Origin of the sequence: Streptomyces sp. NPDC007971 (genome assembly GCF_042958635.1) — a bacterium.
Lineage (GTDB): Bacteria > Actinomycetota > Actinomycetes > Streptomycetales > Streptomycetaceae > Streptomyces.
Genome location: NZ_JBIBJK010000022.1, coordinates 54,775 through 108,929, shown reverse-complemented (window position 1 = coordinate 108,929; position 54,155 = coordinate 54,775). Strand labels below are relative to the sequence as shown.

The window sequence follows — 54,155 nt, the reverse complement described above, 5'->3', positions numbered from 1 at the left end:
CGGGTTCGACTACCAGATCGGCGGCGCCTACCGCCCGGCCGCAGGGGTCCGGATCGTCAGCCGCGACCGGTCCGACTCCCCGGCGCCCGGGCTCTACAACATCTGCTACGTCAACGCCTTCCAGGCCCAGCCCGAGGAGCGCTCCTCCTGGCCGGCCGACCTGCTGCTGCGGGACGGCGACGGCAAGGTCGTCATCGACGAGGACTGGAACGAACCGCTGCTCGACCTGCGCACACCGGCCAAGCGCGAGCGCGTGGCGCAGCGCGTCGACCGGTGGATCGACGGCTGCGCGAAGAAGGGCTTCGACGCCGTCGAGCCCGACAACTACGACAGCTACACCCGTTCCCGGCACCTGCTCACCGCCGCCGACGCGACCGCCTTCATGCGCCTGATCTCCCGGCACGCGCACGCCCGGCACCTGGCGATCGGGCAGAAGAACACCGCCGAGCTGGCCGGGCAGCGCAAGGCGGCCGGGCTGGACTTCGCGGTCACCGAGGAGTGCGGGCAGTACGACGAGTGCGAGGTGTACGCCAAGGCGTTCGACGACCGGGTGGTGGACATCGAGTACACCGACAGCGGTCTGCGCAAGGCGCTGACGCGCTGGGGCGCGCGGCTGAGCATCGTCCGCCGGGACGTGGACGTCTCCACGCCGGGCAGCACGCACTACGTCCGCAAGGTGCGCTGACGCGCGCTCAGGGCGCCTCCAGCAGCTCCAGGGCGCGCTCCCAGCCGAACTCGGGCGACCGCCCGTCCGCATCGGGCAGCCCCGAGTACGGCTCGCCGAAGCGGACGCCCATGGCACGCAGCCGGATCAGGCTGTCCTGGTAGGCGGGGTGGGCGGCCAGCGCGTCGGCCACGCAGGGCAGCACGGCGACGGGCACGCCCAGTCCGGCGGCCTCGCACAGCGTGCCCACGGCGAGGGTGTCGGCCAGTCCGGCGGCCCACTTGTTGACGGTGTTGAACGTGGCGGGTGCCACCACGACCGCGTCCGGCGGCGGGAACGGACGCGGGTCGGCCGGGGACCGCCAGGCCGACCGCAGGGGGCGGCCGGTACGGGCCTCGACGGCGGCGGTGTCGAAGAACCCGTTCATCGCGACCGGGGTGGCGATCACACCGACCTCCCAGTCGCGCTCCTGGGCGGCGTCGATCAGCCTGGGGACTCCGGCGGCGACCCCGGCCGCGCAGACGACGACGTAGAGGAAGGGCTTCCCGGCGTGTTCGCTCATCCGGGCACCCTACTGACGCGGCCGGGCGGCCGGGCCAGGGGGCGGGCGTCAGCCCTGTGCCTGCGTCACCGTGATCGCGCCCACCGGGCAGGCGCGGGCCGCCTCACGGACCATCGGGTCGCCCGCCCCGTCCTCATGGCCCGGGATCAGCGTGCTGAAGCCGTCGTCGTCCTGGGTGAACACGCGCGGCGCGGTGAGCGCGCACTGGCCCGCGCCGATACAGGTGTCCTTGTCGATCTCGATGTGCATGACCACAGCCTCTTACCAGGTCACGGGGAGTTCCAGCATCCCCTGGATCGTGTCGCCGGGCTTGAAGGGGATCTCCTCGGGGGGTGCGGCCAGGCGCAGGCCGGGCAGGCGCTCGATCAGGGCACCGAGGGCGATCTCCAGTTCCGCACGGGCCAGGTTCTGGCCCAGGCACTGGTGGATGCCGAAGCCGAACGCCACGTGGTGGCGGGCGGAGCGGTGGAAATCCAGGCTGTCGGGGTCGTCGTAGCGGGAGGCGTCGCGGTTGATGACCGAGGTCGCGAAGAGCACGCCCTCGCCGGCCCGGATCGTGGTCCCGTCGACCTCGATGTCCTCCCGGGCCACCCGCAGCAGGCCGTCCGCGATGGACAGCATCCTCATCAGCTCCTCGACCGCGGCGGGCAGCAGGGCCGGGTCGGCGCGCAGCTCGGCCAGCCGGTCGGGGTGCTGGAGGAGTGTGTAGGTGCCGAGCGAGATCATGTTGGCGGTCGTCTCGTGGCCGGCGACCAGCAGGATGAGGGTCAGCGAGACCAGGTCGGCCCGCTCCAGTTCGCCCTCGCGGAACTGGTGGTGGACGAGGTCGTCCAGGATCCCGTCGCCGGGCCCGGCCTGCCCGGCCTTGCGGTCGATCAGATCACCGAGGTACGTCTCCAGCCGGTCGCGCGCTCTCTGGCTGTCGGCGGCCAGCGGGCCGCGCAGCAGCCTGCGGGACTGCTCCTCGAAGAAGGCGTGGTCGGCGTACGGCACGCCGAGCAGACCGCAGATCACCATGGAGGGGACGGGCAGGGCGAAGGCGGAGACCAGCTCGGCGGGCGGTCCCTGCTCGATCATCGCGTCCAGCAGATCGTCGACGATCCGCCGGATCGTGGGCCGCAGTTCGGTGGCGCGCCGGACGGTGAACGACGGGACCATCATCCGCCGCTGGGTCTGGTGCAGGGGGTTGTCGACGCCGAGCAGGGCGACGCGGCGGTCGCGGACGCCCGCGAAGCGGGCGGTGGGCACCGGGAAGCCCGAGCGGGTCCGGTCGCTGGACAGGCGGGGGTCGGCGAGCAGCGCGCGGGCGGCGGTGTGCCCTGTGACCAGCCAGACCTCACGGCCGTCGAAGAGGGTGGCGCGGGCCAGCGCTCGCCCCTCGCGCAGCGGGGCGTAACCGGTGGGCGGGTGGTAGGGGCAGGTGCGGTCCTGGGGAAAGGCGACGGGTTCGGCCGAAGTCGCCGGGCCGTTGATGTCCGTCAGTTCCGTCATGGAAAGACCTCGCAGACGAAAGAAGTGCGTCGTGCCGATCTTCATTAGATGCCCCGAGCATCTAATAAAGAGGCAACAAGTTCGGCCAGATCGGTGATCTGCACGATCTGGCCGAAGATCGTGGTCGGCGGGGGCGGGAACGCGCCGAAATCCGGTTGCCCGCGCACGGGCGGTGACCCCAGGATCTGCCCATGCTGCGTACCACCACCATTCTGCCGCCGACCTCCTCCGCTGTCCTTCCGGTACGGGGGCAGCAGCAGCCCGGCCGTCGTCGCAGGCCCGACCCCGTACGCCCGTGACGGCCGCGCTGCTGGCCGGCCTCCTCGCCGGCTACGGCATCGCCGTGCCCGTCGGCGCGGTCGGGACCTATCTGGTCTCCCTCACCGCCCGCACCTCGCTGCGCACCGGCGCCTGCGCCGCGCTCGGCGTCGCCTCGGCGGACGGCCTGTACGCGCTCCTCGCCGCGGCGGGCGGCTCCGCCCTGGCGGGGACGCTGCGGCCCGCGCTGGGCCCGCTGCGCTGGGTCTCGGCGCTGGTCCTCGCGTCACTCGCGGTGCGGGGGGCGCTGCTCGCCCTGCGCCAGTTCCGCGCCCAGCGGCTCAGCACCCGGCCCGAGCGGCCGGATCCCGGCGCCGGCCGCGCGTATCTCGGCCTTCTCGGTATCACCCTGCTCAACCCCGTCACCGTGGTGTACTTCGCGGCCCTGGTCCTCGGAGCGAGCACCCCCGAGGCGGTGCGGCCGCTGGACCAGGCCGCCTTCGTGGTGGCGGCCTTCGCCGCGTCCGCGAGCTGGCAGCTGCTGCTCGCCGGCGGCGGCGCGCTGCTCGGCCGGGCCCTGACGGGCCATCGCGGGCGGCTGGCGACCGCGCTGCTCTCCAGCGCGGTGATGCTGGTGCTCGCGGTGCGGATGACCGTGTCGGCCGGCTGACCAGCCGTGAGTCACGGGGCACGGGGCACCGGTCACGGGGCACCGGTCACGGGGCACCGGTCACGGGTCACGGGTCACGGGTCACGGGTCACGGGCAAACGTTCACAAGTCACGGGCAAAGGTTCACGAGCAAAGATTCACGGTTACGGCTCACGGGGCTCGGGGCACGGTTCACGTCGAGCCAATCACCCGTGCGGGCGAAGAAATCCGCGGTACGGATGATCCGGGCGGCCGCCGGTGTTCCAGGTGGTCACGTAGACCGTTGGACCGACGAAGGGGACGGATCCCATGCCACTTGATGGCGAGTACGAGCCCAGCCCGACGCAATGGGTGCGCGAGCAGGTCGAGCTGTACGAGGGCTCGGGCGGGACGAAGGGTACGACGCTGCTGGACACCGGAATGCCGGTGATCATCCTGACCACCCTGGGCGTCCGGAGCGGGAAGATCCGCAAGACGCCGCTGATGCGGGTGGAACACGGCGGGCGGTACGCCGTGGTCGCCTCGCAGGGCGGTGCGCCCAAGCATCCGGTCTGGTACTTCAACATCAAGTCCGAGCCGCATGTGGAACTGCAGGACGGGCCGGTCAAGCAGGACATGAGGGCCCGTGAGGTCACCGGTGCGGAGAAGGACGAGTGGTGGGAGCGGGCGGTGGCCGCCTATCCGCCCTACGCCGACTACCAGAAGAAGACCTCCCGGCAGATCCCGGTCTTCGTCCTGGAGCCCGTCGCCGAGAGCTGATTCCGGCCCGGGAGCGACTCTTTTTGGATAAATCTGTGTCCGCCACGCATGAACCGGTTTCCGGGCGGGCACTCGTGCGTCAGGCCCCGCCGCGTTCCCCCGTCGCGGCGGGGCTCTGCCGTGCCTCCCCCGCCGGCCGGTCGGTCACGTCGAGAAAGACCGGGTCGGCGACGGGAAACGTACAGGCCAGCGACCGTTTGATGCGTACGGCGACCTCCTCGACCCGCTCGCTGTCGAGGCCCGGCACCAGGTCGACCCGGGCCGCCACCATGGTCGTGTCGAGGCCCGTCTTCATGGTGAACAGCGCCTCCACGCTGTCGATCTCCGGCTGGGCCCGCAGCAACTCCCGGATCCTGCCGTTCAGCTCCGGGTCGGCGGCCTCACCGATGAGCTGGTCGCGGGCGTCCCGTCCCAGCCGGTAGGCGACACAGACCAGGAGCCCGCCGATCGCCAGCGAGGCGGACGCCTCCCAGGCGACCTGTCCGGTCACCAGGTGCAGGCCCATCCCGGCGAGGGCGACGGTGACACCGAGCACCGCCGTGCCGTCCTCGGCGATCACCGTGCGCAGAGCCGGGTCGCGCACCCCGGCAAGCCCCCCGCCCTGGCGGCGCGCCTGGTTCAGGGCCCTGGCCAGCGAGGCGCCCTCGGCGACCAGCGCCACACCCAGCACGGTCAGGCCCGCCACATAGCCGCTGAACTTCTCCTCGGTGCCGTCACGCAAGGCCTCGACGCCCTGGAAGAAGGAGAAGCAGCCGCCCATCACGAAGATGCCGACGGCCGCGAGGAGGGACCAGAAGAACCGCTCCTTGCCGTAGCCGAACGGGTGCCGCCGGTCCGCGGGTCGGCGGCTGCGGCGCAGCGCGGCCAGCAGGAAGACCTCGTTGAAGCTGTCCGCGACCGAGTGCGCGGCCTCCGACAGCAGCGCGGGCGAGCCCGCGAACACTCCGCCGACGGCCTTGGCGACGGCGATCACCACATTGGCGGCGAGCGCCACGAGGACCGTGACCCGGGTGCGCCGGTCCGCCGTGGTCGGCTTCTGTCGCAAGGGTGTCCCACTCACGTAGGGCCGACTGCCCCGGCTCGTGCGGCTCACACCGCGCCACCGGCAGGACCTCGCCGGCGCCCGGCCGTCCGGGGACCGGGCGGTGCCCGTCCGGTGTCTCGAGCGAACGGGTGGCGCGGCTCGGGCGTCCCGCATGAGGGGCCCGGGGCGAGGAAGGAGTGCTGCATGTCGAAGCACAAGAAGATGAAACTGCCCCTCGTCTACCAGCCGCTGGGGTTCGTGCTCAGCTGGGTGGGCGGGGCACTGGCGGGGCTGGCCTTCCGCACGGCGTGGACGGCACTGCGGCACGAAGAGGACGCGCCCGACGCGCTGGACCCGGAGCGAAGCTGGGGCGAGATCCTGCTCGCGGCGGCGGTCCAGGGCGCGATCTTCGCGGTGGTGCACAGTGCGGTCGACCGCACCGGCGCCAAGGCCATCGCCCGTTCGACGGGCGCGTGGCCGGTCGCCGGCCGGAACACCCGGGACTGAGCCGGGGCCGCGCGGTCCCGGCCGGCGTTCCCGGGCTCCGTGCGGCCCGCTCAGTCGGCGAGCAGCCATGCCCCCTCGCGCATCAGCTCCCGCCCGCGCAGCTCGTTCTCCTCGCGCCAGGCCTGGATGCGCTGCGGAAGGACCCTGAAGTACAGGTAGCGGGTGGCGAGTCGGCGCGGGTCGAAGCCGGTCTTGCCGGCGAAGACCTCGGCGTCCTCCTCGGGCAGGTCCTCGGGGGTCACGGCCCGGACCGTGCCCTCGATCATCACGACGTCCCTGGTCGGTCCGAGGCCCAGCCGTGCCGTGCCCGTGGCCGAGAGGTTGCGGCCGGTGGGGCTCTCGGCCGGGGTCGCGATCAGCAGCGTGGCGCCGTCCCAGACGAACGACAGGGGGACGAGGTAGGGCGCGGCGCCGTCCTCGCCCGCGCTGGCGACCCAGACGTCGACGTCGTGCTCCAGGCGGTGGAGGGTGTCCTTCTTGCGCTGCTCGGGCGTGCGGGCGGGCGGCGGGGTCATGGGCGTACGGCCTCCTCGGGACGGACTGTGTTCCTACGACGTACGGACGGCGTCCAGTGTGACCGTCAGACCTCCGTCCCGGCACGGAGCTGATCAAGGCGTGTCTGCGCCGCTGTCAGGAGCAGGTCCAGGGCGGCCGGGTAGGAACTGGTCCGCATGGAGGCCACGAGATGACGGGCCGTGGCCGCGATGTGCGGGTGGGTGCCGGCGGGCAGGCGGCCGTAGGTGTCCCGCCACACCTCGGCCTCGGCCTCACGGGCGGGCCTGGGCAGGGCGGTGCCGGCGGAGTCCAGGGCGCCGAAGGCCAGGGCCTGGTCGACGAAGGCGTGGTAGATCCGCACCGCCTCCGGGCCCGGGAAGCCGGCCCGGCGCAGCACCCCGAGGATCTTCTCGACCGCCTGGATCTCGTGGGTGCGGCCGGTGACGCGGTGGGCGCTGAGCATCGCGGCCCGGGGGTGGGCGAGGGCGTCCGCGTGCATGCGCAGGCCCAGCTCACGCAGGTCGGCGCGCCAGTCGCCGGTGGGCCGCCAACTGCGCTGGGTACGCCCGATCAGCTCGTCGGCGATGGCCAGCATGAGGTCGTCGGTGTGCCGGAAGTACCGGTACAGGGAGCTGGGATCGGCTCCGAGGGCCCGGCCGAGGCGGCGCACGGAGAGGGCGTCCGCGCCGTGCTCCTCGATGAGCCGGAGCGCGGTCTCGACGATCAGCTCCTCGGAGAGCACGACGCCCTGTTTGGTGGGGCGCCTGCGCCGCCGTTCGGCGGGCGGGACGACGCGTTCGCTCATGGAAGTCCTCCCCGGGGTGTGCCCGGCACCTTATGACAACACCGTTGACCTGTGAAGTACACGGGCGGTTTCATCTGCGGTCACCGGGGCCGACCGGGCCCTGCGGTGCGAGCGGAGAGCCGGCATGAGCGAGACCCCCTTCGGTGTGGATCCCCCCGCGCAGCCCGAGCTGCGCAAGACCCTGGGCGTGCTGGACGGCGTCGCCGTCGCCGCGTCCAGCACCGCCGCGACCACCAGCATCGGCATCGGCCTCGGTGTGACGGCCGGCGTGGTCGGCCTGCATCTGCCGGCCATCATGCTGCTGGCGTTCCTGCCGATCCTCGGCATCGCCGGCTCCTACTCCCGGCTGAACCTGGTGGAGCCGAACGCGGGCAACGGCTATGTGTGGGTGGGCCGTTCGCTCAGCCCGTGGCTCGGCTTCATGGTGGGCTGGGTGAACTTCGTGGCGAGCGTGGCGTTCCTCGCGTACACCACGGCGGTCACCGGATCCGCGATGCTGCAACTGGCCGGGGACGCGGGCCTGCACCGGATCGGCTCGCTCGCCCTGGATCCGGGCTCGACCGCGCAGACCACGGCGGTGGGCATTTTCGTGCTCCTCGGGGTGACCCTCACCGCCGTGACCGGCGTCCGCACTGCGGCCCGCCTGCAGAGCTGGCTGCTGGTCTTCGAGTACGCCGTGCTGCTGGGCTTTTGCGGATTCGGCATCGTGGCCGGCCCGCACCCGTTCCGACTGTCCTGGTTCAACCCGTTCGAGATCCCCTCGGCGACCGCGCTGGCGCAGGGGATGCTGCTGTCGGTGTTCTGCTACTGGGGCTTCGACGCCGCGTTCACCGTCAACGAGGAGGTGCGCGACCCCCGGGACGCCTCCAAGGCCGGGACGATCACCCTGGTGACCATGCTCGGGCTGTTCCTGCTCGGCTCGGTCGCCTTCCAGCGGGTGCTGTCCGAGGGCGAGCTGGCCGGGCACGGGGCCGAGGGGCTGGCGTACTTCGGGGACCGGCTGGCCGCCCAGCCGCTGGCCGCGCTGCCCCTGGTGGCGCTGATGTTCTCGGCCGTGGCCTCCCTCCAGGCCGGGGTCATCCCGACGGCCCGGGGCATGTTCGCGATGAGCCGGGACCGCACCCTCGGGCCGGTGTGGTCCAGGGTCAGCTCCCGGTACGGGACACCGGCGGCCGGAACACTGCTGGTCGGAGCCCTGGCCACGGCGGTCGCGGTCCTCGCCCTGGTGATCCCACGGCTGGCGGACATGATCAATGCGACGGTGAACGCCGTCGGCATCGTCGTCGCCCTGTCGTACGCGCTGACCGCGCTCGCGGCAGCCGTCCGCTTCCGTGCGCTGCTGCGACAGGACTGGCGGCAGGGGGTGCGGGCGGTGGTGCTGCCCGCGCTGAGCGCCCTGGGTCTGCTGTGCCTCGGCGGCTACCTCGGCTGGTCCTTCTACGACTCCGCCGACCACTTCGAGGTCAGCGCCGACAACGGCTGGTTCCTGCTGCTCATGCCGGTGGCGATGATCGTGTCCGGCTTCGTGGTGGCGGCGTGGGCCAAGTGGGTGCGCAAATCACCGTACTTCCGTACCGGAGAAGGCACCGACGCCGACTCCCGCCAGCTTCTGACCACCTCCAACTGACCTTCCAGGAAAGGCATCATGCACGCTGATCTGCTCTTCACCGGCGGCCCCGTCCTCACTCCCGGGGGCCGTACGGCGACCGCCGTGGCCGTCACCGGCGACCGCATCACCGCCGTCGGGCACGGCGAACTGCGCGAACTGGCCGGGCCGCGCACGGAGGTGGTCGACCTCGCCGGGCGGCTGCTGCTGCCGGGCTTCCAGGACGCGCACGTCCATCCGGTGCCCGCCGGACTCGAACTGACCCAGTGCGACCTGTCCGGGACCACGACCGCCGAGGACACCGTGGCCGCCGTGCGCGCCTACGCCGAGGCCCATCCCGAGCGGGAGTGGATCGTCGGCGGCGGCTGGTCGATGGAGGCCTTCGAGGGCGGTACGCCGACCAAGGAGCTGCTGGACGCGGTCGTCCCGGACCGGCCGGTCTACCTGCCCAACCGGGACCACCACGGCGCCTGGGTCAACAGCCGCGCCCTGGAGCTGGCGGGCGTGGACCGCGACACCCCGGACCCGGCCGACGGGCGCATCGAGCGGGACGCCTCCGGCGCGCCGAGCGGCACCCTGCAGGAGGGTGCGATGCAGCTGGTGGGCCGGCTCACGCCGCCGGCCGGCGCGGCCGACCGGCTGGCCGCGCTGCTGCACGCCCAGCGGCATCTGCACGCGCTCGGCATCACCGCCTGGCAGGACGCGCTGATCGGCGACTTCCTCGGCATGGACGATCCGGCCGCGGCCTATCTGACGGCGGCCCGGGACGGCTCGCTGACGGCGCGCGTGACCGGCGCGCTGTGGTGGGACCGGGAGCGCGGGGCCGAGCAGATCCCCGAACTCGTCGAGAAGCGGGCCGCGTCGAGCCACGGGCGGTTTCGCGCGGGCACCGTGAAGATGATGCTGGACGGGGTCGCCGAGAACCACACGGCCGCGCTGCTCGACCCGTATCTGGACCGGTGCGGCTGCGCCACCGCCAACCGGGGCAAGAGCTTCATCGACCCGGGCCGGCTTCCCGCGTACGTGACCGAGCTGGACGCGCTCGGCTTCCAGTGCCACTTCCACGCGCTGGGCGACCGGGCCGTACGGGACGCGCTGGACGCCGTGGAGGCGGCCCGCGCGGCGAACGGGCCGAGCGACACCCGGCCGCACCTGGCGCATCTGCAGGTGGTGCACCCGGACGACGTGCCGCGCTTCGCCCGGCTCGGTGCCACCGCCAACATCCAGCCGCTGTGGGCCGCGCACGAGCCGCAGATGGACGAGCTGACGATTCCGTTCCTCGGTCCCGAACGGGCCGCGTGGCAGTACCCGTTCGGTGCGCTGCTGCGCTCCGGGGCGCGCCTCGCGGCGGGCAGCGACTGGCCGGTGAGCAGCCCCGATCCGCTCCAGGGCATCCATGTCGCGGTCAACCGCGTCGAACCGGGCGGCGACCGTCCCGTGTTCCTGCCGGACGAGCGGCTGAGTCTGGCGGACGCCCTGACCGCGTACACGGCCGGATCGGCGTACGTGAACCATCTGGACGACACCGGCCGGGTGGCCGCCGGGGCGCTGGCCGACCTGGTGGTGCTGGACCGCGATCCGTTCGCCGCTCCCGCGGAGGCGATCGCCCGGACGGGGGTCGCGCTGACCTATGTGGGCGGCGAGCGGGTGTACGCGGCCGCCGACGCCTGAGCCGTTCGTTGTGGGCGGTGCACAAGCGCCGCCCCGACAACTGTCGCCGGGTGATGAGCCCGCATGGGTTACTCGCGGGTATCGTCACCGGCGTGCCGAAGAGAGCCGCAGCGGTGGGCAGGGACACGGGCGGCCCGTACAAGGCGTTGCCCCCGGGTCTGCCCGATCGCCTCAGACCCTATGTCCCCGAGATCACCGAGGAGGTCTTCCGTGCGATCCGGACCGGGATCCCGGAGTACGCGCGCCCGATGGACGAGACGTACATGCAGGCCGTGCACCGGGGCGTGGACCACGCGCTGCGCGGGCTGCTGGAGCGGATGGCCCAGCCGGACACCGACTGGGAGCCGGTGCAGGCGACGTACGAGCGCATAGGCCGCGGGGAGGCCGAGGAGGGGCGCAGCCTCGACTCGTTCCAGTCGGCGCTGCGGCTCGGCGCCCGGGTCACCTGGCGCCGGGTCAACGCGCTGGTGGACGAGGGGCTGCTGCCGCGTCATGTGCTGGGCGCCTTCGGCGAGGTGCTGTTCCTGCACCTGGACGAGATGGCTGCCGCGGCGACCGCGGCCTACACCGAGGCCCGGCTGCACGCGGCCGGCGAACTCCAGCAGCGGCGGGCCCGGTTGGCGGACCTGCTGACCGCCGATCCCCCGGCCTCCGCCGAGGCGATCAGCGATCTGGCGCATGCCGCGCGCTGGACGGTGCCGCGGGCCCTCGCCGTGGTGGCCGTGGACCCGGGGCCCGGGTCGGGGCCGATCGTGCCGCCGGAGTTCCTCACCCGGTTCGACGTCCAGCCCGCGCTGCTGGTGGTGCCCGATCCGGAGGGTCCGGGCCGGGCCCGGGCGGTGGCCGGGGCGCTGCAGGGACTGCGCGCGGCGATGGGGCCGACCGTGGCGCTGGACGACGGGGCCCGGTCGCTGCGCTGGGCGACGGAGACGCTGGACCTCGTGCGGCGGGGCGTTCTGTCCGGCACGGACGCGGCCGGCGCCGTGGTGCGCTGCCAGGACCACCTGCCCACGCTGTTGCTGATGCGTGACGACGCGCTGCTGGACGCGATGGCCGAGCGCCGGCTGCGCCCGCTGGAGCAGGTGCGTCCGCCGCAGCGGGAGCGGCTGGCGGAGACGCTGCTGAGCTGGCTGCGCTCCGGCCGTGGTGTCGCGGAGGTGGCAGGGCGTCTCGGGGTGCACCCGCAGACGGTCCGGTACCGGATGCGGCAGCTGGACGAGCTGTTCGGCGACCTGCTGCACGATCCGGCGGCCCGCTTCGAGATGCAGCTGGCGTTACGGGCCCGGCAGCTGCGCAGGGGTGCGCCGGCCCGGGAGGACACCCCGGGGTGACTTCCTGGACAGGTGTCCGGCTATCCTGGGCACCTGTCCAAGAAGGGGAGGGGTCCGCAGATCATGGAGATCGTGGCGAACGTCCTGGTCGGTCTGGTGGCCGTCCTGCATGCGTACATCCTGGTGCTGGAGATGTTCCTGTGGCAGAAGAAGCCGGGCCGGGGGCTGCACGGGTTCGACCCGGAGATGGCCCGCGCCACCGCCCCGCTGGCCGCCAACCAGGGCCTGTACAACGGCTTCCTGGCGGCCGGCCTGCTGTGGGGGCTGGTCGCGGCCGACCCGACCGGGTTCCGGGTGCAGGTGTTCTTCCTGTCGTGTGTCGTGGTGGCGGGCGTGTTCGGCGGCCTCACGGCCAACCGGCGGATCCTGTTCGCCCAGGCGCTGCCGGGTGCGCTCGCCCTGGCAGCCGTCCTCGCCACGTCATGACCCGGGCGCCGCAGGAGGACCCGCGGGCCGCCCGCACCCGCGCCCGGCTGCGGGCGGCCCTGCTCGACGAGTGCGCCGAGCATCCCCTGGAGGAGGTGGGCGTGGCCGCGCTGGTGCGCCGGGCCGGGGTGGGCCGGGCCACGTTCTACGTGCACTACGACGGCCTTGAGGCGCTGGCGGTCGACGCGTGCGCGGACGTCGTGGGCCAGGCGGTGGACGCGCTGCATGCCTGGCGGGGGCGGCCCGATCCGGTCAACGCCCCGCCCGCCCTGCGGGAGTTCTTCGCGGGCCTCGCCCCGCACGCGCCCCTGTACCGGTCGCTGCTCGCGCCCGGCGGGGGCGGGCCGCTGGGGCGGGTGCTGCACCGGGATCTGCGGGCCCGCAGCCTGGCCGAGCGCGAGCTGGCGGGCGCGGCGGACGCCCCGCTGGTCGCCTCGGCGGTGGCGGCGACCTTCGCGGGGATCCTCGCGGACTGGCTGCACGGCCTGCTGGACGCCTCCCCGCAGGGCATGGCGGACCAGGTGTGGCAGCTGCTGGTCGCGCTGCACCGGAGCCGGTGACGGCTCGTCAGTCGCAGTCGGCGCCGGTGACGGCTCGTCAGTCGCAGTCGGCGCCGGTGAACGGTCGCCAGTCGCAGCCGGCGCGGCGCTTCGCCCGCGGCCGGGCCTCCGCCGTGCCCGAGGTACGGACGTGGGCGGTGGCCTGGTCGTCGGTGACCCACAGGTGCACGACGCGGTACCGGAACCCGGTGTCGTGGGCGCCCCCGGGCACGGTCACGTCCTTGCGGTACGGCGCCGGCAGCAGACCGTCCCGGCCGAGGACGCCCTCGGGGTCACCCCCGCGCCGTCGCCGCACCCCGCTGTCGTCGCGGCCACCCGTACCGCCGGCGCCGCCGGTCCTTCGCGCATGCCCGCCCCTGTTCCTCGCCAAGGCCTAGGCCCCTTGGACGCCGGGGCGGGCCGAGACGTTCGAGGGTCAGGGGGTCTGCTGGAACGTCCTGCGGTACGCCTGCGGGGACACCCCGATCGACGCGTGCAGGTGCTGGCGCAGCGAGGCGCCGGTGGCGAAGCCGACCTCGGCGGCGATGCGGTCCACCGGCAGGTCGCTGGACTCCAGCAGGTGCCGGGCGCGGGCGACGCGCTGCTGGATGAGCCAGCGACCGGGGCTGAGTCCGACCTCGTCGCTGAAGCGGCGGGCGAAGGTGCGCAGGCTCATCCGGGCGTGCCCGGCGAGATCGGAGAGGGCGAGCGGCTCGTCCAGGCGCTCCATGGCCCAGGCGCGGGTGGCGGCGGTGCTCGCGGCGCCGCTCTCCGGCACCGGCTGCTCGATGTACTGCGCCTGGCCGCCGTCCCGGAACGGGGGCACGACGCAGCGGCGGGCTACGGCGTTGGCCAGCTCGCTGCCGTGGTCGGTGCGGACGATGTGCAGGCAGATGTCGACACCCGAGGCGGCTCCGGCCGAGGTGAGGATCCGGCCGTCGTCCACGAAGAGCACGTCGGGATCGAGGTCGACGTGCGGGTAGCGGCGGCGGAAGAGGTCGGCCACCTGCCAGTGGGTGGTGGCCCGGCGGCCGTCGAGGAGGCCGGCCTCGGCGAGGACGAAGGCGGCGGTGCATATGGACACGATCCGTGCGTCCGGGCGGATGCGGGCGAGGGCCGCGGCGACCTCGTCGGGCAGGTCGGCGGGGATGTGCGAGGGCGGCATGGAGGTGACGATCACGGTGCCGGCGCTCTCCAGGATCTCGGGGCCGTACTGGACGCTGACGCTGAAATCGGCGTCGGTGCGCACCGGACCGCCGTCGACGGTACAGGTCAGCACCTCGTAGTGGCCGTCGGCCGCGCCGAAGATGCGGCTGGGGATGCCCAGCTCGAAGGGGTAGGCGCCGTCGAGGGCCAGGACGGCCACGCGCTCGGGACTCGTTGTGCCACGCATGGCATGATTCTATCGAAGGTTGGCAATCATGCCATTTCCCGGGCGGGCGGCTCCCGGCAGGCTGGTTGACCATGAGCAATGTGAACACGATGCGTGTCATCAGCCAGGACGTCCTCGGCGGTCCCGAGGTCCTGAAGGAAGTACACACCAAGCGGCCGAAGCCGGGTCCCAACCAGGTCCTGGTCCGGGTGCGGGCCGCCGGGCTCAACCCCACCGACTGGAAGCACCGGGCCTTCGGCATGTTCCTGGGCGAACCGCCGTTCGTCCTGGGCTGGGACGTCTCCGGCGAGGTGGCCGAGACAGGGATCGGCGTGGCCGCCTTCCGGCCCGGCGACGAGGTCTTCGGCATGCTGCCCTACCCGTACGGCCACGGCTCGCACGCCGAGTACGTGATCGCCCCGGTCCGCGCCCTGACGCACAAGCCGGCCTCGATCGACCACGTCCAGGCAGGCGCGCTGCCGCTGGTGTCCCTGACCGCCTGGCAGGCACTGACCGAGCACGCCGACGTGCAGCCGGGGCAGCGGGTCCTGATCCACGCGGCGGCCGGCGGGGTCGGACACGTGGCCGTGCAGATCGCCAAGGCGCGCGGCGCGTACGTCATCGGGACGGCGAGCGCGGGCAAGCACGACTTCCTGCGGGAGATCGGCGTGGACGAGGCGATCGACTACCGGTCCACCGACTTCACCGAGGCGGTGCGGGACGTCGACGTCGTTCTGGACACGGTCGGCGGGGAGACGGCCGTGCGGTCGCTGCGCGTGCTGCGGCCGGGCGGGGTCGTGGTGTCGATCCTGCCGGACGGTTCCCGGGAGTTCTACGAGGAGGCCGAGCGACTGGGCGTACGGGCGGTGCAGATGCTGGTGGACGCCGACCGGACCGGGATCGAGGCGATCGCGGAGCTGGCCGGCTCGGGCAGGCTGCGCGCCACGATCGCGGGGACCTTCCCGCTGGTGGATGCCGCCAAGGCGCACGAGCTGGGCGACACCGGGCGGACGACGGGCAAGCTGGTCCTGCTGGCCGACTGAGCCCCGGCCCTGAGGGTGAGCACGGGCTCGGTCGTCCGGCCCGTGCTCACCTGCGGCACCACCTGGACAACAGGGCAGCACGCGCGAAAACTCGAAGACATATGTCAATCGAACATGCTCAAATTCCGTCCATCGAGGGTAACTTGACCGTCGGGAGACGGATTTCCGGGCGCGCGCGTGGGAGGTGGTGCCGTCGTGCAGCAGGAGACCCCGCCGTTCACCCGGCATCTGCGCATACACCAGGACCGCGGACACACGGTGCTGGAGTTCCGCGGCGAGATCGACATCGCGGCGGCGACGGAGATCGCGCCCGCCCTGGACCGGGCCACCGGCCGGCCCGGCGTGCGGATCGTGATCGACCTGCGGGCCGTCGAGTTCTTCGACTGCTCGGGACTGCGGCTGCTGTACCGGGCCCGCAGCCGGGTGCTGGAGCAGGGCGGGCGACTGCACCTGGTGTGCACCCACCCGCTGACGCTGCGCGTCTTCCGGGTCACCGGACTGTCCCGGCTGCTGCCGCCGCAGCCGTCGCTGGACGCGGCCCTGGGGCAGCCCGAGGCCGCGTCCGGCCGGCCGTCGGCTACCTGAGGATCCTGGTGACCTGACCGGCGCCCACGGTCCGCCCGCCCTCGCGGACGGCGAACTTCAGGCCCTCCTCCATGGCGATCGGCTGGATCAGCTGGACGTGCATGGTGGTGTCGTCGCCCGGCATCACCATCTCGGTGCCGCTGGGCAGGGTCACGACGCCGGTCACGTCCGTGGTGCGGAAGCAGAACTGGGGGCGGTAGTTGCCGAAGAACGGGGTGTGCCGGCCGCCCTCGTCCCTGGAGAGGATGTACGCGCGCGCCTCGAACTCCGTGTCCGGGGTGACCGATCCGGACTTGATCACGACCTGCCCGCGCTCGACGTCCTCGCGCTTGCCCCCGCGCAGCAGCAGACCGACGTCCTTCCCCGCGCGGCCCTCGTCGAGCAGCTTGCGGAACATCTCGATGCCGGTGACCGTGGTCCGGGTCTTCCTCTCGTGGATGCCGATGATCTCGGCCTCGCTGTTGACCCTGAGGGTGCCGCGCTCGACCGGCCGGTGACGACCGTGCCCCGGCCGGTGATGGTGAACACGTCCTCGACGGGGGATCTCCTCGTCGTCCACCATGTCCGTCTTGTTGAGCGCGACGACGATGTAGGGCACGCCCACCTGGCGGGCCAGCAGCACGTGTTCCTTGGTCTGCGGCATCGGCCCGTCGGTGCCCGCCACGACGAGGATGGCCCCGTCCATCTGCGCGGCGCCCGTGATCATGTTCTTGATGTAGTCGGTGTGGCCGGGGCAGTCGACGTGCGCGTAGTGCCGGTGCTCGGTCTGGTACTCGACGTGGGCGATCGAGATGGTGATGCCGCGCTGGCGCTCGTCGGGCGCCTTGTCGATCTGGTCGAACCTGTCTAGGCGCTTGCCGGTTCATCGAACAGGGCGCTCACGGACTCACCGTTGTGAATGCGTCGCACGGCCTCGGCGAGGGCCGGCGCGATGGACAGGACACGCAGCTTGTCGGTGTGTTCGTCCAGGGGCACCGGAACGGTGTTGGTGCACACGATCTCCAGCACGTCGGGCTGCTCGCTCAGCCGCTTGAGCGCCCCGGCCGCGAACAGGCCGTGCGTGCACGCCACCCGGATCGAGCGCGGCCCCGACTCCCGGAGCCTGTCCAGGAGTTCCAGCACCGTGCTGCCCTTGGCGATCTCGTCGTCCAGCACGATCACGTCGCGGTCGGTGACGTCGCCGATCACGGAGCTGATGCTCACCCGGTCGTCCGCGAACCGCTGCTTGGCGCCGGCCGCCACCTGCGCGCCGATCAGCCGTGCGAAGGCGGCGGCCTCCTTGGCGTTGCCGAGGTCCGGTGAGACGACCGTGGTGCGCGACAGGTCGTGGTGGCGGAAGTGCGCGGCAAGTTCGCGCAGGGCGTGCAGATGGTCGACCGGCACCGAGAAGAAACCGTGGACCTGCGGTGCGTGCAGGGTCATGGCGAGGACCCGGCTCGTGCCCGCCGCCACCAGCAGGTCGGCGACCAGCCGGCCGCCGAGCGAGATACGGGGCGCGTCCTTCTTGTCGGAGCGGGCGTAGGAGTAGTGCGGCATGACGACGGTGATCCGGGCGGCGGAGGCACCGCGGGCCGCGTCGCACATCAGCAGCAGCTCCACCAGATGCTCCTGCACCGGCCTGACCAGCGGCTGGATCAGGAAGACGTCCCGTTCCCGGCAGTTGGCCTGAAGCTGCACCTCCAGACAGTCGTTGGCGAACCGGCTGACCCGGGTGGGGCTGAGCGGCACACCGAGGTGGGCGCAGACCTCCTCGGCCAGTCCGAGATGGGCACTGCCACTGAAGACGGCGATGTCTCGCACGATCCGCTCCTCGCATGATCGGCACGGGCTGCGCCGGTCATGCTACTGGCCGTGCCCCCTCACCAGGGCAGCGGTGCGCCCTCGCGGGAGAGGAATCCACCGGTCGGCGTCGTCCACCGCGCGTACGTCATGGGTGCCATTCGGCCAACGCACCGGTCTGCTCCGGCGTTTGACGGGAATCCGGAATGCAGGAAGGAGGACCGTCGACATGACGACTTCCGTCACGCACCCGCCCCGGCGCATGCCCGGCTGGGCCAAGGTGGTCACGGCGTTCGTACTGGTGCTCGCGGTGCTGTTCGCGGGTATCCGGCTCGCCGTGCTCCCCGGCATCAAGGATCTGTTCGGCACCGAGTCGCACGACCGTTCGGGCCCCGCCCTTCTGAAGTCCGTCCAGGACATGAGCCGCTACGACGCCGCCTCCGGCGCCTTCCAGGTCGTCGTGGACCTGGAGAAGGACGCCAAGTACCTGCCCGCCGCGATCCGCGGCACCCGCACCCTGTACGTCGGCGCGGGCACCGTGGACGCCTACGTCGACCTCGGCCGGGTCGGCGAGAAGGACGTGTCGGTCGACGCCGACCGGACCTCCGCCACGCTCCGGCTGCCGCACGCGCGTCTCGGCAGGCCGGCGCTCGACGCCGACCACTCCTACGCCGTCTCCAAGCAGCGCGGCCTGCTGGACCGGCTCGGCGACCTGTTCTCGGACAACCCCAACGGCGAGCAGGCGGTGCAGAAGCTTGCCGTGCGGCACATCGGCGACGCGGCCAGAAGCAGCGGACTGACCGCGCGCGCCGAGGCGAACACCACCGGCATGCTCCAGGGCCTGCTGCACTCCCTCGGCTTCAAGGAGGTACACGTCACGTACGGCACCTGATCCTGCGCCCCTCGGCTTGACGGAGGGCGCATGTCACGTACGGGACCTGGTCCGCGCCCGGCCGTCAGCCGCCCGGCACCCCCGGCAGGACCAGCGCCCCGAGCACGGTCGCGCCGACCAGCAGCCAGGCCACGTAGTCCCCGACGTGCCCGGACTGCAGGCGCCGCAGGGGTGATGCCCAGCCGGGGGCCGTGACCATGTGCGGGCGGGTCACGGCCAGGGCTGCCAGGGCGACGGCGAGCAGCACGGACAGCAGGCCCAGCAGGACGCCGTGCGGTGTCCAGTGCACGGACACCTGGGCGCCGCCCGATCCGGCCTCGTTGACGGCGCGGGCCACCAGGGCGCCGAAGCCGGGGACCACACCCATGGCGAGGGCGGCGGCGAGCAGCACGGCGGGCACCGCGGTCATGGAGTCCGGGATGCGGCCGAGGATGCGGCCGGTCTCGGGCTGTTCGTCGGAGCCGCTGGTCTCGAAGTCGGCGTCCTCGGGCCGCGGCCCGAGACCGAGGAACACCCGGGCGGTGACCCTCAGTACGGCACCCGCCGTGATCGCCGAGGTAAGCACGTAGACCACGGTGAGCGGGCCACCGACCGCCTCCTCCGCCGACGCCTTGCCGAGCGCCGTCCCGAACGGCGGCAGACCGGCTAGTGCCAGGCCGCCCACGGCGAACATCACCGCGAATCCGCGCAGGGCGCCGGCCCTGCCGTACAGGGCGTGCTCGTCGACGCTGCCGAACCGGTCGAGGAGGGCTCCCGTGCAGGCGAACAGCGCGGCCTTCACGCAGGCGTGTCCGAGGAGGTAGAGGGCCACCCCGTCGTCGGCCTCGGGGGCGAGCACACCGATGCCGATCAGGAACAGACCGGTGTGGGCGACGGTGGAGTACGCCAGGAGCCGTTTGATGTGGCGCTGGTACCAGCACATGACGGCGCCGGTCGCGGCGCTGAGCGTGCCGAGTACCACCAGGGCCCGGGTCAGGCCGGCGGCGGGGATCCCGCCCGGTCCGGAGAAGACGGTGGTGTACACGCGCCAGACGCCGTAGGAGCCGAGTTCGACCATGACGCCGGACATCAGCATGCACACCGGGGTGGGGGCGACGGCATGCGCGTCCGGAAGCCAGAAGTGGAAGGGCACCGCGGCCGCCTTCACCAGCAGCCCGGTCAGGACCAGCACGAATCCGGCGAGGACGAGGGCGTCCGGCCCGCCGTGTGCGTCCAGGCCCCGGCCGATCTTCGTCATGGTCAGCTCACCGGTGCGGGCGTACAGCAGACCGATGCCCATCAGCATCGCGTACGCGCCCAGGGAGTTGACGACACCGAAGGTCAGCGCGCCCTGCACGGCCTTGGCCTCGTCGATCCGGTAGCCGGTCAGCGCGTAGGCGACGACGCTCATCAGCTCGAAGAAGACGAACGCGTTGAACAGGTCGCCCGCGAGGGCGAAGCCGCACATGGCGCCCTGGAAGACCAGCATCAGCGCGGGGAACGAACCGGCGTGTCCGCTCGGCGGCTCCTCGAAGTAGCGCCAGGAGTAGACGAGCGCCGACAGGGTCAGCCACGACACCAGCGCGGCCGTACCGAGCGCCGCCCCGTCCCCGACGAGCACGACGCCGACGCTCTCGCCGTCGACGGGCCGCCACCCGCCGACCCACTCGACCAGCGGCGGCGAGGAGCCCGCCAGCAGGATCAGCGCGAGGGCCGCCGTGCCGGCACAGACCGCGCAGGCGGTGGTCTCGGCGGCGAACCGGGGCAGGCGGCGGCCCGCGGCCACCAGCACGGCGGCCCCGAGCAGCGGCATCACGACGAGCAGCGGAAGCAGGTGGTGCATCAGCCGCGCAGCTCTTTCAGCTCGTCGGGGTCGACCGTGCCGTGCCGTTTGGCGATCTGCAGGACGAGCGCGAGCAGCAGCGCGGTGACCGTGGCACCGACGACGACGTCGGTGAGGGTGAGCGCCTGGACGACCGGGTCCACGACGGGCCGGGATCCGGGCCCGATGTCGGAGAAGACCGGTGCCGTCCCCCCGTCCCGGTAGCCGACGGCCAGCAGCAGGATGTACGTGGCCGACTGGCACACGGCCAGGCAGCCCACTGCGTGGATCAGGTTGCGGCTGGTGGCCAGGCCGTAGCAGCCGGTCAGGAAGACGTAGGCGGCGACCAGGTAGGGAAAGACGTGCATCACGGGCTCAACTCCCCTGCTCCTCCTCGATCTCGACGGCCTGGTCCAAAAATCCCGCGAGCAGCAGGACCACCGCGCTCGCCACCTCCACGCCGATGGCCGCGTTCAGCAGCGGGACGGTGCCGCCCGAGGACAGCGTGTTGAACGTGCCGTACGGCAGCAGCGTGTTGGCCAGGAACGCGGTGCCCGCGAGGAGTCCGGCCAGCCCCAGGGCCAGGTAGGCGCAGACGCCGAGCGCGTCGGACAGCTCGAACGCGCCGAGGGGGCGGACGCGTTCCAGGGCTCCGTAGTCGGCACCGAGGTAGAGCAGGTGCAGGGCGGTCGCGGCGACGACCCCGCCCTGGAAGCCACCGCCGGGGCTGAGCTGTCCGTGGGCCACCACGTAGACGCCCGTGACCAGGGCGACGGGCAGCACGATCAGTGCGTAGCGGCGGACCGGCCGGGCCACCCGGGCGGGCTCCGGCTGCGCCCGCTGCTCGTCACGGGCCTCGCGCAGCAGTACCACGCAGCCGAGGACGGCGGCGAACAGGATGCTCATCTCTCCGAGGGTGTCGTAGGCCCGCTGGTCGAAATTGACGGACGCGATGGTGTTGGCGATGTGCCGGGCGAGGGAGGCCCGCACGGCCCGCTCGCCGTAGGGGTGCCACCGGCCGCCGAAGGCGGGCAGGTCGAGGCCGGCGGCGACCAGCAGGGCGGCGACGCCCGCGCCGCCCATGGCGAGCAGCCACAGCCGCAGCCGCCGGCTCATGTCCCTCGGTCCTCGCTCCGGCCGCGCCGCCTGACCTTGCGCACCGACAGCATGATCAGCAGCGGGGTGAGTGCGGAGCCCACGGCCAGCTGCGACAGACCGACGTCCGGGGCCTGGAGCACCGTGAACAGAACGGCCAGCAGAGCGCCGAGGACGGACAGCACCAGCGCCTGCCGGGTCGGGTCACGGAGCACCACGGCGAGGGTGGCGGAGGCGGCGACCAGCAGCAGGGGCACGACGATCACGGCGTCAGCCACCCCGCACCCCCTTGAATCCGCCGGTCAGCGCGCGTGCGGCGATCACGTTGCCGCCGATCAGCAGGGCGCCGGTCACCAGCAGTTTCACCATCGCCCGGCTCGGTCCCGCGGCCACGCACACCGCGGCCACGACCACCGCGCTCAGTCCGGCCGCCGCCCAGGTCAGGCTCCAGGCGCGGGGCGGGTCGCCGGCCAGTTCGTCGGCGAGCAGCCGGGCGAAGACGAGCGTGCCGACCGGGCCCAGCAGGGCGAGCAGCAGGGCGAGATCGACGTAGGCGGGGCGGCCGTACCCCTGCGCGAGCAGCAGGAGGGCCGGGCAGATCGCGGGGGTGGCCATGTTCTGCGCGACGACACGGCGGGAGAGCGGGCCGGTGGCCAGGCCCCACAGAGCGACGGCGCCTGCGCCGCCCAGTTCGGCGGTCGCCGCCAGGATCCACCCGTTCACCGCCAGGTCACCGCCCGCCGCCCGGCTCGCGCGAGCAGGGCCCCCACGGCCGCGGCGCTCGCCCCGACGATCCGCTCCAGCGTGTCGACGGACGAGACGAGAACCAGCCACAGCAGGGCCAGCCCGGTCCACCAGGCCAGGAGTTCGCCCAGGACGAGGGCGGCGGTACGCCGGTCCATCCGTGGCCTCCTCCGTCCGCTCCGTACGGCTGTGCGGCGTTCTGTCCGACGCGCCGCTCGAGGCATCCAAGCACCGCCGGACCCGTGCGGGGGCGGCGGCACGCGGGCCCGGGACCGGAGTGCCCCGGGAGCGTGAACGCAAACCGCCGGCGCGCACCCGGTGCCGCGCGGACGGCGGCATCCTGAACCGATGCGGGGGTAACCGGGCTACAGGCCATGGAAGTTGAAGACTGGAGGAGCGATGGACCGCACCGTTCTGCGCCTGCCCCGGATCCTGCGCGCCCCGGCGAAGCCGGCACCGGCCGGCCGGACCCGGACGAAGCGGGCGGCCGCCGGCCGGACCCGGACGAAGCCGGCGCCGACCGGTCGGGCCCGCCCGGCACCCGTGCGGCACGCCCTCCCGTTCCCCGTCCGTGCCCTGGCGATGCTGGTGGCCTTCGTCCTCATGGTGGCGTTCGCCGCCGTCCTCGCCCGGCTCACGTTGCAGCCGTCCCCGGCCTCGGCGGCCCTGACGCACAGCAATCTGCACCCCGGTCGCTCCCTCAAGGCGTACCTGGAGAACGCACCCGTGCGCGACGCGGTCAAGCAGATCGGGGGGAACGTGCTGCTCGGGGTGCCGTTCGGGGTGCTGGTCCCGGTGCTCGCGCCGCGCGCCCGAGGGGTGGTCCAGGTGCTGGCGCTCACGGCGTTCATGATGCTGCTGGTCGAACTGGTCCAGGGTGCGCTGGTCACCGGGCGGGCCTTCGACATCGACGACGTCGTCCTCAACACGACCGGAGCGCTGGTCGGCTGGCTGCTCCTGGGCCGGCGGCTGGGGCGTGCGGTGCACGCGCGCCGGCCCGCGGCTGAATGATCATCAAGAACAGGTCCGTACCAAGGTATTGACGCCTCCTTATCTCACTTCTTAAATCAAGAGGCATCTCGCCCCCCACGCCGATCGGAGAGTCATGGCCTCCCCACGCCTGCTCCGCAGATGCCTGTTCGCCACCCTGTCGGCCGCCCTGGTCGGCTCGGCCGCCGTCGTCCCGGCCCGGGCCGGGACCACAGCCCCGGCGGCCGCGGCCGTCACCACGTTCTCCGACACCTTCGACGGGCCCGCCGGCTCCGGGGTCGACTCCTCGAAGTGGACGATGGAGACCGGCGACAACGTCAACAACCACGAGCGGCAGTACTACACGTCCGGCACCGGGAACGCGGCCCTCGACGGCCAGGGCCACCTGGTCATCACCGCCCGCAAGGAGAACCCGGCGGGCTACCAGTGCTGGTACGGCAGCTGTCAGTACACCTCGGCCCGGCTGAACACCGCCGGGAAGTTCAACGCCCAGTACGGCCATGTCGAGGCCCGCATGAAGATTCCGCGCGGGCAGGGCATGTGGCCGGCGTTCTGGATGCTGGGCACGCCGGTCAACTGGCCGGACTCGGGCGAGATCGACGTGATGGAGAACGTCGGGTTCGAGCCCTCGACCGTGCACGGCACCATCCACGGACCGGGCTACTCCGGCTCGGGCGGCATAGGCGCCGGCTACAGCCTGCCGGGCGGGCAGGCCTTCGCGGACGCCTTCCACACCTTCGCCGTCGACTGGGCGCCCGACTCGATCACCTGGTCGGTGGACGGCACCGTCTACCAGCGGCGCACGCCCGCCGACCTGGGCGGCAAGACCTGGGTGTTCAACAAGCCGTTCTTCCTGATCCTGAACCTGGCGGTCGGCGGATACTGGCCCGGCGACCCGGACGGCTCCACTCAGTTCCCGCAGCAGCTGGTCGTCGACTCCGTGTCCGTGACGACGAGCAACGACGCGGCCGGCGTCCCGATCCGGGGCCTGGCGGGCAAGTGCGTGGACGTGGCGGGCGCGAACCCCGCCAACGGCACCCCGGTCCAGCTCTACGACTGCAACGGCACGGGCGCCCAGCAGTGGACGGTCGGTTCGGACGGCACGATCCGGGCGCTCGGCAAGTGCCTGGACGTCACCGGCAACGGCACGGCGGACGGCTCGACCGTCCAGCTGTGGGACTGCACGGGGGGACCCAACCAGAAATGGGCCGTCTCGGCGGCGCACGACATCGTCAATCCGCAGGCGGACAAGTGCCTCGACGCGACCGGGAACAGCTCGGCCAACGGCACCCGGCTGCAGATCTGGACATGCACGGGCGGCGCCAACCAGAAGTGGTCGGTCGGCTGAGCCGTCGTTTCAGTGCAGCGTCCAGGTGTACTTGTCGCCGCCCACGAAGCGCACCACTGCCGGGTCGTCCAGGTCGTGGATGGTGATGCCGTGGGAGGCCGCCGACTCCAGCACATCGGTGATGGACTTGGCCGAGCCGACCACCTGACCGTCGATCTCCATGATCCTGAAGGGCGGCTCGCCCGGCTTGCCCGGGCACAGCCCGAGGACCAGAACCCGCGGATGGGAGATGTACGGAACTGATTGTTCGGTCATGCAATAGAGCGTAGAACGCAACCCGGGCCGACGACTCGTCCGCGAGACCCGCCCAGGAGAGCGCCGGCCGCGGCCCGGGCCCGCGTGGTCACACACCGTCGGTGACCGGGGCGCGGAAGGACCGGTCGCCCCCGCCCGGCGACGCCGCGTGCCGACGCGGCCACGCGTCCGGGTGCCGTGCGCGTGCGGGGCGGGGGCGGCCGGGGAACCCTGGAGGGGCATGGCGAGGTGGAGGTGACCATGGATCCCGTCGCGGCCCTGGACCGGATCGCCTTCCTGCTGGAGCGGTCGCTGGCGCCCACCCACCGGGTACGGGCCTTCCGTACCGCCACCCGGGTGCTCTCGGCGCTGCCCGAGGGCGAGGTCACCGAGCGCGCGGCGGCCGGAACGCTGGAGTCGCTGAAGGGGATCGGCCCGAAGACCGCGCAGGTGGTGCGGGAGGCCCTGGCCGGGGAGGTGCCCGGCTATCTGCGCACGGTGGAGGAGGAGGCCGCCGGCCCGTCGGCCGCCGGCCCGGGCGCCGAACTGCGGGCGCTGCTGCGCGGGGACTGCCACACCCATTCGGACTGGTCGGACGGGGGCAGCCCGATCGAGGAGATGGGGCGGACCGCGGCCCGGCTCGGCCACGAGTGGACGGCCCTGACCGACCACTCCCCCCGGCTGACCGTGGCCCGGGGCCTGTCCCCCGGGCGGCTGCGCGAGCAGCTGGCGGCGGTGGCGGAGCTCAATGCGCGCTGGGCGCCGTTCCGGCTGCTCACCGGCATCGAGTGCGACATCCTGGAGGACGGTTCACTGGACCAGGAGCCGGAGCTGCTGGCACGACTCGACGTGGTCGTCGTGTCCGTGCACTCCAAGCTGCGGATGGACGCCCGCTCGATGACCCGCCGCATGGTGGCCGCCGTACGGAATCCGCATGCCGACGTGCTCGGCCACTGCACCGGACGCCTGGTCACGGGGCGCGGGCGGCCGGAGTCGGAGTTCGACGCGGAGGCGGTGTTCGCCGCCTGCGCCGAGTCCGGGACGGCCGTGGAGATCAACAGCCGTCCCGAACGGCTGGACCCGCCGCGCCGTCTGCTGCGCGACGCCGTGGCTGCCGGGGTGCTGTTCTCGATCGACACCGACGCGCACGCGCCCGGCCAGCTGGACTGGCAGATCCTGGGCTGCGCGCGGGCGGCGGAGTGCGGGGTGCCGACCGAGCGGGTGGTGACCACCTGGACGGCCGAGGCACTGCTGGCGTGGACCCATGACGGCCGGACGCGGGCCGGGGCGTCATGAGAAAGCCCCGGCCGTGACGGGGGAATCACGGCCGGGGCGGCCAGGTGGTGGGCACGGATGGCGGTCGCCTCTCGGCGAAAGGCTCCACAGGGCTTCAACCGAACGATCGTCCCTGTGGGCAAAAGGTGAGGCCCGGGGACACTGTCCCCTCCGCACCCACGCCTGGTTCAACGGGCAACCAACCCCTGGTGTTCCAGAGGGTGCCGTGACGTGCATCACGGCACCCTTCACTCGGAACGCCACACTCGGCACCCGCACCCCGCACTCGGCGATCGCGCCTCCGGCTGCCCTGCGCTCGCGCGCACCAGCCCTGGGCGACCCCGCGCTCAGCAACCCTGCGCTCAGCGCGGTGCCTGCCCGGCTCGTCGACCCCCGGCTCAGTGCGGTGCGCGATCGGCTCGTCGACCCCCGGCTCAGTGCGGTGCGCGCTCCTCCAGCGCGGCCCGCCAGGCGGGGTACCGGTCCTCGACCACCGGTTCGGCGCGGCGGCCGCCGCGGGCGAAGAAGTCGGCCAGCGGCAGGATCGCCGCACCGACGGTGACCGCGTCGGGGCCGAGCCGGCCCAGCTCGATGGCCACCTTGTCGGCCGGGTGGCGCAGGGCGTACGCCGTCGCGTGCCGGCGCACGGCAGGCAGGAACCGGGTGCCGAGCTGGAGCCCGGCCCAGCCACCGATCAGGATCCGCTCGGGCTGGAAAAGGTTGACCAGGTCGGACAGGCCGGCGCCCAGGTACTCGGCGGTCTCCTCCAGGACGGCGAGCGCGACCGGGTCCGGATCCTGACCCTCGGGCGGGTAGGCGGCCGCGAGCATCGCGGTCAGCGCGGTCTCCTCGTCGGTGCCCCTGGGCGGCCGTCCGCCCTCCTCGCGCCAGCGGGCCAGCAGCGACTCGGCACCCGCGTAGGCCTCCAGGCAGCCCGGCGCACCACAGCGGCAGCGGCGCCCCCGGACCCGTACCGTCAGGTGCCCCCACTCCAGGGCGCGGCCGTGCTCCACCTCGGGGGTGACCAGACAGGCACCGACACCGGAGCCGAAGAGCACGACCACCGCGTTGCGGGCGCCGCGCCCCCCGCCGAACCACATCTCGGCCTGCCCGAGGGTCTTGGCGCCGTTGTCGATGAAGTACGGGACGGTGTCCGGCAGTTGGGAGGTCGAGCGGAGCAGCTCCTCCAGCGGGACCGCGTCCCAGCCGATGGTCTGCCCGTGCACGACGGCACCCCGGTCCGCCGCGTGCTCGACGATGCCGGGCACACCGACCCCGACGCCGAGGAGCCGCTCGGGCGAGGCCCCCTCGGCCGTCAGGACCTCGGCGATGCCGTCGCGGATGTGGCCGGCGATGACGTCGACGTCGTAGTCCTGTGTGGCCAGCGGGCGTTCGGTGCGGGCGAGTTCGGTCAGCGTCAGGTCGAACAGCTCGACACGGACCCGGGTTTCACCGACGTCGACGCCGATCATCTGTCCGCTGCGCGGGGCCACACGCAGCAGGGTGCGGGGGCGGCCGCCGTCGGAATCGACGCTGCCCGCCTCCTCGACCAGGCCGTCGGCGACGAGGTCGGCAACCACGTTGCTGACCGAGCCCGAGCTCAGACCCGTGACCGGGCCCAGCTCGAAGCGGCTGAGGGGTCCGTCGAAGTACAGCCGCTGCAGCACGGCCGTGCGGTTGCTCCGTCTGAGATCCCGTACCGTGCGCCCGTTCCGCCCCGCCATGTGGCTCCCCTCGACCGTGTCCCGATCTGCAACATACCCTTGGGTACCAGATGCACGCGACATTCCGCCAACCCTTATTTCACGTAGTGAGCTAAGCGAGGGCGACATGGACGCGTTCCGCCGCACCGGCCCCCCGCACACCTCGGCGCGGCGGGCGGCGCGGGACCGGGACCGGGTCCCCTCAGCCGAAAGGCCCCTCGACCGCGAAGCGGCGCAGGTGGCGGGCGAAGGTTTCGGCCTCGTCCGGCGGCCACGAGGACAGACTCGCCAAGATGTGGTCGGCCAGCCGTGTGCGCAGTTCGGCCACGGCACGATCGCCCTGCTCGGTGAGGACGAGCAGATGGGCGCGCCGGTCAGCGGGGTCCTGCTCACGGCGGACGAGTCCGGCGGCCTCCAGCCGGGAGGCCCTGCGGGTCACCCCGGAGCGGTCGAGGCCGACGTCGGGGGCGAGGTCTGCCGCACTGCGGGGTCCGGTCCGGGCGAGCGCACTGAGGACCGGGTACGTCAGTTCGTCCACCGCCTCCCCCATGCCTTCGGTCAGCCTCTTGTGCAGCTGTGCGCGCGTACCGCGCCGCAACAGGATGCCCAGCGCGTCGGCGATGTCTTGTCCTACTTCGTTCGTCACCCCTCAAGAATAGCGTGCACCGCGCACGCATTGAGTGCTACAGTTCGAGACGAAGCGTGCGTGGCGCACGCATCTCCATCCTGATTCGTGTTCTCGAAGGGAACTCCCATGACCCGCCCCGACATCAAGGCCGCCCTTACCGACCTCATCTTCAACAGCGACCTCACCGTGCTGGAGGCCGTCGACCGCCACTTCACCCCTGAGTACCGCCAGCGCACCGACGGGGAGTGGGCCGACCGCGCGGAGTTCGTCGAGCACATCTCCCATGTGCGGACCCTCGTCGCCGACGGCCGTGTCGAGGTGCAGGAAGAGCTGTACGACGGCGGCAAGTACGCCGACCGGCACATCGTGTACATCACGAAGAAGGACGGCTCGACGGTGACCACGGAGGTCTACGTCTTCGCCGACCTCGCGCCCGACGGCCGGTTCATCCGCATCGAGGAGACCACCTTGATGCTCGAAGGTTCCGAGGCCGACCGGAACATCGGCAGCGCCCGCTAGGGCCGCGGCCCGGAGCACACCCGCACCGCCCCTGCCTGCCGGCCCGGCCGTCCGTGGCCGGGCCGGCAGGCAGGAGGCGGGCAGGCAGGAGGCCGTCTTCGTCGTGACGCGCACCGGGGCCGGCCTCCCGGCGGCGGATCACCCGGCCGCATACACGTCCTCGACGTAACGCCCGTCCGCCACCAGTGAGTCGAGCCACCGGCCGGCCGCCGTGTCGTCGGCGCCGGGGGTGTGCTTTTGGTACAGGGTGCGGAACGCCTCGCGCACGCCGGGTGCCATCCGGGCGCCGTCGCCGCAGACGTACACACGGGCCCCGGCGGTCAGCAGCTCCCAGACCTCGTCGGCTTCTGCGGCGATGCGGTGCTGCACGAACAGGGCGCCGTTGCGCGGGGCGGCGCTGAAGGCCGGTCGCAGCGACACGGCTCCGGCCTTCTCGGCGGCGTGGAGTTCACCGGCGTGCAGGTAGTCGGCGTCGGGGGCGTCGCAGCCGAAGTAGAGCAGGGCCGCGGGCAGTCGGACGCCTGCGGCACGGGCCGCGGCACGGTCGGCGACGGCCCCACGGAACGGCGCGAGGCCGGTGCCCGCGGCGACCATCACGACGGGCGTGCTGTCGTCGATCCGGAAGACCTCCCGGCAGGGCTGGATGCGGGCGTACAGGGTGTCGCCGGGCCGCAGGGAGGCGAGGTGTCCGGAGCCGGTGCCCCGGTAGCGGCCCCTGCCGGATCGCGCGGGGGCGTCCAGGACGGAGACCATCAGGTCGGCGTGGCGCGGGTCGGCCGCCGGGGAGGAGGAGAGCGAGTAGTGGCGGGGCCGGATCGGCGTCAGCAGGTCGATCAGGTGCGGCCAGTCGAGCGCACCGCGCAGGGCGGGGTGGTCCTCGGCGATCTCCACCAGGGTGCGCGGGTCGTCGTCGCCCAGGGCGGCGAGGGCGGCGCGCTCGGGCGGGCAGGGGTTGGCCTCGGCGAGCAGGGCCAGCTGCCGCGCGGTCGGGCGTTCCTGCAACTCAACCTGCTGTGTGAGTAGTTGACGTACCGTCAGTGGACGGTCCACGGCGAGGCCGTCGCGGCGCGGGCGGGTGGCCCGGATGTCCAGGACGGTGTCGAGGTCGACGCCGAGTGCGGCGGCGGCGCGGTCCACGAGGTCCGGGGCGTTGGCCGGGAGCACGGTCAGGTGGTCGGCGGTCCGGTAGGTGATGCCGTCGGGCAGGGCGACGCGCAGGAACCGCTTGGTGCGCGGGTGGCCCGGGGCAGTGAGGTCGTACGCCTCGGTGACGGTCATCGGCAGCAGCCCGTGCCGCTCGGCGAGGGCGTCCAGCGGGCCGCCGGCGAGGGCGCGGACCTCGTACGCCGTGGCCGGCTCGCCCGCCGCGCCGGGGGCGGCGTCGGGGTCGCCGTGGTCCTGGAGCAGGGCGATGCGCAGCCGGGCGGTGAAGTCGCGGACGGCGCCGGTCAGGTCGCCCGAGGCGTCGGCGGCGGCGCGGTCGGTCAGCCGGGTGGCGCCGAGTTCGGCGAGGCGGGCGTCGATGCGGGTGGGGATGTGCTGGTAGGTGGTGGCCCAGTTGCGGTCGCCGACGCCGAGGACGGCGTAGGTGACGCCGCTCAGGTCGGGGGCGTGGTCGAGCCAGGCGGTGAAGGCGGTGGCGTCGTCGGTGGGGCGGCCGTTGTAGGAGGCGGCGGTGATGACGACGGGCCGGTCGGTGGGCAGGCCGTCCGCGTAGTCGTCCAGGGCGGCGACCTCGGTGGCACAGCCGAGGGCGGCGGCCTCGTCGGCGAGCTGGGCGGCGAAGGCACGGCAGGTGCCGTAGTTGCTGCCGTGCAGGAAGAGCGTGCCGGTACCGGGGCGGACGCGGGCCGGCAGGGTGTCCGGGGCCGGTGCCTGGGTGCCGGAGGTGGTCGCGGTGCCCGGCAGCGGGGCGTGGATCCGGTCCGCGGGCGTGCGCGGTGTGAGGGTGAGGGTGAAGCCCTCGGGCTTGAGGGTGAGGGTCTCCTTCACGGTGAGCGCGTAGTCGGCGTGGTCGTGCAGCCGGTAGCGGTGGACCAGCATGGCCAGCAGCATGGTCGCCTCGTGCTGCGCGAACTGCCGCCCGATGCAGGCGCGTTCACCCGTCCCGAAGGGCTTGAACGCATGCACCGGGCGGGCCCCCTCGGCCTCGGGTGTGAAGCGCTCCGGGTCGAACAGCTCCGGGTTGTCGCCCCACACGGGCTGCCGGTGCAGCATCGGGGTGAGCACCGTGACGGCCTGTCCGGCGCGCAGCGGCACCCGCCCGCCGAGCAGCGTGTCCTCGCGGGCGTGCCGGCTGAAGGCGGCGGCCGTCGGCCACAGCCTGAGCGCCTCGTTGAGGACCTGGCGGGTGTAGGTGAGGCGGCCGATGTCCTCGTACTCCGGTTCGGGGTCCGGGGTGTCGCCCCACAGCGCGTCGGCCTCGCGCTGGACGAGGCGGAGCGCGGCCGGGTGCTTGGCGAGGTAGTAGAGGGCGAAGGACATGGCGCCGGAGGTCGTCTCATGGCCGGCGATCAGGAAGGTGATGACCTGGTTGCGGATGTTGGCCGCGTCCAGCGTGGTGCCGTCGGCCGGGTGGCGGGCGCTGAGCATCAGCCCGAGCAGGTCCTCGGCCGCGCTCTGGTCGGTCCCGGTGCGGGCGGCGATGACGTCGTCCACGACCCCGGCGAGGTAGTCGGCCTCCGCGCGGAAGGCTGCGTCGGCGGCCGTGTGGTCCTCGCCCGGGGTGCGGGCGAGGCGGGTCATGGCCCACTCCAGGCAGCGCACCATCGACTCGACGAAGGGGTGCGGCTCGGCCCGCTCGAAGGAGCCGAAGTCGTAGGCGAATCCGGCCAGGCCGATGGTGTCGAGGGTCATGCGGGTCATGTCGTCGGGGACGTCGACCGGGTGTCCGGCGCGGGCGGCGCGGTCCCAGGAGTCGATGAGCCTGCGGGCCACCTTCAGCATCACCGGGTGGTAGGTCTTCATCGAGCCGAGCGCGAAGGCCGGCATGAGGATGTCGTGGGCCCTGGCCCAGTTGGGCTCGTCGTTGTGGGCGGTGAACAGGCCGTCGGCGGTGAAGGCGCGCACGTTCTCCAGCGCGGGCCCGATGTGCTTGGCGAACCGCTCCTCGTCGGCGAGGTCGGCGACCAGGTCGGCATCGGCGACGAACAGCGCCTCGCGCTCGTGCAGCCGGCGCACCAGCACCGGTCCGTGGGTGCGCATCAGCTCCATGACCTGCTGGAGAGGGGTGTGGCCGGGCCCGGTGGCGGTGATGTCCACGACGGGGACGCCCGGCAGGGAGCCGGCCGTTTCGGGGTGCAGTGCGGTGGGGGGCATGGCGCGACAACCGCCTTTCGCAGAACGGAATCCTGTGGTCCAGGGTGGTCGACCGGGCAGGGGCCTCCGGGCCGCGGCACTACACGATCGTGCAGTCGAAAGTCGGCACGAGGGCTTGCGCGCCGTCGGCACGGCCGACGCGGCACCGCCTGTGCACATCGCCTCCACGGGATCCGTGAAGTTGCCGGTGACCTGGCCGCCCGTCTTGGATGGGCGGAGACCGGGAGGTGCAGGTGGAGGCAGAGCGGGCCGATGCGGTGGTGTGGCGCAACCGTGCGCTGACCCTCTTCGACCGGGTCGCCGTGCCGGTCGCGGTGTGCGACGTGTACGGCGAGGTGGTGCTCGCCAACCCGGCGATGGCCGCGGAGTGCGGTACGACGCCGGGGCGGCTGCGGGGCCGGGACGTACTGGAGCTGTTCCGGCCGCAGGAGACCACGCAGGTGGAGCGGATCGCCGAGGCGCTGCGGATGCGGCGCCGCTCGCGCTACCAGGTGTCCGTGCGCTGGAGCGCGCCCGGCGGTGCGGAGCGGTACGGGGAGCTGACGGCGGATCCGGTGAGCGACAGCGTGGACATGACGCCCGCGCTGCTGGTGATGCTGCGGGTGCAGGGTGAGCGCACCGTCCGCCGCGCACCGGAGCAGGTTGCGGTCACGTCGGTGGAGGGCCGGGTGCTGGCGCTGCTGGCCCAGGGCGCCACCACGGCCCGGGCCGCACGCGAGCTGGGGCTCAGCAAGGACGGCGTCACCTATCACCTGCGGCGCCTGTCGGCCCGCTGGAACGCGGCCAACCGCACCGAACTGGTCGCCCGCGCCTACGCCCTGGGGGTGCTCGTGCCGGGGGTGTGGCCCCCGCAGCCGCGACCGGCGGATAGCGGCGTCGAGTAGGACGTGCCCGCACCCTCGGGTGCACCGAGGCCTGCGGGCGTGTGCCGGATCGTTCTTCAGGTCCTGGAGGTGGTACCCGCCACCCTCCCCGGGCTGGGCGGCCACCCGGACGCCCCTGCAGCCACATGGTCCGCCGCCCACCGGTCGCGCGACGGCGGCACATGCCGGAAATCCATTGGCCCGTCCTCCTCCTGGCTATCTAGGCTAGCCGTGAACCTAGAGACCCTAGGTTCATCACGGCCCCGTATCCGGAAGGACCCCTCCCCATGAAGCCCCTCACCGAGCAGGACATCCGCAACTCGTTCATCAACTGCTCCAAGGGGGAGGCCAAGCGCCTGGTCGTCCCGCGCGACCTCGGTGAACGCCCGTGGGACGACCTCGACTTCCTCGGCTGGCGGGATCCCGGGGCCCCCGACCGCAGCTATCTGGTCGCCGAGCGGGACGGACGGCTCGCCGGTGTCGCCCTGCGCTTCCCGGCCGCGCAGCGCGGGTTCCTGCACCGCAGCATGTGTTCGGTCTGCCTGACGACGCACCCCCGGGGCGGGGTGTCCCTGATGACCGCACGGAAGGCGGGCACGGCGGGCCGCGAGGGCAACTCGGCGGGGGTGTACATGTGCACGGACCTTGCGTGCTCGCTGTACGTGCGCGGGAAGAAGCTGCCGGATTCCGCGTCCCGGTTCGAGGAGAGCCTGACCCTGGAGGAGCAGATCGCCCGCCTGACGGACCGTCTGTCCGCGTTCCTCGCCAAGCTCCGCGCCTGACGGACCGCCGGACCACGCACTTCACCAGGTTCCGCGCCCGACGGACCGCCGGACCACGCCCCTCGCCAGGCTCCACACCCGACGGACCGCCGGACCACGCCCCTCGCCAGGCTCCACACCCGACGGACCGCCGGACCACGCCCCTCGCCAGGCTCCACACCCGACGAACCCCCGACCCACGCCGCTCGCCGAGCTCCACGCCCGACGGACCGCCCGTGCAGGCGCCTCGGCACACTGCACGCCTGGCGGACGGTGCCGGTCAGGCTCCCGGGGTGAGCACGATCTTGCCCCGGTTGTCCCGGCTCTCCAGCCGCTCGTGCGCGGCGCGCGCCCGGGACAGCGGGAGCACGGTCTCGACCGGCACCCGGTAGGCGCCCGCGGCCGCCCGCTCGGCCAGTTCGCGCAGGTCGGGGCGCGGGTCCCAGCCGTGGATCTGCAGGTTGGTCAGCTGGAAGCCGAGGATCGCGATGTTCTTCGGGTAGAAGTCGCGGGTGTCGACGGTGCTCGGCTCCAGGGCGACGTTGGCGAGCGCGACGACCCGGCCGCCGTGCGCCGTCTCGTGCAGGCTGTGCCCGAAGGCCCGGCCGCCCACGGTGTCGAGGACGACATCGGCACCGCGCCCGCCGGTCAGCCGGAGCACCTCCTCGACCTCGGCCTCGTCCGCGTGCCGGGAGGTGTCCACGGTCTCGGCCGCGCCGAACCGCCCGGCCCACGCGGCCTTTTCGGCCGATCCGGCGAGGGCGAGGACCCGCGCCCCGGCCTCGGCGGCGATCTGCACGGCCGCGGTGCCGACACCGCTCGCCGCGGCCTTCACGACGACCGTGTCCCCCTTGCCGACCCGGGCCAGGCGGCGCAGGCAGTACCAGGCGGAGAGCCAGGCCACGGGCAGGGCGGCCGCCTCGACCGGGTCCACCCCGTCGGGCAGCGGGGTCACGCGGGTGGCGCGGACGGCGGCGTACTCGGCGTAGAAGCCGGGTGAGTCGATGCCGTCGAGTGCCATGACACGCTGCCCGACCCGAAGCCCTGCCACCCCCTCCCCCACCGCGGCCACGGTTCCGGCGGCTTCCACACCGGGGATCAGCGGCGGGCGTCCGGCCCGGTGGTACTTGCCGGCCCTGACCAGCGCGTCCGCGCGGTTCACCCCCGCCGCCTCGATCCGGACCAGCACCTGACCGGGCCCGGCGACCGGGTCCGGCACCTCCACCGGCACCAGCACCTCGGGCCCGCCGAACTCCTCGATCCGCACCGCACGCATCCCACACCGTCCCGTCTCAGAAGGATCTGCTTCACACCGGTTGAACAGGTGTAACGGTGCGACACCGCTTCAACCGGTGTCAAGTCACCACCTGAAGCAGTGTCACCGAGGTAGGCTGATCCCATGCCCCAGCCATCCGACCCGGCGCTCGCCTTCCCCTTCCTGGGCGGCCGCCCCTGTCTGGACTTCGTCGCCACGCTCGGCAAACGGCACGCCGCGCCCGTGGAGCGGCTCCCCGACCCCGGTGCCCTGGCCCGCTGGATCGCCGAGGCGGGACTGTCCGCCGAGGACGGTCCCCTCCCGGTCACCGCGCGGGACCTGACCGAGGCCCGCACCCTGCGCGAGGCGGTCCATCGCGTCGTACGCTCGGCGATGGCCGGGCAGGAGCCGGACGCGGACGACGTGCGGCTGGTCAACGAGTTCGCGGCCCGGCCGGATCTCGCCCCCCAGCTGGGGCCCCGGCGCTGGGCGGCCCGTCATCCGGCGCGCGCTGCCCTAGCGACCGTGGCCCGGGACGCCGTCCTGCTGGTCGGCGGCCCGCTGCTGGAGCGGGTCAAGAAGTGCGGGAACCCGGAGTGTTCCCTGCTGTTCCTGGACGACTCCCAGGCCCGGCGCCGCCGCTGGTGCTCGATGGAACGCTGCGGCAACCTCGCCAAGGTCGCCGGCTACCGCTCGCGCAACCGGGCCGCCCCGACGCGGTGAAGGTACGTTCGCCCCGCGTGCGGAACGGGAACAGGCCAAGGGATGCACGTCGTACGCAAGTGGAGCGAGCGACTCCTGAGCCTGGTGGGACGCCGTCGGGAGCCGGTGGTCGTCCAGACGCTGCGGTCGGCCGCCGCGGCGACGATCGCCTACGTCGTCGCGCTGCGCCTGAGCCCCGAGCCGGCCCCGCTGACCGCGCCCCTGACCGCGCTGCTGGTCGTCCAGGTCACCTTCTACGCCACTCTCACCAACGGCATCCGCCGGGTGAACTCGGTGGTGGCCGGGGTGCTGGTCGCCATCGCCTTCAGCCTGCTCGTGGGGCTGACCTGGTGGAGCCTCGCGCTGCTGATCGTGGCCTCGCTGGCCGTGGGGCACCTGGTGCGCGTCGACGAGTACGTGGCCGAGGTGGCGATCAGCGCCATGCTGGTGCTCGGGGTCACCACCGTCGGGTTCACGGCCTGGGCGCGGATCGTGGAGACGCTGATCGGCGCAGTCGTCGGAATGGCCTGCAACCTTCTGCTGCCGCCCCCGGTGTGGGTGGACCAGGCCGGCGAGTCGATCGAGGGCCTCGCGCGCAGGGTGCGTCAGTTGATGCTGCGGATGGGTGAGGAGGCCGCGGGCCGGTTCCCCTGGCAGCGGGCGGCCGAGCGGCTGCACGAGGCACGCCGGCTGGACCACGACATCGTCCGGGTGGACGCGGCGCTGCGGCAGGCGGAGGACAGTCTGCGGCTCAATCCACGCGTCAAGGAGGGGCTGCTGAACCGGGTCGTGCTGCGCACCGGACTCGACACGCTGGAGATCTGCACGGTCGTCCTGCGGGTGCTGGCCCGCACCTTCACGGACCTGGCCAAGGCCCGCGGGCCCGAGCCGCTGTTCCCGCCCCCGGCCGGGGCGGTCATGGAACAGCTGCTGTCCGAGATCGCCGACGCGGTGGTCAGCTTCGCGGTGCTGGTCACCACCCATCTGCGCGAGAACGCCGAATCGGCGGAGGCGCGCCTCACGGCCGAGCTGAGCACGGCGGCCGGCACCCGCGACCGGCTGGCCGAGCTGCTCCGGGAGGAGGTCCGCGACGACTGGGCGAACTGGCAGCTGATGGGCGCCGCGCTGACCGAGGTGAACCGCATCATCGACGAGCTCGACACCGAGCACCGCACCCGCCGCCTGCTGGAGGAACTGGACCGGGTGTCCCGGGAGCAGCGGGCGAAACTGCCCCGGATGTCCCGGCTGCGCGAGCGCCTCGGCGTGCAGGAGGAGCTGTGGCGGAACCGTACGGGGGTCGGCCAACGTTCTGAGTAAGGAGTGCCGGGGCGGGGCCGGCACCAGAGGCGAAGGAGCGGGCCGATGGCCGAGGCCGCCGTACGGATCGACGGGAACACACTGCGGCTGCCGGGCGGGGTGGCGGTCCGGTTCGTGCGCACGCTGCGGCTGCCCGAGACGGGCACGCATCCGCTGCCGCCCGGGCTCGGCGAGTTCCCGGTCCGGCGGGTGGCCGACCACGCCGACCGGGTCCCGGCGCAGTGGCTGGCGCGCGGTGGCGTGATGCTGCCGGTGTACCTCCGCGAGGCGATGTGGCTGAGCTTCGCCGGTACGGCGGAACCGGCCGCCCTGCAGGTCGGCGTCGGCAAGGTGTGCGCGGTCTCCGGCAGACCGTGGCGTGAGCGCCTCTCCCGCGACCCGCAGAACTACGTGGTGCTGCCCCGCCAGCCCTGGCTGGACGGCATCAACTCCGGCACGGGGACGGTCCGCCAGTTCGTCGCCGTGCCGCTCGGTCTGGGCGCGACCGTGGAGGGACAGGTCACGGGCGAGGAGGTGTGGGGCGGGGTCCAGCTGCAGTCCTTCCCCCTGAAGGAGGAGGCCCTGGCCGAGTGGCGGCGCCGGGAGCGGGAAAGGCGCGAGCGGGAGAGTCGCGCCGCCCGGACGCGCGGGGCCGCCGGCGGCTTCGGCGGCCCGCCGCCGATGGGCGGCTACGGCGGGCCCGTGCCGATGGCGGCGGCCGCCCCCGGCGGACCCCCGCCGGCTCCCGCGGCCGCGCCCCGGCCACAGGCCGCGGCCATGGGCCTGGGTGTCGGCGGCTCGATGCTCCAGGAGGTCTACCAGGACGACCGGCCGCTCACGGACTGGTCCGAGACCCCCGCCGGGCGGGTGTTCGTCCATCTGGTCACGCCCCCGGAGTGGCGCCGCATCACGGGCGAGGCGCCCCCGGCGTCGCCGGTGGACCGGGCGGCGTACACGAGCGCGGGACTGCCCTGGTACGACTACTACGACGAGGACGCCGAGGACCTCGCCCCCACGGACACCCTGGAGGCCGTCAAGCCGGTGGGCGACTGGCTCGGGGACGATCTGGACCCCTGGCAGCAGCCGTCCCCCGGCCAGGTGACACCGCTGAAGGACGCCCAGGGCAGACCGGTGGAGGACGGGGACTGGTAGCCCGAGAGCGTTGCATGCTGCGCAACGCTCATTGCCCTTCTTGCCTTTGACAGTGGTTTGGCGCCAGGGTGGCTGTCACGACCGGGGCAACCGACGACCTGAGGTGCGGCATGGACACGGACGCGCGGGCGGCGCGCGGAGGCTGGAGCAGACGCCGGTTCGTCGGGGCCGTGGCGGGCGCGGCGGCCGTGGTGACGGTGCCCGCTCCGGCGGCTCCGATCGCGGACGGCGCACCGGCGGCCGAACAGCGGCCCGCGGCTCGGCCGCCCCGGACGGACCCCCGCGCCCGCCCCCTCCTCCTGGGCACCTACACCTCCGTCGAGGGCGGCGGCACCGGCATCGGGCTGGCCTCCTACGACCCGGACACGGGCCGGATCACGGGTTCGGGGACGCTCACCGGGGTGCCCGACCCGTCGTACCTCGCGCTGCACCCGGACGGCCGCACGCTGTACGCGGTCGACGAGCGCCAGGACGGGTCGGTCACCGCGGTGCGCCTGGCGGACCGGCGGATCCTCGGCGCCCGGAGCACGGGCGGGGCAGGGCCCTGCCATCTGTCCGTCCATCCGGGCGGCCGCTGGCTGCTGAGCGCCAACTACCAGTCGGGCAGCGTCGCCGTGCACCCCGTCGACAGCTCCGGCGCCCTCGGCGAGCGCACCGACCTGGTCACGCACACCACCCCGCCGCCGGGTCCGGGCCAGCAGGGCCCGCACGCCCATCAGTTCATCACCGCACCCGACGGCGGCCATGTCCTCGCCGTCGACCTCGGCACCGACACCGTCTACTCCTACCGCCTCGACCAGGCGAAGGGCACGCTCACCGAGGCGGCCCAGGCCCACACCCGGCCCGGCGCGGGCCCGCGCCATCTGGCCTTCCACCCGGGCGGCCGGTACGCCTACCTGGCCAACGAGGTGGACGACACGGTCGCCGTCTGCGGTTACGACCCGGCCACCGGCCGCCTCACGATCGGCGATCCCCAGTCCACGGGCTCGGCCGGAGGCACCAACTACCCGGCCCAGCTCCTGGTGACCGCGAACGGCTCCTACGCCTTCCTCGCCAACCGGGGCCACAACAGCATCGCGCGCTACGCCGTCGAGGCGGACGGCGCCCGACTGCGGCTGCTCGGCACGGTACCGGTGGCCGGCGACTTCCCGCGGCAGATCGCCTTCTCGCCCGACGGCCGGCTGCTGTTCGCGGCGAACCAGCGCTCCGGCACGGTCAGCGTCTTCCACGTGGACGCCGCGAGCGGGGAACTGCGTCAGGCGGGCGAGCCGTTCGCCTCACCCGTCGCCGTCTGCGCGCTGCCGCTGTAGCGCGCGGGGGCAGACGGCGGCGCTCGCCTGCGTGAGCAGCGCGTGCATGCGCTCGGTGAGCTGCGCGACGTCGTCGGCGGGCGTGTGGAACGGCAGCCGTACGTCGCCGTGGGCGCGGGTGCGTTCGATGCGCAGGGTCAGCCCGTGCCGGTCCACGGCGAGGGGCACCACCCGGGTCACGGCGTGCAGGCTCTCGGGCCGCACGAGCCGGGTGAGCCGCTCGACGGCGTCCGGATGGGCGTCGGCGAGATGGGTCAGCAGCTGGGCCTCGGCGGCGGCCAGCGGGTCGGGCCGGGCGGCGGCGAACTCGTCGAGTTCGACGAGAACCGCGCCGGACGGCCGGCGCAGCACCACCCGGGTGGCCCTGAAGAACAGGCGTCCCTCGTCCGGGGTGAACCAGCCGGCCAGCCACAGCCGGGCCCGGATCCGTCGGCGCACCGGTACCGGGGCCACGTCCGCGAATTCCAGCACGGCGGAGGGCTCCCCGCGCGGAGCGCACAGCGCGGCGGCGAACAGGGCGCTGTCCTCGGGCACGTGCAGCAGCACGGCGCCGCCCTCGGTCACGGAGTGCGCGCCGACGTACTCCTCGCGCGCACCGTCCGCGGTCACCGCGCACGACCACGCGGCCTCCAGCACCGACCGTGCCTGCTGCGCCGCACCGGGTCCGGCCGCCCAGTCCTGCGTGTCACCCATCCCGAGACCTCCTTAGGTAAGCCTTGCCTAACCTATCGAAGATCCGAGCGCACGCCAACCACACCGCGACGAGAACGTCGCGGGCCGGGGTCGTCCGGATGCACGGCCGGCCGATGCACGCGCCGCCCGGACGGCCGGCCGTCCGGATGCGCGGGCGGCCGCTGTCCGCGCCGGGGTCAGGCGATGGCGCCCAGCAGGGTCCGCGCACACAGGTCGCGCACCTGCTCACGGGTCAGCTCGCCGTCGCGCAGCCACTCCAGGCAGACGGCCGTGGTGAACGCGAGCCAGCCGCGCACGGCCAGGCGGACGTGAGGGGCGCTCTCCAGGAGGGGCCCGAACTCGGGGTCGGCCGCCAGCGCGGCGAGGATCTGCTCCTCCTGGGCGGCCAGGGCCCGCCGGTAGACACGGCGTACGACCTGGTCGCCGGCCGCATCCGCACGGTGGAAGGCACGGAAGCCGTGGGCATGGGCCTGGACGTAGCCGAGGTAGGTGTCGAGGCCGGTGCCGAGCTGCTCGCGCGCCGGAATCCCGGGCACGGCCGCCGTCATGCGCAGCATCCGCTCGCTCTCGCGCTCCACGACCGCGGCGAAGAAGTCCCGCTTGGTCGGGAAGTAGTGGTAGAGCAGCCCTCGGGAGACACCCGCGATCTCAGCGACCTGCTCGATCCACACCTCGTCGTAGGGACTCTCCGAGAACAGGCGTGCCCCGACCGACAGCAACTGCTCGCGCCGCTCCTCGGTGCTGAGTCTGCGACGGACGCGTTCCCCCTGGTTCGCGGGCATGACGTCACTTTACTTGACGCCGGTTCAACAAGGGGCACACACTGAACCGCGCTATTGAACCCACGTACAACACGTGTCGGATCACAGGTTCACCCGTCCGCTGGACCAAGGGAGATCGCGCCATGGCGGAGACGACGGAGGCCGGGCTGCCGAAAGGTTTCCGGGGTGCCGAGCAGGGCTGGCCGGAGCTGCACCGCATTCCCCATCCGCCGCACCGGGTTCCGCTGCTCGGCGACGTGCTCGGCGTGGACCGGCGCCGTCCCCTGCAGGACTCGCTGCGCATCGGCCGCCGGCTGGGCCCCATATTCCGGCGCCGGGCGTTCGGCAACGAGTTCGTGTTCCTGTGGGGCGCGCGACTCGCCGCCGACATCGCCGACGAGTCCCGGTTCGCGAAACACGTGGGCCTCGGGGTCGCCAACCTGCGTCCGGTCGCCGGGGACGGGCTGTTCACGGCGTACAACCACGAGCCCAACTGGCAGCTGGCGCACGACGTGCTGGCGCCCGGTTTCAGCCGGGAGGCCATGGAGGGCTACCACGGGATGATGCTCGCCGTCGCGGGGCGGCTGACCGGCCACTGGGACCGGGAGCAGGCCGCCGGACGGGCGGTGGACGTGCCCGGCGACATGACCAAGCTGACCCTGGAGACGATCGCCCGCACCGGGTTCGGGCACGACTTCGGCTCCTTCGAGCGGGAGCGGCCGCACCCCTTCGTGACGGCCATGGTGGGCACGCTCACCTACGCGCAGCGGCTGAACAGCGTGCCCGTGCCGCTGGCCCCGCTGCTGCTGCGTGCCCCCGCCCGCCGTAACGCGGCCGACATAGCCCACCTGAACCGCACGGTCGACGGCCTGGTGGCGGACCGGCGCCGGTCCGGCGGCGGGGACGGGGACCTGCTGGACCGGATGCTGGAGACGGCCCACCCCGAGACCGGGGAACGGCTGTCGGCCGAGAACGTCCGCAAGCAGGTGATCACGTTCCTGGTGGCGGGCCACGAGACCACCTCGGGCGCGCTCTCCTTCGCCCTGCACTACCTCGCCCGGCACCCGGAGGTCGCCGCCCTGGCCCGTGCCGAGGTGGACCGCGTGTGGGGCGACACCGCCGAGCCGGGCTACGACCAGGTCGCCAAGCTCCGCCATGTCCGCCGGGTCCTGGACGAGTCGCTGCGGCTGTGGCCGACCGCGCCCGCCTTCGCGCGCGAGGCCCGGCAGGACACCGTGCTGGCCGGGGAGCACCCGATGCGGCGCGGTGCGTGGGCGCTGGTCCTGACGGCGATGCTGCACCGCGACCCGGAGGTGTGGGGCGAGGACGCCGAGCGGTTCGACCCGGACCGGTTCGACGCCAAGGCCGTCCGGGCTCGTCCCCCGCACACCTTCAAACCGTTCGGGACCGGCGCACGGGCGTGCATCGGCCGCCAGTTCGCCCTGCACGAGGCGACCCTCGTCCTCGGCCTGCTGCTGCGCCGCTACGAGCTGCGGCCCGACCCGGACTACCGCCTCCGGGTCACCGAACGCCTGACGGTGATCCCGGAAGGGCTGCGGCTGCACCTGGAGCGGCGCCCCGCAGCCGCGCGCCCCGCCGCACCGGTCATGGTCCCGGACGACGGCGTGGGGTCAGGAGCCCGCTGTCCAGTGCACGGGACGGGTGAGTGAACCCGGCAGCCTGGTACCGGCGTTGCCCCGGGCCGCGTCGAGCTGCGGCTGGGTGAGGAAGAAGGCGCCGGTGAGATCCGCGTCGCTCAGCTCCGTGTCGCGCAGATCGGCACCGATCATGTCCGCACCGCGCAGGTCGGCGCCGGTCAGGTCGGCGGCGATGAGGTAGGCGCCGCGCAGGCTGGCACCGCGCAGGTCGGCGCCCCGCAGACGGGCCCCGATGAGGTCGGCGCCCCGGCGGTCCTTCGCCCTGCCCTTCTTGCCCCTGGATCCGGCCACCCCCGCGCGGGCCAGCTCGCTGGTGCGCAGCAGGAGCACGTTGATCTCCTGCCGGTGGGCGGCCACGTCCAGCGCGGCAAGCTCCTCGGGGGTCTGCCGGGTGAGCCCTTCGGTCCGCTCCAGGGCCCGGCGCAGGTCGGCGTGGACGGGCGCGGCGGCCTCCAGGCCCAGCGCCTCCGTCAGGTACCAGAGCAGTTCGTGCAGCTGGCGGACGACGGGGAACACCTCGACCATCAGGCGGGCCTGTTCCTTCGGCCCGGTACGCCAGTCCTGGCCGCCGAAGGTGATCTGCGAGACCTTCTGTCCCGCGCCGAAGCAGTCGTAGACCGTGCAGCCGGTGAAGCCCTTCTCTCGCAGGCGGGTGTGGATACCGCAGCGGTGGTCTCCCCCGAGGTTCGGGCAGGGCTTGCCCGCGGGCTTGTCGAGGGCGAAGTCCGCGGAGGCGGCGAAGGGCAGGGCGACGCAGCACAGCCCGAAGCACTGGGCGCAGTCGCCGCGCAGGCTGGCGGTGTCGGTGGTCTGGTCCGGCATGAAGTCAAGCCTACTGACCTGCGAAACCTCCCGGTCGGCGGGTGACCGGAACCCGGGTACGCACCGTCACCGTCGGGCCGCCGACGGGCAGGAGCGCAGAGCCGGGGCCGAGGGCCAGGGCGAAGGCCAGGGGCAAGGGCAAGGGGCGGGGCCGGGGGGCAACCGTCGGGTGGCCGCCCGACGGGCAGGCGCCCGACGGCAGCCGGGTCGCCCTGGTCGGCGACGCGACCCGGCAGGCCGGGCGGGCCCGCCGGCGGGGCGACCCGGTCGGCCGGTCAGGGCCCCAGCGGGGGCAGGGCCAGCCCGGCCAGGCGGTCGGGATCGGCAAGGATGTACATCGCGGTGATCCTGCCGTCGACGACGGTGAACGCCGTGACCGACAGCGGCTGGCCCTCGGGCGCGGTGACCACGCCCACCGAGCCGTTGACCAGCGCGAGCCGCGCGAATCCGGCGAGCCGGGAGAACGTCGCGGCCTGTTCGGCCACCGCCCGCGCACCGCGTACGGCCTTGGAGGCGGCCGCACCCCGCACCAGGGCGCCCGCGTCGGCGCGCAGTTCCACATCCGGGTGGAGCAGGGCGAGCAGCGCCTCGAAGTCGCCGCCTCGCGAAGCCGCGAGGAAGGCGTCGACCACCTGCTGTTGCCGGCCGAGGTCGGGGTCGGCCGCGGGCGTGGCCCCCTGGACCCGGCGGCGGGCCCGGCTGGCCAGCTGCCGGGTGGCGGCCGCGGTGCGTTCCACGATGGCGGCGATGTCGTCGAAGGGCACGGCGAACATGTCGTGCAGGACGAACGCCAGCCGTTCGGCGGGCTCCAGCGTCTCCAGGACGACGAGCAGGGCGACCCCGACCGCGTCGGCCTCCAGCACCTCGGACTCCGGGTCCACCCGCGACAGCGGCCGCACCAGCGGATCCGGGACGTAGGTTTCGTCCATCGGCTCCTCGCGGCGGGCCGAGCGCGAGCGCAGTATGTCCAGGCAGATGCGGCCGACGACCGTGGTCAGCCAGCCGCCGAGGTTCTGGATGCCGTCCGCGTCGGTGCGGGCGAGCCGCAGCCACGCCTCCTGGACCGCGTCCTCCGCCTCGGCGAGCGAGCCGAGCATCCGGTAGGCCACCGCGCGCAGCTGACCGCGGTGTTCCTCGAAGCGGTCCGCGAGCAGGTCCGTGCCGTTCATGTCGTCCCCCGTTACGTCTTGTGGGATGTGGTGGGCCGCGTCACGTCTTGTGGAAGTGACGGGTCGCGCTACGTCTTGTGGGAAGTGACGGGTCGCGTTACGTCTAGTGGGAAGGGGTGGGTCGCGGGTCGGTCATCTGGCGAACACCTCGAACGCCACGGCCGGCCGGCCGCCGAAGCGTTCCCCGGCGGCCCGGGTGTGCCCGGTCAGGAAGTCACGGGCGTACGTCTGCGGGTCCTGGTCGGTCAACGCCTCGATGTAGGTGCGGTGTTCGAGCAGGGCGTGCACCGCGCGCTCCAGTCCGGGCGTGGCGTCGACCGCGTGGGTGGGAGCGGACGACCCGGCCACGGCGACCCAGCGGACACCGTTCCAGGGTTCCAGCCCCTGCTCGGCGAGTTCCGGGAAGATCCAGCGGTTGCCCGCGTCCGCGGCCGCGTCCAGGGTGGCGCGGCCCACCGCCCGGTGGTCGGGGGTGTTCCAGGCGACACCGCCCCAAGTGTCGCGGTGGTTGAGGGTGAGGACGAGTTCGGGGCGGTGACGGCGGATCGCGGCGGCGATGTCCCGGCGCAGAGCGAGGCCGTACTCGATCACTCCGTCCCGGTGGTCCAGGAACTCCACGGTGGTGACGCCGACCGCGGCAGCGCTCGCCCGCTGCTCGCGCTCGCGCAGCGGGCCGCAGACGGCCGGGTCCAGGCCGTCGATACCGGCCTCGCCGCGGGTCGCCAGGACATAGGCGACCTCGCGGCCGGCTTCGGTCCAGGCGGCTATGGCCGCCGAGCAGCCGTACTCCAGGTCGTCCGGGTGGGCGACCACGGCGAGCGCACGCTGCCAGTCGTCGGGCAGCGGTTCCAGCGGGGTGATCTTCGGCTCGGTCATGGGCGCAGACTATGCGGCCCGGCGAAGCCCGCAACTCCATTTGCGGAGCGGCTGGTTGTGTCGCGGCCGGGCGGCTGGTCGTGTTGCGGCCGGGCGGCTGGTCGTGTTGCGTCCGGGCCCGCGCGGGCGGTGCCGCCACCGGCCGTCCCGCGGCGAGGGCACACCCGAAGCCGAGTGAGTACCACGCCCGGCCGGCACCCCGCGATCAGGGCGGACCGGCAGGCTCTGCGGCAGACGGTGGCGGGGCCGGCGGCCCGCCCGCGCGGCTGTCCGTCACACCTCGTCGCGGGCCATGGCGAGCAGCCGGTCCAGGACACGGGGCGCGCCCGCGCGCAGGCCGTCGTGCTCGAACTCGTCGGTCACCCAGGTCCGCAGGCCCTGGACGGCACGGGCGGTTTGCAGGGAGTGGGCACTGTCCACGTACATGTCGTCGTGGTAGATCGCCGCGGCGACCGGGACCTCGTTGATGGCGAGGCGCGCGGAGTCGTACAGGGGCTGCCAGTCGGTGCGGGCGGCCAGCAGTTCGGCCGTCTCGCGCAGCGGCCGCAGGGCCGGGTCGGTGTCGAACATCCAGGGATGAACCGTTTCGCCAGTGAACAGCACCGGGGCGTCCCCGGCGAGGGCCTTGGCCGCGTCGAACTGCGGGAACTCGGCGCGCACCCGCTCGGCGGCCCAGGCGGTGGGACGGCCGTCCTGGCCGTAGATCGTCTCGTGGACGAGGGCGTAGAGGGGGTGGCCGGCGTACGAGAGTAGGGCCTGGGCCTCCGCCTGGAAGGCGTCGGACAGGTCGAGGCCGCCCGCGGTGCGGACGAAGGCGTCCTCCAGGAGGTAGTGGAGGCGGTGGCTGCCGTCGCTCGTGCCGAGCATGAGACCGAGGGACTGGAAGGCCTCCACGGTGAGGCGGTAGCCGTTCGGCAGGACGACGTCGTGGGTCAGGAGGTGGTCGGCGATGCGACGGACCCGTTCGACGTCCTGCGGGTAGCGGGCGTAGTGCGCGCCGACCTTGCGTTCGATGCGCGGGTAGGCGGCCCGGTAGACGTCGTCGGCGTGGGCGTCGAGGGAGGGCAGGCCACCGGTGACGACGGCGGTGCGCACTCCCTCGGGGGCCAGGGAGAGGTACGACACCGTGCAGAAGCCGCCGAAGCTCTGGCCGAGGACGGTCCAGGGGGCGCCGCCCGTCACCTCGGGGCGGATGGCCTCGCAGTCGCGGACGATCGCGTCGGCGCGGAACCGGGTGAGGTAGTCGGCCTGCTCGGCGGGGGTGCCGCGCAGGGGCAGCGTCTGCCGGGTGGCGGGCGTGGAACGGCCGGTGCCGCGCTGGTCGAGGAGGAGGACGCGGTAGTCCTGCAGCGCGCGGTCGAGCCAGGCCTGACGCCCGATGAAACGGTTCGCCCCGAAGCCGGGGCCGCCCTGCAGGTACACCAGCCAGGGCAGGTCCTGCCCCGCCTTGTCGCATGCGACGGCCTCACGGGCGAACAGCTCGATGGTCTCGCCGCCCGGGTCGCCGTGGTCGAGGGGCACGGTGAAGCGGCGGTCGGTGAGGACGACGCCGGGCTGGCGGTAGCTGAGGCTCAACGGGTCTCCCGGGACGGATGGGTCGGACGCGTCCCAGTTCAGCACACTCAGGACCGTGGGCCGCCCCCTGGGATCATGCATTGTTACTGAACTTCCGGTCAGCGGGCGGCGAGGCCGGAGCGGCGCACCGCCGACTCCGGCCGGAGCTCCACGCACCGGTGCTCGCGGGCGCGGATCCGCCCTCGGCCTCGGTCTCCTCCGGCGGCGGTCCCGCGGCGGGTGCGCCCATGGTGACGGCAGGCTGCCGTACGGCGGTGAGGCGGACGGCCGCCGAGGCGGTGGACTCGATGTCGTCGCAGCCGTCGGGGGCGAGAGGCGAGGTCGTCGGGGACGACGCGGCGAGGCGCGCTCTCCCCCTCGACGGTGTCCGCCGACTACCCTGCACTCGTCCGATGACCGACCGCGAGGAGCCGCGATGCGTGTCGCTTTGTTCCTGACCTGTGTCAACGACACGCTCTATCCGGACACCGGCCGAGCAGTGGTGAAACTGCTGAACAGACTGGGTGTCGAGGTCGACTTCCCGATGGCCCAGACCTGTTGTGGACAGGCGCACTACAACACCGGCTACCGGCATGAGGCGGAGCCGCTCGCCCGGCATTTCTCCGATGTCTTCGGGGAGTACGAGGCGATCGTGACCCCCTCCGGGTCCTGCGGGGCGATGGTGCGGGAGCTGTATCCGCGCATGGGTGAACGGGCCCGGGCCGAGGGCCGCGGGGACACCCTCGCCCGCACGCTCGCGCCCGTGGTCCCCCGGACCTATGAGCTGACGGAGTTTCTGGTCGATGTGCTGGGCGTGACGGACGTGGGCGCCTTCTACCCGCACAAGGTCACCTACCACCCGACCTGCCACGGGCTGCGCGGCCTCGGGCTCGGCGACCGCCCGCAGCGGCTGCTGCGGGCGGTCGAGGGGCTGGAGCTGGTGGAGTTGCCGGGCGCCGAGGAGTGCTGCGGGTTCGGCGGCACCTTCGCGCTGAAGAACTCCGACGTGTCGGCGGCGATGGGCGCGGACAAGGTGCGCAACGCCGAGTCGACCGGGGCCGAGGTGCTGTGTGCCGCCGACAACTCCTGTCTGATGCACATCGGCGGGACCATGACCCGGCACGCGGTGGGAATGCGGCCGGTGCACATCGCGGAGATCCTGGCGAGCTCGCGGGAGGCGGCGGTATGAGCGAGACCTTCATCGGCATGCCTGCGTTCCCCCCGCCCACCCACGCCGCGTTTCCCCCGCCCACCCACGCCGCGTTCTCCCCGTCCGACCTCCCGGCGTTCCCCGAGGCCGCGCGCGAAGCCGTCCACAACGCGACCCTGCGCGGCAATCTGCGCCACGCCACGCACACCATCCGCGCGAAGCGGGCCAGGGCGGTGGCCGAGCTGTCCGACTGGGACCGGCTGCGGGAGGCGGGACGGGTCATCAAGGACCACACGCTGCGCCATCTGGACCGGTACCTGGTGCAGTTGGAGGAGTCGGTCACCGCCGCGGGCGGCACGGTCCACTGGGCGGCCGACGCCGACGAGGCCAACCGGATCGTCACCGAACTCGTCAAGGCCACCGGCGAGTCGGAGGTCGTCAAGGTCAAGTCGATGGCGACGCAGGAGATCGGGCTCAACGAGGCGCTTGAGGCGGAGGGGATCAGGGCGTACGAGACCGATCTCGCCGAGCTGATCGTCCAGTTGGGCAGGGACCGGCCCTCGCACATCCTCGTCCCCGCCATCCACCGCAACCGCGGAGAGATCCGCGACATCTTCCGCGAGGAGATGGGCCGCTGGGGACGGCCGGCCCCCGAGGGCCTGACCGACACGCCCGCCGAACTGGCCGAAGCCGCCCGCCTCCACCTGTGGGAGAAGTTCCTGCGCGCCAAGGTCGCCATCTCCGGGGCCAACTTCATGGTCGCCGAGACCGGCACCCTCGTCGTCGTCGAGTCCGAGGGCAACGGCCGGATGTGCCTCACCCTGCCCGAGACGCTCATCTCGGTCGTCGGCATCGAGAAGACCGTTCCCGCCTGGCAGGACCTGGAGGTCTTCCTGCAGACGCTCCCCCGCTCCTCCACGGCCGAGCGCATGAACCCGTACACGAGCATGTGGACCGGCACCACGGACGAGGACGGCCCGACGGCCTTCCACCTGGTCCTGCTCGACAACGGCCGCACCGACGCCCTCGCCGACCAGGTCGGGCGCCAGGCCCTGCGCTGCATCCGCTGCTCGGCCTGCCTCAACGTCTGCCCCGTCTACGAGCGCGCCGGCGGGCACGCGTACGGCTCGGTCTACCCCGGCCCCATCGGTGCCATCCTCAGCCCGCAGCTGCGGGGAACCGGGAGCGAGATCGACGCCTCGCTGCCCTATGCCTCGTCGCTGTGCGGCGCCTGCTACGAGGTCTGCCCCGTCGCCATCGACATCCCCGAGGTGCTGGTGCATCTGCGCGAACGGGTCGTGCAGGGCGGCCCGGCGGTCCGGCAGGGCAACAAAGTGGTCCTCAGACCGGCCAAGGGGCATGCGGCCGAGCGGGCCGCCATGCGGGCGGCGCGCTGGGCGTTCTCCCACCCGGGCGCCCTGCGCACGGGCCAGCGGCTCGCCTCCCGCACCCGCCGGCTGCACCCGCGCACCCTGCCCGGTCCCGGCAGGGCCTGGAGCGGGACCCGGGACCTGCCGGCCCTGCCGGCGGAGCCGTTCCGGGACTGGTGGCAGCGGACCAAGGGTGGAAAGGACGGCGCCGAGTGAGCAGCAGGGAACGGGTCCTGGGCAGGGTGCGGCGCGCACTGGCCGACGTACCGCCGGGCGACACGCCCTACGACCAGGTGGTCCCGCGCGACTACCTGAGGGAGCACGGCGACCGCACGGCCGCGCGCACGGTGGACCTGCTCGCGGAGAACCTCGCCGACTACCGGGCCGTCGTGCACCGCTGCACCGAGGCCGAACTCCCGCCGCTGGTGGCCCGGTTGCTGGCGGCCCGGAAGGCGGGCTCGGTGCTGGTGCCGCCGGGTCTGGAGGCGGGCTGGCTGGCCGAGGCGGAGGTCACGCGGGTGGCCGACCGGGCGGAGAGCACTCCCGAGGAGCTGGACCGGGTCGACAGCGTGATCACAGCGTGCGCGGTGGCGATCGCCGAGACCGGCACCATCGTGCTGGACGGCGGCCCCGACCAGGGCCGGCGCCGCATCAGCCTCGTGCCCGACCACCACATCTGCGTGGTCCGGGTGCCCGAGCAGGTGGTCGCCTCGGTACCGCAGGCCCTGGCACGTCTGACTCCCTCACGCCCGCTGACCTGGATCTCCGGGCCCTCGGCGACCAGTGACATCGAGCTGGACCGGGTGGAGGGGGTCCATGGACCGCGGACGCTGGAGGTCCTGCTGGTGGGCTGACGCCGCCCGTTTCGGCACGGCGGTGGAACGGCGGACGACAGGGCAGGCCCCGGGCATCCGCCACTCGGGCCACGGCGGAATGACGCCCGGACCACCCCGCCGTAGCGTGAGGGGATGATCCGGTTCGAGCAGGTCACCAAGCGGTATCCGGACGGTACGACGGCCGTGGACGGCCTCTCCTTCGAGGTGTCGGAGGGCGAGCTGGTGACGCTCGTGGGCCCCTCGGGCTGCGGCAAGACGACGACGATGATGATGGTGAACCGGCTCATCGAGCCGACCTCCGGCCGGATCTTCGTGAACGACGAGGACGTCTCCGGGGTCGACCCGGTGCGGCTGCGCCGCCGCATCGGCTACGTCATCCAGCAGGTCGGCCTCTTCCCGCACCGCACCGTCCTGGACAACACGGCGACCGTCCCCGCGCTGCTCGGCTGGAAGCGGGGGAAGGCGCGGGCCCGGGCCGCCGAGCTGCTGGACCTGGTGGGTCTGGACCCCGGGACGTACGGGCCGCGCTATCCGGAGCAGCTCTCGGGCGGCCAGAGGCAGCGGGTGGGCGTGGCACGGGCGCTCGCGGCCGATCCGCCGGTGCTGCTGATGGACGAGCCGTTCGGGGCGGTGGACCCGGTGGTGCGCGAGCAGTTGCAGGACGAGTTCCTGCGGATGCAGGCCGCGGTACGCAAGACGGTCCTGCTGGTCACGCACGACATCGAGGAGGCCGTCCGGCTCGGGGACCGGATCGCCGTGTACGGGCAGGGACGCATCGAGCAGTTCGACACGCCGGGGGCCGTGCTGGGCACGCCCGCAACGTCGTACGTCGCCGGGTTCGTGGGGGCGGACCGGGGGCTGAAGCGGCTGTCGGTCACCGAGATCCAGCCGGACGATCTCGAACAGCCGCCGGTGGCCCGTCCGGACGAGCCCGCCGAGCGCGCCGCCGACCGGCTGCGGGCCGAGGGCGCCCGGTGGGCGGTGGTCCTCGACACGCACGGCGACCTGCACGGCTGGGTCGGCCGGCACGAGCTGGCGGCGGGCGGCACGGTCGGGGACCTCGCGCACCGGATGACCGCGTGGGTGCCGGTGGGCGCTCCGCTGAAGCAGGCGTTCGGGGTGATGCTCCAGCACGACGCCGGGTGGGTCGCGGTGCTGGACGGGGCGCGCTTCCTGGGCGTGCTGACTCCGGCGAAGCTGCACGAGGCGCTGCGCCGCTCGGTGGACGCGGACGCGCGGGGTGTCCCGCGGGGCCAGGTGCCGTTCGACTCGGTGTCGGACGCCTGAGGCCGCGGCCCGACGGGGGGCCCGACAGGGGAGGGACGGGGGACGATGGCGGCCCGACAGGGGCCGGACGGGAGCCCGACAAGGGACGGGACCGGGGACGACGGCGGACCGATAGAAGCCGGACGGGAGCCCGACAAGGAACGGGACAGGGGACGACGGCGGCCCGGCGGGGCCGGACAGGGCCCGGCGGGCGGTCACTTCAGCAGGCCCTTGTCCTTCAGGTACGTCCGGGCGACGTCGGCGGGCAGCCGCCGCCAGCTGTCGACCTGCCGGTTCATGTCCGCGAGGTCCGCCGTCGTGAGGACGTCGTTGAGCCCTCCCAGGGCCTTCGCCACGCCCGCGCCGCCCGCCCGGGAGCGGTTGACGACCGGGACGACGTAGTCCGCGTTCTGCAGGTGCCGGTCGTCGGCGAGCAGGACCAGGCCGAACTGGTCGAGCGTCGCGTCCGTGGTGGTGGTCAGCACCATCTGGTCCCGGCCGTCCTGCACGGCCTTCTTGGCCTGGGTGGTGCCGACGCCCTTCGGGTCGACCCCGGTGACGTCGATGCCGTACACCTTCTTCAACCCCGGTGCGCAGTACGGACGCTGCACGCACTCGTCACCGGCCGCGATCCGCACCTTCAGCTTCGCCGCGCCGAGGTCGCCTAGGGTCTTGAGGTGGTGCTGCCGGGCGTAGGCGCCGCTGACCGCGAAGGCGTTCTGGTCCACCGCGCGGCCGGGCGGAAGGACGGTGAGGCCGCGGGGCGCGGCGAGGTCCCGCAGGGCCTTCATCGTGGCGTCGAGGTCGGGTGAGCCCACGGGTTTCGCGTCGGCGCCGTGGGTCTTGGCGTTCAGCCAGTCGGCCAGGGTCGCCGCGTACTCGGGCACGACGTCGATCTGGCCGGACTCCAGGGCCGGTTCGTACAGTTCCCGGTTGGCGACCGTGATGAGCGAGGTCCGGTAGCCGGCCTGGTTCAGCAGCTGGGCGTACATCTGGGCGAGCAGGTCGCTCTCGGTGAAGCCGGCCGAGCCGATGGTCAGGTGGTGGCTGTCGCCGGGCGGTGCGGTGACCTCGCCGCGGTTCTCCAGGGAGGGGCCGGTGGTGCAGGCGGCGACGGTGCACAGCGCGGCCACGGTACACAGCACGGCCGGCGTCGCCGCCGCACGGCCCTTCACCGGCCGCCCCTGGCCCACGCCGGCGCCAGCCGCACGGCGATCTCGAAGACGCCCTCGACGATCAGCGCGAACACGGCGACGAGGACGGCACCGGCGACCACCTGGGGTGTGCTGGCCAGGTTGAAGCCCGCCGTGATGATCCGGCCGAGGCCCCCGCCGCCCGCGAGCGCCGCGATGGTGGCGGTGGCCACGAGCTGGACCGCGGCGATCCGCACCCCGCCCAGGACCATGGGGAGCGCGAGGGGAAGTTCCACGCGGCACAGCATCTGCCGCCCGGTCATTCCCATGCCCCGGGCCGCCTGTACGACGCCCCGGTCGACCTCGCGCATGCCGACGTAGGCATTGGTGAGCAGCGGCGGCACGGCGAACAGCACCAGGGCGACGACCGTCGGCCCTTCGCCCCACCGGCCGACGGGGGTGAGCAGCAGCAGGACCAGCACGGCGAAGGTGGGGACGGCCCGGCCGGCGTTGGAGATGTTGACGGCGAGCGCGCCGCCCTTGCCCAGATGGCCGAGCACCAGGGCGACCGGCAGCGCGATCAGACAGCTGATCAGCAGGCAGACGACGGTGAGCGCCAGGTGCTGGAGCAGCCGGTGCCGGACACCGTCGTCGCCCGACCAGTGCGCGGGGTCGGTGAGCCAGTCCCAGGTGGCGCCGATCATGTTCATGCGCGGGCCGCCCTGATCCAGGGGGTGATCAGCCACTGCACGCCCAGCAGGAGCAGGTCCGCGACGACGGCGATCAGCACGCACAGCACGGACGCGGTGAGCACCTGGGCCTTGAAGTAGGTGTTCATGCCCGCGTAGATGAGGTTCCCGAGGCCTCCGAAGCCGACGATGGCACCGACCGTGACCAGGGAGACGGCCGAGACGGCCGCGATGCGCAGCCCTGCCATCGCGGCGGGCAGGGCCAGGGGCAGTTCGACGGTGAGCAGCAGCCGGACGGGGCCGTAGCCGAGACCGCGCGCGGCCTGCCGGGTCTCCTGCGGGACCGCGCGCAGACCGGCGAGGATGTTGCGGACGAGCACGGTGAGCGAGTAGAACACGAGGCCCGCGACGACCAGGGTGGCCGAGAGGCCGTAGAGGGGCAGGAGCAGGGAAAACATCGCCAGGGACGGGATCGTGTAGAGGATCGTCGTCACGGCGAGGACCGGGCCGGCGGCCAGGGCCCAGCGGCGGGCCAGCACCGCGAGCGGCACGGCGATCACGAGACCGATGAGGACCGACAGCCCGGTCAGCTCCAGGTGCTGGCCGACCGCGTCGAGCAGGACCTCGCGGCGGGTGCTCAGATAGGCGCCGCAGATCCATTCGTTGCGCGCGAGGCAGTCGTCCGGGGGCGCGGTCACGAGTCCATTGCACCGGGCGGGCGACGGG

General features: G+C 73.2%; 56 protein-coding genes and 1 pseudogene (1 of these 57 running past the window's edge). 27 read left to right on the top strand and 30 right to left on the bottom strand.

What is annotated here, in order from left to right; all coding sequences use genetic code 11:
- On the top strand, positions 1-685 hold the 3' portion of the coding sequence (locus ACFZCP_RS36290) for an endo alpha-1,4 polygalactosaminidase (protein ID WP_391436863.1). The gene continues 179 nt to the left of window position 1, outside the view; only the last 685 of its 864 coding nucleotides appear in the window; its start codon lies off the left edge, out of view; it ends in the stop codon at positions 683-685.
- Positions 686-692: 7 nt separating this feature from the next.
- Here ACFZCP_RS36290 and ACFZCP_RS36285 read toward each other — a convergent pair whose 3' ends face one another.
- The 3 genes from ACFZCP_RS36285 to ACFZCP_RS36275 are packed head-to-tail and all read right to left on the bottom strand — an operon-like array spanning position 693 to position 2,717.
- Positions 693-1,226 (bottom strand): flavoprotein, encoded by a 534-nt coding sequence (locus ACFZCP_RS36285; RefSeq protein ID WP_391436860.1) that lies wholly within the window; start codon positions 1,224-1,226, stop codon positions 693-695.
- Positions 1,227-1,274: 48 nt separating this feature from the next.
- Positions 1,275-1,475: a ferredoxin gene (locus ACFZCP_RS36280; RefSeq protein ID WP_391436853.1), complete on the bottom strand. Its 201-nt coding sequence runs from the start codon at positions 1,473-1,475 to the stop codon at positions 1,275-1,277.
- Positions 1,476-1,487: 12 nt separating this feature from the next.
- Entirely contained in the window at positions 1,488-2,717 is a 1,230-nt protein-coding gene (locus tag ACFZCP_RS36275; RefSeq protein ID WP_391436848.1) for a cytochrome P450, read from the bottom strand.
- 295 nt (positions 2,718-3,012) lie between these two features.
- Between ACFZCP_RS36275 and ACFZCP_RS36270 the strand changes: the two genes are divergently transcribed.
- Positions 3,013-3,645, top strand: coding sequence for a LysE family transporter (locus ACFZCP_RS36270; RefSeq protein ID WP_362690447.1), 633 nt, complete (start codon positions 3,013-3,015; stop codon positions 3,643-3,645).
- A 288-nt stretch (positions 3,646-3,933) separates the two neighbouring features.
- Positions 3,934-4,383 carry a nitroreductase/quinone reductase family protein gene (locus ACFZCP_RS36265; protein ID WP_391436839.1) on the top strand — a complete coding sequence of 150 codons (450 nt, stop codon included), beginning with the start codon at positions 3,934-3,936 and terminating at the stop codon, positions 4,381-4,383.
- A 79-nt stretch (positions 4,384-4,462) separates the two neighbouring features.
- Here ACFZCP_RS36265 and ACFZCP_RS36260 read toward each other — a convergent pair whose 3' ends face one another.
- Entirely contained in the window at positions 4,463-5,476 is a 1,014-nt protein-coding gene (locus ACFZCP_RS36260; protein ID WP_391436834.1) for a cation diffusion facilitator family transporter, read from the bottom strand.
- 135 nt (positions 5,477-5,611) lie between these two features.
- Between ACFZCP_RS36260 and ACFZCP_RS36255 the strand changes: the two genes are divergently transcribed.
- On the top strand, positions 5,612-5,914 hold the full coding sequence (locus ACFZCP_RS36255; protein ID WP_391436829.1) for a DUF4235 domain-containing protein: 303 nt from the start codon (positions 5,612-5,614) through the stop codon (positions 5,912-5,914).
- 50 nt (positions 5,915-5,964) lie between these two features.
- Here the strand turns inward: ACFZCP_RS36255 and ACFZCP_RS36250 are convergent, their stop codons facing one another.
- Complete coding sequence (locus tag ACFZCP_RS36250) at positions 5,965-6,429, bottom strand: pyridoxamine 5'-phosphate oxidase family protein (RefSeq protein ID WP_391436826.1); 465 nt, start codon at positions 6,427-6,429, stop codon at positions 5,965-5,967.
- Between the two features lie 65 nt (positions 6,430-6,494).
- Positions 6,495-7,214 (bottom strand): TetR family transcriptional regulator, encoded by a 720-nt coding sequence (locus ACFZCP_RS36245; RefSeq protein WP_391436818.1) that lies wholly within the window; start codon positions 7,212-7,214, stop codon positions 6,495-6,497.
- A 124-nt stretch (positions 7,215-7,338) separates the two neighbouring features.
- Between ACFZCP_RS36245 and ACFZCP_RS36240 the strand changes: the two genes are divergently transcribed.
- The 5 genes from ACFZCP_RS36240 to ACFZCP_RS36220 all read left to right on the top strand — a co-directional run bounded on the left by ACFZCP_RS36240 (position 7,339) and on the right by ACFZCP_RS36220 (position 12,808).
- The gene (locus ACFZCP_RS36240) at positions 7,339-8,841 is read left to right on the top strand and encodes an amino acid permease (protein WP_391436815.1); all 1,503 of its coding nucleotides are present in this window, start codon (positions 7,339-7,341) and stop codon (positions 8,839-8,841) included.
- Between the two features lie 18 nt (positions 8,842-8,859).
- Positions 8,860-10,491, top strand: a complete 1,632-nt coding sequence (locus ACFZCP_RS36235; RefSeq protein WP_362690471.1) for an amidohydrolase — start codon at positions 8,860-8,862, stop codon at positions 10,489-10,491.
- 92 nt (positions 10,492-10,583) lie between these two features.
- Positions 10,584-11,822 carry a helix-turn-helix domain-containing protein gene (locus ACFZCP_RS36230; protein ID WP_391436810.1) on the top strand — a complete coding sequence of 413 codons (1,239 nt, stop codon included), beginning with the start codon at positions 10,584-10,586 and terminating at the stop codon, positions 11,820-11,822.
- Positions 11,823-11,885: 63 nt separating this feature from the next.
- Positions 11,886-12,248 carry a DUF1304 domain-containing protein gene (locus ACFZCP_RS36225; protein WP_362690658.1) on the top strand — a complete coding sequence of 121 codons (363 nt, stop codon included), beginning with the start codon at positions 11,886-11,888 and terminating at the stop codon, positions 12,246-12,248.
- The gene (locus ACFZCP_RS36220; RefSeq protein WP_391436807.1) at positions 12,245-12,808 is read left to right on the top strand and encodes a TetR family transcriptional regulator; all 564 of its coding nucleotides are present in this window, start codon (positions 12,245-12,247) and stop codon (positions 12,806-12,808) included. Before ACFZCP_RS36225 ends, ACFZCP_RS36220 begins: the two co-directional genes overlap by 4 nt.
- Before the next feature lie 37 nt (positions 12,809-12,845).
- Here the strand turns inward: ACFZCP_RS36220 and ACFZCP_RS36215 are convergent, their stop codons facing one another.
- Together ACFZCP_RS36215 and ACFZCP_RS36210 are read right to left on the bottom strand one after the other, a co-directional pair.
- Positions 12,846-13,178, bottom strand: coding sequence for a hypothetical protein (locus tag ACFZCP_RS36215; RefSeq protein WP_391436802.1), 333 nt, complete (start codon positions 13,176-13,178; stop codon positions 12,846-12,848).
- Positions 13,179-13,223: 45 nt separating this feature from the next.
- Positions 13,224-14,180: a helix-turn-helix domain-containing protein gene (locus ACFZCP_RS36210; protein ID WP_391436799.1), complete on the bottom strand. Its 957-nt coding sequence runs from the start codon at positions 14,178-14,180 to the stop codon at positions 13,224-13,226.
- Positions 14,181-14,251: 71 nt separating this feature from the next.
- Between ACFZCP_RS36210 and ACFZCP_RS36205 the strand changes: the two genes are divergently transcribed.
- Together ACFZCP_RS36205 and ACFZCP_RS36200 are read left to right on the top strand one after the other, a co-directional pair.
- On the top strand, positions 14,252-15,202 hold the full coding sequence (locus ACFZCP_RS36205) for a zinc-binding dehydrogenase (protein ID WP_391436793.1): 951 nt from the start codon (positions 14,252-14,254) through the stop codon (positions 15,200-15,202).
- Between the two features lie 195 nt (positions 15,203-15,397).
- Positions 15,398-15,787, top strand: coding sequence for an anti-sigma factor antagonist (locus ACFZCP_RS36200; protein ID WP_391436789.1), 390 nt, complete (start codon positions 15,398-15,400; stop codon positions 15,785-15,787).
- Here ACFZCP_RS36200 and ACFZCP_RS36195 read toward each other — a convergent pair.
- Both ACFZCP_RS36195 and ACFZCP_RS36190 read right to left on the bottom strand, forming a co-directional pair.
- Positions 15,780-16,628: pseudogene (locus tag ACFZCP_RS36195) on the bottom strand (GTP-binding protein); the annotation flags it as partial. The gene ACFZCP_RS36200 and the pseudogene ACFZCP_RS36195 sit on opposite strands and share 8 nt — an antisense overlap.
- Before the next feature lie 5 nt (positions 16,629-16,633).
- On the bottom strand, positions 16,634-17,587 hold the full coding sequence (locus tag ACFZCP_RS36190) for a ribose-phosphate diphosphokinase (protein WP_391436784.1): 954 nt from the start codon (positions 17,585-17,587) through the stop codon (positions 16,634-16,636).
- A 208-nt stretch (positions 17,588-17,795) separates the two neighbouring features.
- Between ACFZCP_RS36190 and ACFZCP_RS36185 the strand changes: the two genes are divergently transcribed.
- Positions 17,796-18,458, top strand: a complete 663-nt coding sequence (locus tag ACFZCP_RS36185) for a DUF4230 domain-containing protein (protein ID WP_391436779.1) — start codon at positions 17,796-17,798, stop codon at positions 18,456-18,458.
- Positions 18,459-18,522: 64 nt separating this feature from the next.
- On the opposite strand, the gene ACFZCP_RS36180 is transcribed toward ACFZCP_RS36185, so the two are convergent.
- From ACFZCP_RS36180 to ACFZCP_RS36155, 6 genes are read right to left on the bottom strand one after another with little or no spacing between them, the layout of a single operon-like run.
- Positions 18,523-20,280 (bottom strand): proton-conducting transporter membrane subunit, encoded by a 1,758-nt coding sequence (locus tag ACFZCP_RS36180; RefSeq protein WP_391436769.1) that lies wholly within the window; start codon positions 20,278-20,280, stop codon positions 18,523-18,525.
- The gene (locus ACFZCP_RS36175; RefSeq protein ID WP_362690496.1) at positions 20,280-20,627 is read right to left on the bottom strand and encodes a sodium:proton antiporter; all 348 of its coding nucleotides are present in this window, start codon (positions 20,625-20,627) and stop codon (positions 20,280-20,282) included. The genes ACFZCP_RS36180 and ACFZCP_RS36175 overlap by 1 nt, the downstream gene beginning before the upstream one ends.
- 7 nt (positions 20,628-20,634) lie before the next feature.
- On the bottom strand, positions 20,635-21,375 hold the full coding sequence (locus ACFZCP_RS36170; RefSeq protein ID WP_391436764.1) for an MnhB domain-containing protein: 741 nt from the start codon (positions 21,373-21,375) through the stop codon (positions 20,635-20,637).
- Entirely contained in the window at positions 21,372-21,632 is a 261-nt protein-coding gene (locus ACFZCP_RS36165) for a hydrogenase subunit MbhD domain-containing protein (protein ID WP_391436758.1), read from the bottom strand. The genes ACFZCP_RS36170 and ACFZCP_RS36165 overlap by 4 nt, the downstream gene beginning before the upstream one ends.
- Positions 21,625-22,077 (bottom strand): monovalent cation/H+ antiporter complex subunit F, encoded by a 453-nt coding sequence (locus tag ACFZCP_RS36160; RefSeq protein ID WP_391436755.1) that lies wholly within the window; start codon positions 22,075-22,077, stop codon positions 21,625-21,627. The genes ACFZCP_RS36165 and ACFZCP_RS36160 overlap by 8 nt, the downstream gene beginning before the upstream one ends.
- Positions 22,074-22,256, bottom strand: a complete 183-nt coding sequence (locus ACFZCP_RS36155) for a hypothetical protein (protein WP_362690508.1) — start codon at positions 22,254-22,256, stop codon at positions 22,074-22,076. Before ACFZCP_RS36155 ends, ACFZCP_RS36160 begins: the two co-directional genes overlap by 4 nt.
- 241 nt (positions 22,257-22,497) lie before the next feature.
- Between ACFZCP_RS36155 and ACFZCP_RS36150 the strand changes: the two genes are divergently transcribed.
- Both ACFZCP_RS36150 and ACFZCP_RS36145 read left to right on the top strand, forming a co-directional pair.
- The gene (locus tag ACFZCP_RS36150) at positions 22,498-23,109 is read left to right on the top strand and encodes a VanZ family protein (RefSeq protein ID WP_391436750.1); all 612 of its coding nucleotides are present in this window, start codon (positions 22,498-22,500) and stop codon (positions 23,107-23,109) included.
- Positions 23,110-23,203: 94 nt separating this feature from the next.
- Positions 23,204-24,436: a ricin-type beta-trefoil lectin domain protein gene (locus ACFZCP_RS36145; protein ID WP_391436748.1), complete on the top strand. Its 1,233-nt coding sequence runs from the start codon at positions 23,204-23,206 to the stop codon at positions 24,434-24,436.
- A 9-nt stretch (positions 24,437-24,445) separates the two neighbouring features.
- Here the strand turns inward: ACFZCP_RS36145 and ACFZCP_RS36140 are convergent, their stop codons facing one another.
- On the bottom strand, positions 24,446-24,691 hold the full coding sequence (locus ACFZCP_RS36140) for a hypothetical protein (RefSeq protein WP_391436744.1): 246 nt from the start codon (positions 24,689-24,691) through the stop codon (positions 24,446-24,448).
- Positions 24,692-24,931: 240 nt separating this feature from the next.
- Between ACFZCP_RS36140 and ACFZCP_RS36135 the strand changes: the two genes are divergently transcribed.
- Positions 24,932-25,966: a PHP domain-containing protein gene (locus ACFZCP_RS36135; protein WP_391436741.1), complete on the top strand. Its 1,035-nt coding sequence runs from the start codon at positions 24,932-24,934 to the stop codon at positions 25,964-25,966.
- A 413-nt stretch (positions 25,967-26,379) separates the two neighbouring features.
- Here ACFZCP_RS36135 and ACFZCP_RS36130 read toward each other — a convergent pair whose 3' ends face one another.
- Entirely contained in the window at positions 26,380-27,669 is a 1,290-nt protein-coding gene (locus ACFZCP_RS36130; protein ID WP_391436736.1) for an ROK family protein, read from the bottom strand.
- A gap of 181 nt (positions 27,670-27,850) precedes the next feature.
- A complete protein-coding gene (locus tag ACFZCP_RS36125) occupies positions 27,851-28,294 on the bottom strand; it encodes a MarR family transcriptional regulator (protein ID WP_391436733.1) in 444 nt (147 codons plus the stop codon).
- Positions 28,295-28,402: 108 nt separating this feature from the next.
- Between ACFZCP_RS36125 and ACFZCP_RS36120 the strand changes: the two genes are divergently transcribed.
- Positions 28,403-28,795, top strand: a complete 393-nt coding sequence (locus ACFZCP_RS36120) for a nuclear transport factor 2 family protein (RefSeq protein WP_391436727.1) — start codon at positions 28,403-28,405, stop codon at positions 28,793-28,795.
- Positions 28,796-28,933: 138 nt separating this feature from the next.
- On the opposite strand, the gene ACFZCP_RS36115 is transcribed toward ACFZCP_RS36120, so the two are convergent.
- Positions 28,934-32,113, bottom strand: a complete 3,180-nt coding sequence (locus tag ACFZCP_RS36115; protein ID WP_391436724.1) for a cytochrome P450 — start codon at positions 32,111-32,113, stop codon at positions 28,934-28,936.
- A gap of 233 nt (positions 32,114-32,346) precedes the next feature.
- On the opposite strand from ACFZCP_RS36115, the gene ACFZCP_RS36110 reads away from it, so the two are divergent.
- Both ACFZCP_RS36110 and ACFZCP_RS36105 read left to right on the top strand, forming a co-directional pair.
- Positions 32,347-32,997, top strand: a complete 651-nt coding sequence (locus ACFZCP_RS36110) for a PAS domain S-box protein (protein WP_391437120.1) — start codon at positions 32,347-32,349, stop codon at positions 32,995-32,997.
- 266 nt (positions 32,998-33,263) lie between these two features.
- A complete protein-coding gene (locus ACFZCP_RS36105) occupies positions 33,264-33,758 on the top strand; it encodes an FBP domain-containing protein (protein WP_391436719.1) in 495 nt (164 codons plus the stop codon).
- 259 nt (positions 33,759-34,017) lie between these two features.
- Here ACFZCP_RS36105 and ACFZCP_RS36100 read toward each other — a convergent pair whose 3' ends face one another.
- On the bottom strand, positions 34,018-35,013 hold the full coding sequence (locus ACFZCP_RS36100; protein ID WP_391436716.1) for a zinc-binding dehydrogenase: 996 nt from the start codon (positions 35,011-35,013) through the stop codon (positions 34,018-34,020).
- 123 nt (positions 35,014-35,136) lie between these two features.
- Here ACFZCP_RS36100 and ACFZCP_RS36095 point away from each other — a divergent pair, with 123 nt between their 5' ends.
- The 4 genes from ACFZCP_RS36095 (at position 35,137) to ACFZCP_RS36080 (ending at position 39,452) form a co-directional block, all read left to right on the top strand.
- Positions 35,137-35,715 (top strand): ABATE domain-containing protein, encoded by a 579-nt coding sequence (locus tag ACFZCP_RS36095; RefSeq protein WP_391436712.1) that lies wholly within the window; start codon positions 35,137-35,139, stop codon positions 35,713-35,715.
- Positions 35,716-35,757: 42 nt separating this feature from the next.
- On the top strand, positions 35,758-37,011 hold the full coding sequence (locus ACFZCP_RS36090; protein ID WP_391436709.1) for an aromatic acid exporter family protein: 1,254 nt from the start codon (positions 35,758-35,760) through the stop codon (positions 37,009-37,011).
- Between the two features lie 45 nt (positions 37,012-37,056).
- On the top strand, positions 37,057-38,142 hold the full coding sequence (locus ACFZCP_RS36085; RefSeq protein ID WP_391436707.1) for a hypothetical protein: 1,086 nt from the start codon (positions 37,057-37,059) through the stop codon (positions 38,140-38,142).
- A gap of 110 nt (positions 38,143-38,252) precedes the next feature.
- Positions 38,253-39,452: a beta-propeller fold lactonase family protein gene (locus ACFZCP_RS36080; RefSeq protein ID WP_391436703.1), complete on the top strand. Its 1,200-nt coding sequence runs from the start codon at positions 38,253-38,255 to the stop codon at positions 39,450-39,452.
- Here the strand turns inward: ACFZCP_RS36080 and ACFZCP_RS36075 are convergent.
- Entirely contained in the window at positions 39,420-40,145 is a 726-nt protein-coding gene (locus tag ACFZCP_RS36075) for a DUF2470 domain-containing protein (protein WP_391436699.1), read from the bottom strand. The two genes, ACFZCP_RS36080 and ACFZCP_RS36075, sit on opposite strands and share 33 nt — an antisense overlap.
- Positions 40,146-40,321: 176 nt before the next feature.
- Positions 40,322-40,927, bottom strand: a complete 606-nt coding sequence (locus tag ACFZCP_RS36070; RefSeq protein WP_391436692.1) for a TetR family transcriptional regulator — start codon at positions 40,925-40,927, stop codon at positions 40,322-40,324.
- A gap of 122 nt (positions 40,928-41,049) precedes the next feature.
- Between ACFZCP_RS36070 and ACFZCP_RS36065 the strand changes: the two genes are divergently transcribed.
- Complete coding sequence (locus ACFZCP_RS36065) at positions 41,050-42,576, top strand: cytochrome P450 (RefSeq protein ID WP_391436687.1); 1,527 nt, start codon at positions 41,050-41,052, stop codon at positions 42,574-42,576.
- Here the strand turns inward: ACFZCP_RS36065 and ACFZCP_RS36060 are convergent.
- The 4 genes from ACFZCP_RS36060 to ACFZCP_RS36045 form a co-directional block, all read right to left on the bottom strand.
- A complete protein-coding gene (locus ACFZCP_RS36060) occupies positions 42,538-43,386 on the bottom strand; it encodes a pentapeptide repeat-containing protein (RefSeq protein ID WP_391436683.1) in 849 nt (282 codons plus the stop codon). The two genes, ACFZCP_RS36065 and ACFZCP_RS36060, sit on opposite strands and share 39 nt — an antisense overlap.
- A gap of 275 nt (positions 43,387-43,661) precedes the next feature.
- Positions 43,662-44,555 (bottom strand): RNA polymerase sigma factor SigJ, encoded by an 894-nt coding sequence (gene sigJ / locus ACFZCP_RS36055; RefSeq protein ID WP_391436680.1) that lies wholly within the window; start codon positions 44,553-44,555, stop codon positions 43,662-43,664.
- 132 nt (positions 44,556-44,687) lie between these two features.
- Positions 44,688-45,431: a PIG-L family deacetylase gene (locus ACFZCP_RS36050; protein WP_391436675.1), complete on the bottom strand. Its 744-nt coding sequence runs from the start codon at positions 45,429-45,431 to the stop codon at positions 44,688-44,690.
- 273 nt (positions 45,432-45,704) lie between these two features.
- Complete coding sequence (locus ACFZCP_RS36045; RefSeq protein WP_391436669.1) at positions 45,705-47,006, bottom strand: alpha/beta fold hydrolase; 1,302 nt, start codon at positions 47,004-47,006, stop codon at positions 45,705-45,707.
- A gap of 415 nt (positions 47,007-47,421) precedes the next feature.
- Here ACFZCP_RS36045 and ACFZCP_RS36040 point away from each other — a divergent pair, with 415 nt between their 5' ends.
- From ACFZCP_RS36040 to ACFZCP_RS36025, 4 genes are all read left to right on the top strand, one after another.
- Positions 47,422-48,174, top strand: a complete 753-nt coding sequence (locus ACFZCP_RS36040) for a heterodisulfide reductase-related iron-sulfur binding cluster (protein ID WP_391436665.1) — start codon at positions 47,422-47,424, stop codon at positions 48,172-48,174.
- A complete protein-coding gene (locus tag ACFZCP_RS36035) occupies positions 48,171-49,721 on the top strand; it encodes an LUD domain-containing protein (RefSeq protein WP_391436661.1) in 1,551 nt (516 codons plus the stop codon). The genes ACFZCP_RS36040 and ACFZCP_RS36035 overlap by 4 nt, the downstream gene beginning before the upstream one ends.
- Positions 49,718-50,359, top strand: a complete 642-nt coding sequence (locus tag ACFZCP_RS36030; protein ID WP_391436656.1) for an LUD domain-containing protein — start codon at positions 49,718-49,720, stop codon at positions 50,357-50,359. Before ACFZCP_RS36035 ends, ACFZCP_RS36030 begins: the two co-directional genes overlap by 4 nt.
- Before the next feature lie 114 nt (positions 50,360-50,473).
- Positions 50,474-51,628, top strand: coding sequence for an ATP-binding cassette domain-containing protein (locus ACFZCP_RS36025; RefSeq protein ID WP_391436653.1), 1,155 nt, complete (start codon positions 50,474-50,476; stop codon positions 51,626-51,628).
- 194 nt (positions 51,629-51,822) lie between these two features.
- Here ACFZCP_RS36025 and ACFZCP_RS36020 read toward each other — a convergent pair whose 3' ends face one another.
- From ACFZCP_RS36020 to ACFZCP_RS36010, 3 genes are read right to left on the bottom strand one after another with little or no spacing between them, the layout of a single operon-like run.
- On the bottom strand, positions 51,823-52,749 hold the full coding sequence (locus ACFZCP_RS36020) for a glycine betaine ABC transporter substrate-binding protein (RefSeq protein ID WP_391437116.1): 927 nt from the start codon (positions 52,747-52,749) through the stop codon (positions 51,823-51,825).
- A gap of 29 nt (positions 52,750-52,778) precedes the next feature.
- Positions 52,779-53,450: an ABC transporter permease subunit gene (locus ACFZCP_RS36015; protein WP_391436648.1), complete on the bottom strand. Its 672-nt coding sequence runs from the start codon at positions 53,448-53,450 to the stop codon at positions 52,779-52,781.
- Positions 53,447-54,127 carry an ABC transporter permease subunit gene (locus tag ACFZCP_RS36010; protein ID WP_391436640.1) on the bottom strand — a complete coding sequence of 227 codons (681 nt, stop codon included), beginning with the start codon at positions 54,125-54,127 and terminating at the stop codon, positions 53,447-53,449. Before ACFZCP_RS36010 ends, ACFZCP_RS36015 begins: the two co-directional genes overlap by 4 nt.
- Positions 54,128-54,155: the final 28 nt, after the last annotated feature.

Coding starts and splice junctions, on each gene's coding strand:
- ACFZCP_RS36235 (WP_362690471.1), top strand. CDS start 8,860: ATGCACGCTGATCTGCTCTTCACCGGCGGCCCCGTCCTCACTCCCGGG.
- ACFZCP_RS36095 (WP_391436712.1), top strand. CDS start 35,137: ATGCCCCAGCCATCCGACCCGGCGCTCGCCTTCCCCTTCCTGGGCGGC.
- ACFZCP_RS36115 (WP_391436724.1), bottom strand. CDS start 32,113: ATGCCCCCCACCGCACTGCACCCCGAAACGGCCGGCTCCCTGCCGGGC.
- ACFZCP_RS36080 (WP_391436703.1), top strand. CDS start 38,253: ATGGACACGGACGCGCGGGCGGCGCGCGGAGGCTGGAGCAGACGCCGG.
- ACFZCP_RS36210 (WP_391436799.1), bottom strand. CDS start 14,180: ATGCGTGGCACAACGAGTCCCGAGCGCGTGGCCGTCCTGGCCCTCGAC.
- sigJ (WP_391436680.1), bottom strand. CDS start 44,555: ATGAACGGCACGGACCTGCTCGCGGACCGCTTCGAGGAACACCGCGGT.
- ACFZCP_RS36035 (WP_391436661.1), top strand. CDS start 48,171: ATGAGCGAGACCTTCATCGGCATGCCTGCGTTCCCCCCGCCCACCCAC.
- ACFZCP_RS36155 (WP_362690508.1), bottom strand. CDS start 22,256: ATGGACCGGCGTACCGCCGCCCTCGTCCTGGGCGAACTCCTGGCCTGG.
- ACFZCP_RS36275 (WP_391436848.1), bottom strand. CDS start 2,717: ATGACGGAACTGACGGACATCAACGGCCCGGCGACTTCGGCCGAACCC.
- ACFZCP_RS36205 (WP_391436793.1), top strand. CDS start 14,252: ATGAGCAATGTGAACACGATGCGTGTCATCAGCCAGGACGTCCTCGGC.
- ACFZCP_RS36180 (WP_391436769.1), bottom strand. CDS start 20,280: ATGCACCACCTGCTTCCGCTGCTCGTCGTGATGCCGCTGCTCGGGGCC.
- ACFZCP_RS36250 (WP_391436826.1), bottom strand. CDS start 6,429: ATGACCCCGCCGCCCGCCCGCACGCCCGAGCAGCGCAAGAAGGACACC.
- ACFZCP_RS36255 (WP_391436829.1), top strand. CDS start 5,612: ATGTCGAAGCACAAGAAGATGAAACTGCCCCTCGTCTACCAGCCGCTG.
- ACFZCP_RS36075 (WP_391436699.1), bottom strand. CDS start 40,145: ATGGGTGACACGCAGGACTGGGCGGCCGGACCCGGTGCGGCGCAGCAG.
- ACFZCP_RS36015 (WP_391436648.1), bottom strand. CDS start 53,450: ATGAACATGATCGGCGCCACCTGGGACTGGCTCACCGACCCCGCGCAC.
- ACFZCP_RS36100 (WP_391436716.1), bottom strand. CDS start 35,013: ATGCGTGCGGTGCGGATCGAGGAGTTCGGCGGGCCCGAGGTGCTGGTG.
- ACFZCP_RS36085 (WP_391436707.1), top strand. CDS start 37,057: ATGGCCGAGGCCGCCGTACGGATCGACGGGAACACACTGCGGCTGCCG.
- ACFZCP_RS36070 (WP_391436692.1), bottom strand. CDS start 40,927: ATGCCCGCGAACCAGGGGGAACGCGTCCGTCGCAGACTCAGCACCGAG.
- ACFZCP_RS36040 (WP_391436665.1), top strand. CDS start 47,422: ATGCGTGTCGCTTTGTTCCTGACCTGTGTCAACGACACGCTCTATCCG.
- ACFZCP_RS36025 (WP_391436653.1), top strand. CDS start 50,474: ATGATCCGGTTCGAGCAGGTCACCAAGCGGTATCCGGACGGTACGACG.
- ACFZCP_RS36145 (WP_391436748.1), top strand. CDS start 23,204: ATGGCCTCCCCACGCCTGCTCCGCAGATGCCTGTTCGCCACCCTGTCG.
- ACFZCP_RS36285 (WP_391436860.1), bottom strand. CDS start 1,226: ATGAGCGAACACGCCGGGAAGCCCTTCCTCTACGTCGTCGTCTGCGCG.
- ACFZCP_RS36150 (WP_391436750.1), top strand. CDS start 22,498: ATGGACCGCACCGTTCTGCGCCTGCCCCGGATCCTGCGCGCCCCGGCG.
- ACFZCP_RS36135 (WP_391436741.1), top strand. CDS start 24,932: ATGGATCCCGTCGCGGCCCTGGACCGGATCGCCTTCCTGCTGGAGCGG.
- ACFZCP_RS36105 (WP_391436719.1), top strand. CDS start 33,264: ATGAAGCCCCTCACCGAGCAGGACATCCGCAACTCGTTCATCAACTGC.
- ACFZCP_RS36245 (WP_391436818.1), bottom strand. CDS start 7,214: ATGAGCGAACGCGTCGTCCCGCCCGCCGAACGGCGGCGCAGGCGCCCC.
- ACFZCP_RS36050 (WP_391436675.1), bottom strand. CDS start 45,431: ATGACCGAGCCGAAGATCACCCCGCTGGAACCGCTGCCCGACGACTGG.
- ACFZCP_RS36170 (WP_391436764.1), bottom strand. CDS start 21,375: ATGAGCCGGCGGCTGCGGCTGTGGCTGCTCGCCATGGGCGGCGCGGGC.
- ACFZCP_RS36140 (WP_391436744.1), bottom strand. CDS start 24,691: ATGACCGAACAATCAGTTCCGTACATCTCCCATCCGCGGGTTCTGGTC.
- ACFZCP_RS36120 (WP_391436727.1), top strand. CDS start 28,403: ATGACCCGCCCCGACATCAAGGCCGCCCTTACCGACCTCATCTTCAAC.
- ACFZCP_RS36060 (WP_391436683.1), bottom strand. CDS start 43,386: ATGCCGGACCAGACCACCGACACCGCCAGCCTGCGCGGCGACTGCGCC.
- ACFZCP_RS36130 (WP_391436736.1), bottom strand. CDS start 27,669: ATGGCGGGGCGGAACGGGCGCACGGTACGGGATCTCAGACGGAGCAAC.
- ACFZCP_RS36090 (WP_391436709.1), top strand. CDS start 35,758: ATGCACGTCGTACGCAAGTGGAGCGAGCGACTCCTGAGCCTGGTGGGA.
- ACFZCP_RS36225 (WP_362690658.1), top strand. CDS start 11,886: ATGGAGATCGTGGCGAACGTCCTGGTCGGTCTGGTGGCCGTCCTGCAT.
- ACFZCP_RS36240 (WP_391436815.1), top strand. CDS start 7,339: ATGAGCGAGACCCCCTTCGGTGTGGATCCCCCCGCGCAGCCCGAGCTG.
- ACFZCP_RS36265 (WP_391436839.1), top strand. CDS start 3,934: ATGCCACTTGATGGCGAGTACGAGCCCAGCCCGACGCAATGGGTGCGC.
- ACFZCP_RS36185 (WP_391436779.1), top strand. CDS start 17,796: ATGACGACTTCCGTCACGCACCCGCCCCGGCGCATGCCCGGCTGGGCC.
- ACFZCP_RS36280 (WP_391436853.1), bottom strand. CDS start 1,475: ATGCACATCGAGATCGACAAGGACACCTGTATCGGCGCGGGCCAGTGC.
- ACFZCP_RS36220 (WP_391436807.1), top strand. CDS start 12,245: ATGACCCGGGCGCCGCAGGAGGACCCGCGGGCCGCCCGCACCCGCGCC.
- ACFZCP_RS36175 (WP_362690496.1), bottom strand. CDS start 20,627: ATGCACGTCTTTCCCTACCTGGTCGCCGCCTACGTCTTCCTGACCGGC.
- ACFZCP_RS36065 (WP_391436687.1), top strand. CDS start 41,050: ATGGCGGAGACGACGGAGGCCGGGCTGCCGAAAGGTTTCCGGGGTGCC.